Genomic DNA, 57,671 nt, shown 5'->3' on the forward strand with positions numbered 1-57,671 from the left:
GGCGTGAGATCGCGTGGGACTACGCCTTCATCCTGACAAACTTGGGGATTACCGAATAAGCGGGTATACCATTCCAATGTGTCCCCTTCCTCGGGGCACAAAAAGGCTCTTTATTCGAATAAAGCGGCGAATAATACGCTTTATTCGAATAAAGAGCCTTTTTAGCAGGTTGTCAGGGATGCCCCACAAGCCCACGTTCTAGGGCGGCCGCGTGCACATCATCCCAGGCTCCGGATGCTACAAGCTCGCCGTCTTCCATGACAAGCACTTCATCGACCGCCGCCAACACCTCGGGAACCGTACGGTGCGTAATGTAAACAAACCCTTCCATGCTCTCGAAAAGAGCACGCTCAACCCGTCCCGCCGTAGCGTGGTCCAACCCAGTGGTAAGCTCATCCACAATATAGAAAGAGCGTTCGTGCAGGAGCATACGTGCAAGCAAGATACGCTGTTTCTCTCCGCCGGAAAGCGATCTCAAATCGTCGCTCAGCATATAATCAAGACCCCTCGCGGAAGCCCATTCTCCCAGACCTGCGCGCTCACAAGCCCAGAGAATCTGCGCATCCGGCACCGACGGATCGTACAGGCGAATATTCTCGCGCAGGCTATCGTGCAGCAGATGATTGTCCTGCGCAAGCAGCCCTAGGGAAGCATGCATATCCTGTTCAGCAATCTCACGCAGATCGCGCGTCTGCCCAGATTCGTGTACCTCAATAGTTCCGCTATACTCGGGATTATTTCCAAAAAGAGGTTTGAAAAGCGTAGATTTGCCCGAGCCGGATGCGCCAATCACCAAATACTTTTTACCAGTCTCAAATATGAAACTCACGCCATAACCCACCGACTTTTCGCCCAAAGGCTTGACGTCACGATAGGTAATCGCGTCCAGTGTGAGAGGCTCGCCCGATCGGTAATCTTCCACAGCGGGTACTTCCGCATCAATCTTGCGGATAATCTCACGACCTGCATAATACTGGGTCAGCAAACCTGTAGACATAAACAGCGGCATGCAAATCATACCGGTCAACTGGGCAAAAGCGACCACCTCGCCCACGCTCGATAGCCCCGAGAGCACCAACGCCCCACCGGCAAGCCACGTTCCCAAATACAGAAGTTTCGTGAACATACTATTGACGGCGTCTACACGTTCCTGCGTACGCTGATAACTCTGCGCCGCCACGTACCATTCACTCAATTCTTCAGAAAAGCGTTTAGCCACGAATGAGTATGCGCCCAGAATCTTCCACCCCAAAGCGCTGCGGAGCGTATCACCGCTAACCTCGTTCAATGCGTCGGTCCGCGAAGCATAAACTTTCGTCACGGTACCAATACGTTTTCGAGTCATCATCGGTATCAAACCCACCGGCAGGCTCAGCGCAAGAACAGCGCACGCCATGAACGGGTTCAGAATAAAAGCAGCCACAATGGCGAGAATAAGCTGCGCGGTGAGGTATCCGCCCCAGAAAATAACGTCAATATAGTTGGTTTTAATGCTTTCAAGCTGACTCGTGAACTGCGAAAAATAATATTCGGAGCTCCTGCCCGTCAGCCGCGCTACGGGAGAAAGCCCGATGCGGCGGAACAGTTCTGCACGCAGGTTATTCTGAATCTGCACCCCGGCGAGAGCGGCACGGTACTGGCGTGCGTAATGAAAAAATGTATCGACGATAAGGTATACGGGCACGGCAAGAAACATCAGGAGAAAAAGCTTACGATCGCCCGTGATAACGGCATCGGAAAGGTACTTGATGAGCACACTTTCAAGCACCGAACTTACAGCAAGCACAAGAGTAAGCACGATAAGCATTAGGAGGGTCCCCGATCTGAGACTTCGGATAACCTTCATGCTTTCCTCCTCGACCTACTATGCCGTATATCACTACTGTACCGTATAAGGCTGAATGTGCTGCGTGTCTGCTGCGGGCTTATCCCTTACTCATAGCGCTACTGCACTGTATTATTCAGCATAGAAAGGCTCTTTATCCGAATAAAGCGTATTTTTTATCGCTTTATTCGGATAAAGAGCCTTTTTAGAGCCCGAACAGAGTGCTTATCGAGGGTGCTTGGGTAATTAGCCTTCCACACCGCAAGCCTGCAGAATAAGCTCACGCACGCGAGCCGCATCCGCCTGGCCTCGGGTAGCTTTCATGACTTGGCCAACGATCGCACCGGCCGCCTGAACCTTACCGGCACGAATCTTATCGGCAACATCCGGCATGGCCGCCAAAGCCTCCTCAACGGCGGCGGTGAGCGCACCGTCGTCAGAAACCACGGCAAGACCGCGAGCCTCAACGATCTCGGCAGGCTTACCTTCGCCAGCGAGCACATGCTCCAGCACCTTACGGGCAATCTTGTCATTGATCTTACCCTCGGCGATCAGGGTCTCAAGCTCCACCACGGTTACAGGTTCAATACCCAGCGCGGTCAGCTCAACCTCGGCCTGCTTAGCTTTACGGGCAATTTCACCCATCCACCACTTGCGGGCGGCGGATGCGCTAGCCCCAGCGGCAATAGTCTGCTCAACAACATCAAGAGCACCGGCATTGACCACGTCACGGAACTCTTCGTCTGAGTATCCCCACTCCGCTTTCAACCGGCGGCGACGTTCCGCAGGGGGCTCGGGCAGACTTGCGCGCAGCTCTTCAACCCACGCCATCTCGGGTACCACGGGCACCAGGTCAGGTTCCGGGAAGTAGCGATAATCGTCGGCATCAGATTTGGGACGCCCTGATGAAGTCTCGCGGGTATCCTCATGCCAGTGGCGGGTTTCCTGCTGAATTTTCTCACCACGTTCCAAAATAGCAGCGTGACGGCGAATCTCATAGCGTACTGCACGTTCCACCGAGCGCAGGGAGTTAACGTTCTTCGTCTCCGAACGAGTACCGAATTTCTCGCTCCCCTTGGGCATGAGCGACACGTTTGCGTCACATCGCACGTTACCGCGCTCCATGCGAGCATCCGAGATGCCCAAGCCTTTGACAATCTCACGAATCGCTGCAACATAGGCGCGTGCCAGTTCGGGCGCACGCTCGCCAGCACCCACAATCGGGCGGGTCACAATCTCGATTAGCGGCACACCGGCGCGGTTGTAGTCCACCAGCGAGAATGCCGCGCCCTGGATGCGCCCGTCGGCACCGCCCACATGGGTGAGCTTACCGGCGTCTTCCTCCATATGCGCGCGCTCAATCTCAACGGTAAAGACGGTTCCGTCTTCGAGTTCTACATCCAGCTTGCCATTCTCAGCGATAGGGCCATGATGCTGCGAGGTCTGGAAGTTCTTCGGGGAGTCCGGGTAGAAGTAGTTTTTACGCGCAAAATACGAGATAGGCGCAATATCGCATCCCAGGGCAAGACCCAGCTTAATAGCTGATTCAACTGCCACCTTGTTCACCACGGGAAGCACACCGGGCAGCCCAAGCGAGACCGGGGTGATATTGGTGTTCGGTTCATCCCCGAAAACGTTCGGAGCGGCATCGAACATTTTGGTGTTTGTGTTGAGCTCTACATGCACCTCAAAACCAAGCACCGGATCATATTTCTCGATGGCTTCTTCGAAGCTGAGGACTTCTTCACTCATTACTTGGTACCCCCAAAGTCAAAGTCGCTAATCAGATTTTCGGTGTTGGGAATGCGGGTGTAGAACGGCGCGCCCCAGGTATCATTCAGAAGCGCTTCCAAACCGGCACCCACCCGGTACAGGCGTGCATCTTCGCGTGCGGGGGCGGTGAACTGTATGCCCACAGGTAGTCCGTCTTCGTCGGCAACGCCTGCCGGAAGCGAAATCGCGGGAACCCCCGCAAGGTTTACCGGCACGGTTGCCACGTCACCCAAGTACATCGCCATGGGGTCACCTTTGGTTTTCTCACCCAGTTTGAAGGCGGTCGTTGGCGAAGTCGGAGAAACCAGCACATCGCACTTCTCAAAAGCCGCGGTGTAATCACGCTGAATAAGAGTACGCACGCGCAATGCCGCACCGTAGTGGGCATCGTAATTACCCGCTGAAAGCGCATAGGTACCCAAAATGATGCGGCGCTTAGTCTCGTCGCCAAAACCAGCTTCGCGGGTAGCTGCCATGACACGCTCAATAGTCACCGAACCGTCTTCGGGTATAACGCGCAGACCGTACCGCACGCCGTCGTATTTTGCCAGGTTTGAAGATACCTCGGAGGACATAATCATGTAGTAAGCGCTAATCGCTTCCTTTACCGAGGGAAGGGAAACTTCTACAACCTCAGCCCCAGCCTTCTCCAGCAGCTTTAGGGCGTCGTGGAAACGGTCAAGAACGCCCTGTTGGAAACCGCTACCAGAACCGCCACCGAGTTCTTTAATAACACCAATGCGCATCCCTTTGAGGGATTCAGGGTTGGCACCCTCAAGAGCCTGAGCCGCAAAAGGACCGACTGGTTCATTCAAAGAGGTAGAGTCCATGGGGTCGTGACCGGCGATAGCTTCGTGAAGCATCGCAGTATCGAGCACGGTACGAGCGCAGGGACCTACTTGGTCAAGCGAAGATGCCATAGCAATTACGCCGTAGCGGGATACCGAACCGTAAGTCGGTTTTACGCCTACAGAACCGGTGAGGGAGGCAGGCTGGCGAATAGATCCACCTGTATCAGTTCCAAGAGCTAAGGGAGCCTGGAAAGCCGCAACAGCGCTGGCAGATCCGCCGCCAGAGCCGCCGGGGGCACGATCAAGCGCCCAGGGGTTACGAACTACGCCAAATGCCGAGTGCTCGTTCGAGGAACCCATCGCAAACTCGTCGAGGTTAGTCTTCCCCAAGATTGGCATGCGTGCTGCACGCACCTTGCGAGTTACGGTACCGTCATAGGGGCTCATCCATCCTTCAAGCATGCGCGATCCGGCGGTGGTGGGCTGTCCCTTTGTGACGATCAAGTCTTTAACAGCGATGGGTACACCAGCGAGCGCGGGCAGCTCTTGACCTGCCGCACGGTCAGCATCAACAGCCTGCGCGGTCTCCAGGGCTTCCTCACGGTTGATGTGCAGGAAAGCATTCAGACCACTTTTACCGTCAGCGCGGTTCTCGCTGAGTGGGGTGCCATCGATTGCTTCAATGCGATCTATATGCGCCCGGGTAAGCTCAACGGCAGAAATCTCACCGGCTGCAAGTTTTTGAGCGGCTTCAGCCGCAGTGAGCACAATAAGTTCGTTCACGTCTTCCCCTTAGTCTTCGTCGAGAATTGCGGGCACGCGGAATTTGCCATCCTGCGCATCGGGGGCACCTGAAAGCGCCTCTTCCTGGGTGAGGGTCTGCCCCACAACATCTTCGCGCAAGACGTTCTGAAGCGAAATCGGATGGCTGGTCGGGGGTATGTCTGGGGTGACGGTTTCAGACAGATGCTCCATCGAGCTGACAATAATATCGAGCTCTGCCGCCATAGCGTTGAGCTCGTCCTCTGTCATCTCGATGCGTGCCAGTTCGGCAAGGTGCTTAACCTGCTCGGTGGTGATGGCAGACATGATTCTCCGTTAGGTATACTTTCAATTCTCTATCTAGTGTACCCGTCGGCTCGCAGGTATGCTGACGTATCGGTGATCTAGCGAGAGAGTTTTTAGATTTGCAGGGACTCCAAACCTATAAGCCTGCACAGAATAGATTTTCGCTCTGGCATTCATAAGTCTGAAGTGTAAAGGGCAGTATCGTGCCTAGACATATATGAGCCCCACCTTCCCGAAGGAAGATGGGGCTCATATATCTACGTTAAGGTGAACTCCCTAAATTATGCGGGGATGTTCAGAACCTGACCGGGGAAGATCAGGTCAACGTTGTAGACAACGTCGGTGTTAGCAGCTGCGATTGCCTGGTAACCACCAGCAACGCCGAGCTGAGCAGCGATACCGGAGAGGGTATCACCGGACTGCACGGTGTAGGTGCCAGCAGCGGTTGCTGCGGGTGCCTGAGCTGCAGGTGCTGCTTCCTGAACAGGTGCTGCGGGAGCTTCCTGAGCAGGAGCCTGAGTCGTAGGTGCGGGAGCAGCAGGTGCTGCTTCCTGAACGGGCTCGGAGTAGGACTGCTGAGCCTGTGCCTGAGGTGCTACCTCCTGCTGAGCTGCACCGGGATCGGTGTAGGAGGGGGTTGCGTTACCGGACAGACCGAGCTTCGAGGAGCATGCGGGCCATGCGCCCCAGCCCTGCTGTGCAAGCAGACGCTCTGCTGCCTCAATCTGCTGTTCACGGGAAGCGTTCATGGGGGAACCGGACATGCCGACACCGTTCCAGGACTGCTGGGTGAACTGCAGACCACCGTAAAAGCCGTTGCCAGTGTTGATTGCCCAGTTACCACCGGACTCACACTGTGCCAAAGCATCCCAGGTGGATGCCGGTGCTGCGTTTGCAGCAGGCGCGGCAGCGGCTGCAGCTGCACCACCAATAGCGAGAGCAGCAACAGTACGGCGGATTGCGGAAGTGTTCTTCATAATGCTCCAAATAAGGCCATCCACGCTCACTCCGTCCCCGGAGCTTCATAGCGTTACCGCTCACCCGTTTTAACAAATTGATTACTTGTCGAGGCTCTACCATGTGAGCGGCTATCCAGGTGATTCGCGCTTCCGCCATAGTCGCGTATTGCGGGGTAGACGGCAGAGGCGCATCCTCACGTGGGGACGTGCGGTAGAACCGGGCATCGTTTTGGGGTTTCCGGTCCCAAAACTAAATTTCTGATTGACTCCCAATAAAGGAATCGTTCTGCAGATAAAGATAGCTGAGAAAACTCAAGATTCCAACCTCTCCTATGCTCTCAGCAAGCGTTCTGAGTTCTCACAGGGAACTCCCAGGTAAATTAACTCAGGGTAGGCTAAGTTCAAACTTTTAAAACCTCGATTCCTACTCATCCATTGCCATACCAAGGGAGCACACAAGAACGACTCTTCTATATTCTGTTTCCGGGGGTGGGCTTTATCATTTCGTAATAGTGACCCTGCACCCATTTAAAAATTTTTTAAAAAATTTTTCGCTTGCGGCGTGTTTTAAGGGTTCATGACGACATGAGTCCAAACCACTTAACAGTTCTGCGGCGCGATGGCGCGCCTTAGCATATATGCACGGTCTTTGGGAGATTATGTGCTTAAGTCACACCATATAGAGCTATTTTCGGGCGTTTACAACTCTATTGCCAGGTTTCAGGCCCTTCATCGCAGTACATCATACAGCTGCGCTACCCCACACCAAATACCAGCTACAGCGTAACCTTTCGCCGTTATTTGGTAGATAACTCGGAGTAAGAGTCCTACTCCCCCGGTGTTAGCGCATCGGGCCCGTGGGCCAAAAGTTTCGTAAACCCGTCTTCATCAAGAACCGGAATTCCCAGGGCCTCGGCCTTATCAAGTTTTGACCCCGCAGAGGCTCCGGCAACCACAAAATGGGTCTTCTTAGACACAGACCCGGAGGCGCGCCCGCCGCGCACGATAATCGCTTCCTTCGCACTATCACGGCTATAGTTCACAAGGGTTCCGGTCACAACCACGGTCACGCCTTCGAGCGTGCGTTCTATTGACGCGTCACGCTCATCTTCCATACGCACACCGGCATCCGCCCAACGGGCAAGAACTTCGCGATGCCAATCCGTTGTAAACCATTCGATAATCGAATCGGCGATAACGCCGCCCACACCATCAACAGCCGCTAACCTATCCCGGTCAGCCTGGGCGATCGCATCCATAGAGCCAAATTCGGTGGCGAGGGCGCGCGCCGCGGTTGGCCCCACATGGCGAATCGATAAGGCTACAAGCACGCGCCAGAGAGGCTGCGATTTTGCTTTCTCAAGCTCTACAAAGAGATTTTGTGTGTTCTTCGTAGGAACAGGGTCTGGCTTTGCTTTCGTGGGCTTCGTATAGAAGTACGGAACAAGCTCAAACTTGCCGGTACCCACCCCCTTGACCTTCTTCTCGCGGCGAATTTTCACATCGCGTAGATCTTCGGCGGTGAGATCAAAGAGGAACGCCTCACTCGTGAGCGGAGGCTGCTCAGGCTCGGCGGGAGCTGTCAAAGCCTTAGCCGCCTCAAAGCCGAGTGCTTCAATATCGAAAGCACCCCGCGACGCGGCGTAGTAGATGCGCTCGGTCAGCTGCGCCGGGCAGGAACGGTAATTGGGGCAGCGCATATCGACGTCGCCCTCTTTACCGGGAGCCAACGTCGTACCGCAGGAAGGGCACTCGGTGGGCATAACGAACTCGCGTTCATGACCGTTACGAAGAGCAACCACAGGCCCCACGATCTCGGGAATCACGTCGCCAGCCTTACGAAGAACCACGGTGTCTCCGATAAGCACACCCTTGGCCTTCACCACATCCTGATTATGTAAGGTTGCGCGTTCAACGGTAGAGCCCGAGACAAGCACGGGTTCCATCACACCATAGGGGGTCACGCGGCCGGTACGCCCAACATCCACGCGAATATCGAGAAGCTTGGTGTTAACCTCTTCGGGCGGGTATTTATACGCTACAGCCCAGCGCGGCACTCGCGAGGTGTACCCCAGTTGAGTCTGCGCTACAAAGTCATTGACCTTGATGACTATGCCGTCGATCTCGTGCACCAGGGAATGGCGCTTTTCACCGTACTCGGCAATATACCGAAGAATATCATCGACTGAAGTAAAAAGTTTGCTGTATGGACTAGTGGGAAGCCCCCAAGCGGCCAATTGCTCGTAGGTTTGGTACTGGGAGTTCACATCTAGCCCGGTCCGCGAGCCTACGCCATGAACATACATGCTCAGAGGGCGTTCAGCGGTCACGGCAGAGTCTTTCTGACGCAGGGATCCTGCCGCGGCGTTTCGGGGGTTGGCGAACGGGTTCTTCCCCTCAGACACCATTTTTTCGTTGAGTTTCTTGAAGTCTGCCGATGAAATGAAAACCTCGCCGCGTACTTCAAGCTCCGCCGGGTGGTTCTCCCCCGCTAATTTCTGTGGGATTGAGGCTATAGTGCGCACATTATGGGTTACATCCTCACCCGTAGTACCGTCACCACGAGTAGCCGCACGCACCAACACACCGTTACGATACAGCAGATTGACCGCAAGACCATCAATCTTCAGCTCCGTAAGCCACTGCGGTGCGGTGCCGGTGAGAAGACGGGTATTTTCCTCGGTCTTTGTTAGCCATGCCCGAAGCTCCTCAAGAGAAAAAACATCCTCAAGGGAGTACATGCGTACCAGATGGGTTACCGGCGAAAAAGCCTCGCTGACTTCTCCACCTACCTCTTGGGTAGGCGAATCGTTAGCAATCAACGCGGGATATTGTGCCTCAATCTGCTCAAGCCTGCGGTAGAGCCTATCGTATTCGGCATCTGAGAGAGTCGGGGCATCTGCCTGATAGTAGTCATGCCGGGCGGCGCGAATAGTATCGGTCAGCTCGGCATATTCGGCGCGAATAGTATCGGTCAGCTCAGCGCTCGAATCTAGCGCCTTGAGGGCACGGTCAAGGGATGCGGGAGTTTCAGCAAGATTTTCAGTCACCCCACTAGTCTAACCGTTCACTTTCCCCGATGCGCCGGTTAATGTCACGGGGAAAGACTAGTCTTGCGCTTCTATGGCGTCAGCAACAATCACGGTAATATTATCGCGACCGCCCGAGCGCAGCGCCTCATGCTGAAGCACATCGGCGGCATCTTGCGGGTGACGTATAGAGGTAAGAACACGCGCCATATATTCATGGGAAAGCTCGCCAGAAAGACCGTCCGAGCAGAGCATCAGACGGTCGCCCGCTCGTGCGGGAAGCACCCAAAAATCGGGTTCCCAAAAATTACCTGTACCTAGTGCACGGGTAATCACATTTCTGCGCGGGTGCGTTAGGGCTTCAAGCTGAGTAATCTGCCCTTCATCCACCAGATATTGAACCTCAGAGTGATCAGTAGTGACCTGCTCAAGAGATACATTGCCCTCGTTGCCCGGCAGGCGTTCCATTTCAGCGTGGTGAATACCATCGTCTTCACGCATCAACCGGTATGTACGAGAATCGCCAATATTAAAGACAACCCACAGGTACTGCTGACCTATATTGGTAAGCCACGCGCCGGTTACGGTGGTACCGCCTGAACGCGAAAGCGCATCTTTAATACTGTCGTTCGTTTCACCCAAAATCTCACGTGTGCGATCAAGGGCACGCACAATTTCATGGTTCAGTTCATTTGTTAAACGACGATGGCGCTGCTTTGAATTTTTATCTTGGTAGTCCTGTTTAATCTTTTCGACACGCTGACGGTAGTTTTCTTGTTCTTCTTCGCTCATACCGCCGGGTCGAGTAAAAAAATGCGAATACGCCAGCTGACGTACACACAACCGCGATGCGACCTCTCCCGCTTCGTGACCGCCCATACCGTCGGCCACCACGCATAGAGACCCCGCTACAGCCATCGAGTCCTCGTTGTTGTCACGATGAGCCCCACGATGAGTCGCACCACCGGTGCGCAGGGTCAGGTTCAAGGGAGTTGCCATGATGTATCGTTCTCCGTTATGTAACTAGCGCCGGGCGTAACCGCCACAGGGTCTACATTACCAAAGCTACGCACGTTGCGTGTGCCTTGGTACGTCAGAGTAAAGCGGTCGCCATACTCTTTGAGCGTTTCGGCGGTCTCGCTATCGGTCAGCACAGAACCGGGTTCCGCGAGAGATACCAGCCGTGAAGCAAGGTTTACGCTCGAACCATAAACATCTCCACGATTCGCCAGGACCTCGCCCCAAATAAATGCTACACGCACTTCTGGCAGTTCAGGGTCTTTTCCGATTTGCTCCGCCAGTTTCAGACTGATCTCGGCGATAGCCTCGGGAGCCTCCGTGAGGAAGAAAACTTCATCGCCTAGAGTCTTAATGATGCGCCCGCCGCTCGGAGCAATAATATCGAGACAGCTTTGTTCAAAACGGTTGATAAGACGCGCTAATTCGGGGGCACTCAGGTTACGAACCAGGGAGGTATACGACACCAAATCAACGAAACCTACACCCCGCACGAGGGGGAGCTGAGCTGGCTCCGACCCCAGCTTTTTATTCTCGCGCAGAGCGAGACGAAGAACACCCGTATACATTTGACGACGATAAGCGTAGAGCGCGAGTTCTTCGAGAACCGGCATGAGATCTGCAAGACGGAAGAGAAGCTGACGGCGTGCCTGCGCATCGTCTACACCATCACGATCCATAATGTCGTGCACCAGCGTTTCAATCTGCCACGCCACAATGCGATCGGTCAGCTGCCCTACGGACCGTGTCAAAGAGACAATGCTCTCTTCCGCAACAAGATTCGTTCGGTTGAGATTCTCCAGGTCTTCGAGCATATTGACGTCGAGTTCCGTGAAATGGGGATCGGCGGCGTGAATATCAGGAAAACCCATATTGCGCCAGATCCGGCGAGCATCTTCAAGGCTCATCTGCGCGGCAGCAGCGGCTTCTCGGGGTTTATATCGGCGGCCCTCTCCCAGCAGGGCGCGTTCAAGCACGCGCACGCCTTCTTTTGAGGTTTCGTCACGGTAAATATTGTTTTGCGCTAGGTTCTGCAGAATACGCAGATTCAACATCTGGGTTTCGGGGCCCAACGTTCGGGGATTCTTATACGGGGTAGCCTCAACGCTATCGCCAGATAGGCTCTCATGAGTCATAGGCGTTGAGTTCTCCTTCCTTGTCCCCTGGATATATGCAACACACTGTATTCGGGTGCAATATTTCACATTAAGAATACCCGTGTGCTCTTCCGGGCAGACATAAAAAGTATGCTTGCCCACATTATTCTACCCTTACCAGGCAAAAATCTCGCCCGCTAGACCCTAAACATAACTAACACGTAACGGATAGTAGTCCTGCCAGGCATGCTCGACAATATTCCGGAACCGTTCGGGGTTTGGAAGGTGCATAAGCTGGTGCCGAAATCCTCCTGCATAATCAACATGGAAAGATCCGTACCCCATCCAAGCGCCCAGGCTACTCTGCGAAACCCAACGATTTCCCATGCCGTCAAGCAGCAAGGATATGTCAGCCTTACGGCGCATCAGGCCCTTAATAATCATGATGCGATGCGTGGTGATAGCGTACCGTGTGACAGACCAGCGCCATATCTTACGAAGAGCCACCAGAGCGGTAACCACAGCTACCACACTGCCCGCCCAGAAGAGCAGCCCCGATGATCGTGCGGTCGAGGCAAAACTTGCTGAGGTAAAGGCCACCAGCAGGTAGACAAAGGCTCCCACAAGAGCGCCGGGATGAGCCCTCGTTAGGACAATGGTCTGTTCGCCGGGGTAGAGTTTGCCACGCAGTTTCATGCTTATGCCTTTGCAGAAGTATTAGGGGTTATCTCAGACGGTGTTGGCGTTGGAGAATCTTCCTGTCTGAGGGCAGGGTAAAAATTACCGTAGCTTCCATCCGCCGGACGCAAATGTTCAATGTCTCCTACGGAATAGGCCTGCACGGCACCGGTTGTATCACGGATTAGGATGCGCCCTTGAGCATCAAGATCGGTTGCGGCCCCGGTGACGATGCGTCCATCAGGAAGGTGCACCGATACCTCGGCTCCCAGCGTCACCGTGGCGGCACGTGCCTGATCAAGCAGAGACTGTCCGCACAACAAAGTTTTTTGGGGGTCTCCCCCAACACTTACAAACTCACGATAGCGACGGGCAAAAATGGTCAGCATACGGTTCAAAACCACATGGTTATCAACGGGTTCACCGCGTTGGATAAGAGCGCTCGTGGCGGTCGGTACAGGCACCTGGTCTTCACGCATATTCAGGTTCTGCCCAATCCCCACGACAATACTCATCTGCCCTTTCTCCTCCGGTACTTGAGCCGGTTCGCTCAGAAGCAGGGCGAGAATACCGCATGCCTTACGACCTTGAATGACCAGATCATTGGGCCATTTCAAGGCGGCATCAAGCCCCAACTCACGCCAGACATCAAGCACGCTTAGCCCGGCAAGCATAGTCAGCCAATGGTAGCTTGTAATCGGCAGCTGCTGCCCAACACCAGCATGAGGGCGCACCACAATGCTGGTGGCTAAGCAAGTACCTGCAGGAGCTGTCCACGCGCGGTCCATACGTCCTTTTCCGGCAGTCATATAAAGGGTGGTAAAAACCGACAGTTCCCCCAATTCGGTACGTTCGCACGGTTCCCCGCGTGTAAGGCGCCGAACAATTTCGGTGTTCGTCGTATCGACAACATCGTAAACGCGCACGAAGCTGTACCCTGCCTCACGTGCTTCGGGAAGAATACGGGACGGATCAAGGATTGCAGGCCTCTGGTCTGGTAGCGACATATGTACCATCATAGTGGCTCGGAGCCTTGTACACTCTGTACTTCGTGATGCTGAGCTCTCATACGGGTGTGAGATAGTAGAGTAACTGGGGTCTACGCCCTGCGCGTACCCTTGGAGACAGATAACCACCGGTAAATACCACAGGAAAGGAACCAGCCATGGCATACTATGTCATTTCTTACGTCTACGGAGACCCAGCCCTTCAGGATGCACATCGTCCGGCGCACCGTGAATACCTCTCTACACGCGTTCAGGAAGGTACGATCGTAGTTTCCGGTCCGCTTCTGAAAGACTCGGTGTCCGTAGGTGCTCTCCTAATCGCTCAAGTTGATTCTTTTGATGCCGCCGAGACCATCGTCAAGAACGACCCCATGAAAATTGGCGGTGCCGTCGAGTCCTACACTATCGGCGAGTGGAACCCGGTTCTGGGCAGCATCCGCTAGTTTTACCCCTCAGCACCGTTTTCGACCCGCCGCTTTGTGCCCTCACCAGGCAACGAACCGGCGGGTTTATCCCGATGGAGCATAGGAATCTGAGGCAACACATATGACGAAAATACGCGGGTACCTGGCACCATGACCGCCCCGCACACTATAGTTGATAGGGTAGCTTTTCTAGCCTGAGAAAACCTACTATCCGTATCGACACCGCACGTCATAAAAACCCTCTACGCATGATGCGTGCCGCACGAATCGAGGAATACATGTCTGAGAACGCTCAGGAATACGACTTGAGTACGACCGCCGGTAAACTCGCCGATTTTTATGCTCGTCGCGAGCAGACCCTTACCCCCGGCGGGCAGGCCGCTATAGATAAACAGCATGCACGCGGTAAGAATACGGCACGCGAGCGCATCGATATGATTCTCGATGAGGGTTCTTTTGTAGAGTTTGATGCCTTAGCTCGCCACCGTACCACGGCTTTCGGTATGGACAAGAAAAAACCCCTCGGTGACGGCTTAGTTTCGGGCTACGGCACCATTGATGGGCGTCTTGTCGCTATCTATTCTCAAGATTTTACGGTGTACGGGGGTTCGCTCTCGCAGGTGAACGGCGAGAAGATCGTGAAGGTGCAGAAGTTTGCCCTCAAGAATGGCTGCCCGGTGATCGGCATTAACGATGGCGGCGGGGCTCGCATCCAGGAGGGGGTGGCCTCTCTGGCGCTGTTTGCCGATATTTTTCGGATGAATGTGCGTTCTTCGGGTGTTATTCCACAGATTTCAATTATTATGGGCCCCTGCGCAGGTGGTGCCGCATACTCCCCCGCGCTCACTGATTTTATTGTGATGGTCGATAAGACCTCGCATATGTTTATCACCGGTCCGGACGTTATTAAGGCGGTCACCGGTGAGCAGGTTGACATGGAAACCTTGGGCGGCGCCCGTCAGCATAATGCAATGACTGGCACGAGTGCCTACCTTGCCGAAGATGAAGAAGACGCTTTCGATTTCGTGCGGGAGCTTTTGGAATTCTTGCCCTCCAATAACCTGTCAGAGTCGCTGCCGTTGGATCATGACCAGGAGTTTGAGGTCGTGGTGGATGATCTGGATCTTGATACTCTCATCCCCGATTCTGCGAATCAGCCTTATGATATGCGCGATGTGATCGAGTCCGTGGTTGATGATGGGCATTTCTTTGAGCTTCAGGCGTTATTTGCCCCGAATGTCATGATTGGTTATGCCCGTGTGGAGGGTCGCACGGTGGGTATTGTGGCAAATCAACCTACGCAGTTTGCGGGATGTCTCGATATTGCCGCCGCTGAGAAGGCGGCGCGTTTTGTGCGTAATTGCGATGCTTTCAATATTCCGATTTTGACGTTTGTGGACGTTCCCGGATTCTTGCCGGGTACGGATCAGGAGTTCAACGGTATTATTCGCCGCGGTGCTAAACTGCTCTACGCCTATGCGGAGGCGACTGTACCGCTCATTACAATCATTACCCGCAAGGCTTTTGGTGGCGCATATATTGCGATGGGGTCAAAAACGCTGGGAGCCGATATTAACATGGCGTGGCCTACCGCCCAGGTGGGTGTGCTTAATGGTCAGGGTGCGGTCAATATTCTTTATCGTCGTGATCTTGCCGCGGCTGCGGAGGCTGGCGAAGATATTGAGGAACGCCGTTCTGAGCTGATTGAGCAGTATGAGGAAGAGATTCTGAACCCGTACCAGGCCGCCGAGTTGGGGTATGTGGATGAGGTTATCGCTCCGCATGAGACCCGTGTGCGTATTATCTCTTCTCTTCGCGCGCTACATGATAAACGTGCCGCTATGCCAGCGAAGAAGCATGGGAATATTCCGCTGTAGTTCTTGACCGCTCTTAGTTCACGTTGTGATGCAGTACTGACCGGAGTTCGAACCAAGATACTGCATTATCGGTTATTTATTGTCAGGAGGCGCCTGTGGCAGGCTACAATCCGCTGAATTATTTCTCTTTCGGGAAGAAGAAGGATGCTCCTACGACTCCCAAAGAGTCCGCTGATCAGGTTTTACCGCAGAACGGCGCTTCGGAGGCTGCCCCGCATGCTGATACCGTGGATCCTGCGGATATTCAGGATGATTCACAATCTTCCGAGCAGCCTCTGCTGCGTGTTATCAAGGGTAATCCGACGGTTGAGGAGATTGCCGCACTCACCGTATTGGTAGCTTCATATCAGAGTTCGCAGACTCAGCAGGAGCACAATTCGATTCTGACGGCGGCTTCTCGTTTGCTTAACCGGCGTCAGCGGCTGGGGGCTTCGCTGCGTCCCGGTCCGGGATCGTGGCGTAGGGCTCGCCCGATGTAACCTTGCCTTCGCTGCGGCAAAATATCGAGTCTCGTGCGCTATAACGTACGAGGCTCGATGTATATAAAGAGAAATATGTATCGCTTCTCTGGAAGATATTTAGATGCCCTATATACTAGGTATATATAGCGAACCACACTAAAATGCCCGAAAGGTGGTTCAGGTATGTCTAAAGAATACAAAAATTATGCTGTGCCGCTTGAGGCCGTTGAGATTCTTTTTCTGCCGGCTCTGCGGCGGCTTAGCCGTGCAGTCCCCCGCACCGTGGCGGATATATCGCAGTCCCTCTCTGAACAAACACACGCTTTAGGCACCAAAGAAGAACTTCAGGATCTCAAATCCGATGCTTTTATGCACCAGGTCAAGGCTACGCTCCAGGCGATGGCTCGCTTGGGCTATGTGCTGGTCGTTCCCAAAACCACAACCTCAAAAACTCGCTATCTGCTCAGCGATTCCGGTGCCGACATTCTAACGGCGCAGATTCGGCGCCGCGGCAGCGTCATTCCCCAAAGCGCTCGATATGAGCTCCAAAAACTTTTTACTCCGCTTTATGCAAGCGCTCCTAAGGATCCAGACAAACTGGATTCCCACGATACCCCAGCCCAAGATAAACACGAACATAGTTCGTATACCCCGATGACCACCCCGCTGAGTCCCGGTGCGTCTTTGCGGGATGCGCATCCCGATCTTATTTTGGCTCAGGCGGCATATGCGGCAGATTTTGCCGGTGATCTTATCGAACGTATTTATGCTGTTTCACCAACATATTTTGAATATATTGTGGCAGATGTCTTTAATTCTTTAGGGACTTTTCATGCAGCAGTTATAGGCGGCCCTAACGATCACGGGATTGATGTTCTTGTACATTATCCTAAAGAACTTTGTTTTCCGCCTATCTATGTTCAAGCAAAACATTATTGTGGATCATCAAGAGTAACCCTCAGCGATATTCAAAAATTTGCTGGAGCAGTTCTTTTACACAATGGGTTACAGGGCGTTTTTGTTACCTGTGGAGAATTTGCTGCGCAGGTTCCGCAACAAATGGAAGCCCTTCCCGGAGGCAACCGCATTGCTCTGGTTGACCGTGACCGTTTAGTTTCACTGATGATTCGGCACCGTGTGGGGGTTATTCATGCTCCGGGAGAATGCACCTACAGAATTGATGAAGAGTACTTCTCCCGCGGGATTCCGCAGGATTCTCATGGGTGATACCTTCGAAGGACAGCAGAATCCTGTATAAATAGACCGCAAAGCTGGATCAGCAGTTCTGCGCGCCTTCCTGCCATAATTCATCCTTTTGGATGAATACACTTATTCCTTTTTCCCGTTTATACTAGTAGAACAGTAAATATAGATATCAACAGGGGTACTTGTGACCATCGTAAATACGAACATGCTTCGGCATGAGAAAACACCGGTAGATAACATTCTTAAAGCGCTTTCCTGGGATGATATTCCAGAGGAGTACCGCGATGATTGCCGTGATATTGCGGTTCGAGCGGCATTAGCGCTTTTACGCCAATTTGAACGAGCACATGAGCACGGACAGAAACTGCTTTTTCCCGAACTTTACACTCCAGTTGGGGTTGAAATAGGTTTCACCATGACCCAGCGCTATATTGCGGTGGGTAAATCCGTGTTATTTCGTGATGCGATTGACAAAATTATTGTCGCATTCGTAAATCATGATTATCTTGATGTATCGCTCAGTAATCTGCATCCGGGAAATTTGCTCTATTCTTTGAGCGAACGTGGGCTTGATTTTCTTCAGCGCTCTGAGGACGAACAGCGTGAAATTCTAGAGGATCTTTTCTATCCCATTATTGGCACGCATTTGTTCTATATGCAGGATTACTATCCGCGACTGCTGGCTCAAATTAATGTGCGCAATATTGCTCCTATTGCCCTATCGGTTATTCCGCTGCATCTGAGCGTTACAGAGAGTAAACTTCGTGAGCTTGTGATGCGCGAATGTGGCTTTGTGCAGGGATGGTACGGTCTCACCCAACTGGAACAGCAGCTTTTTGAGACATCATGCGCCGAATCTGTGCGTGGACTTCTTGATGCAGGCTACCTGCGCCCCAAGGAACACCACGATAAGATCGCATATGCGCTCACGACCGAGGGTAAGAATCTGCGGTACAGTTTCCCGCACGGGGTGCCCGCCCAGGCACTCAGCGATATTTTCGATGATGCTCCCGTATCCTTGCTCACGGTGGATCAGCTTAAACACCATGAGAAACTTCTCATTCGTATGGGGCACGTCATCATGGATGCGGTACTCGCCAAAGGCGAGAACGCGAAGCTGCCCCTGGCCGATGTGGATCGTGCTATTGCCCAGGATGCTGAGATTCAGCAGCTTGCAGACGAAGACTCTCCTGAGTATTTTCAAGGACGCGAACATGTTTATGATGTACTGTTGGCGCACCGTTACCTCGAAGAGGGAGATGAAGACGAGCAAGAGGTCTTCATGGTGGGATCTGCCTACGTCGATGCTCTTAGTAGCATAGAAGACGGCTCGATTGACGAGTTGATGCGCCGCGCGTTCCTCGATCCCGCGGCGGCGGAGCAGATTCCGCATCCGCATCATATGCTTTTCGACATTCTGACCTTGGTGCGTGACAACCCGGATATCAATTTCTACGACCTGTTCGCGAAGGTTGAGGACACGCTGGATTTGCCGTATCTGCAGGCTCGTTTAGCGCCGCATCGCTCCAATACGACTCCTCGCGTGCGCAACCGGTACGCGGTTGCGGTTCAGGTTTTGAAGCAGGAAGGCTATCTGCAGGTTCACGGTGGACAGAGCGGTAGGCTTTCTCGCAAGGATCCCGAACGGTACACACTCACGCAGAGCGCCATAGAACTTTTGGATCGCTTCCCCAACGGTATTCCGGAGACTGTTGCCGCGCGTATCGTACCGCTTCAGAAGCAGGCACTTCGGCACAAACTTCCCGAGGATATTGCGGCTGCGCTCAATACTGGCCGTAAACCGTATGAGAAGCGAGAGCATTCTCAGGATTCCTATTCCTACCAGAATTCGCGCGGGCATTACGGGTCGGGTCCTCGCTCGGGCTATGGTGCCCCCGTTCAGGCGACCCCGCAGAACATTGCCCAGGCGCAGGGTGGTTCGGGTATTTCTTCGGCAGCTTACGCTTCTGCACAGTCTTTCACCCAGCCTGCCCCCGCCTACCAGGCACCTGCGCCGGTACCGTCTCAGACACCCGGTGTAGAGCAATCGTCGGATGCACCTTCGGACGCTCTCAGCGCCGTCGAAGCCGCAAGGAATGCCGTGCAGGATGCGCAGAGGCGCTACCGCGATGTTTTCAAACGTGCTCTCCTTCAGCCCCAGCTGCAGGCGGTGACGAAGGACCGTTTCACCGATATTGCGGCAGACTTGTTCTCGGTACGAGGATATACGGCTGAACGTGCGGATGCTTCACAGGGTGTTCAGGTTATTGCTTACCCCTCTGGTGGGCAACGCGACCGCGCATTCTATGTGCGGGCTCAGCGTTCAGCCGACGGTGCGGTCAGCGTACAGGATATTACCAACCTGTACCTCTCTCTAGAGCAATTGGGCGGTCAACTGGGTGCGTTTATCACGGATGGAACTTTCGGTGATGATGCATACGATGAGTACATTCGATGCTCCACCAAGTACCCGCATATTCTGGTGGATCTTATCGCGGGCGACGAGCTCATGAACCGTCTAATTGCCCATCGTTTGGGTATTCGTGACGGTCGGGTGCCCGGGACGATAGAGCTCGATGATGCGTATTTCAGCGGTTCTGACTCCGCTGCATCGTAATTATCTTAAGTACCCCTCACGCGACGGTGGCTGATAATCTCAGGATTGCTCAGCCGCCGTCGCGGCGTATGCGGTGCGTAAGTTTCGGCGCTTCACGTACTGGACATACAGCGCAATAATGCCGTGCTGTATGCCACGCTACGTTAGTATGAAAAGTATGAGCATTCACCACGAAATTCCGGAGATTTACCGCGTCAAGCGAGCGCTGACCGACGTCGATCACATCGCCAACGAATTCTACGAAGCGGTTCTAGATTTAGATCCCGTCATTGCAACGGAGCAGGGGCGCACGGGTGTCGCGACTCAGTTTCGCGACTATTCCCCCGCCGGGGAGGAAGCCTATATCCAGTTAGTGCGCGCGACCCTCAAGAAACTTGATCAGGTCATTCCCATAGACGATGTTGATCTTGTGACTCTTGATGCCATGCAGGAGCGTCTGGGGCTTAGTCTTGAGAGCCACCGTGCCGGGCTAGGCGGCTGGCAGTTAAACAACATTGTTTCGGTTCCTCAAGAGATTCGCGGCGGGTTCGATCTGATGGCGCGAAATACCGAGCAGGATTGGGCTAATATTGCCGGGCGTCTGTTCAACGTTCCGCAGGCGATCACCGGGTTCGTTCAGACTCTGCATACGGCTCGGGTTGCTGGTCATGTCTCGCCGCGTCGGCAGATAGAGATTGTTATCGAGCAGATCGCCGCGTATATCGCCGAGGGCGGTTTTTTCGATGAGCTTGCCGCCGAGATTACTCAGGCGGTACCGGATCTTGCCGAGCAGGCGCGGCGGGGTGCTAAAGCGGCAAAAGATGGGTACGCTACGCTCAGGACGTATTTGTACGAGGTGCTGCTCCCGGCAGCTCCCCAGCAGGATGCGGTCGGCCGCAAACTCTATGCCCTGCACTCTCGGGCATCCTTGGGGGCTTCTGTCGATCTTGATGAAACCTATGCCTGGGGTGTGCAGGAGCTTGACCGTATTATCGCTCAGCAGCGGCAGGTTGCAGAGGAGATCGAGCCCGGAGCATCGATTGAACGCGCAAAAGAGATCCTGGATGCCGACCCGTCACGCACTCTGCACGGAACCGATGCGCTCCGCGAGTGGATGCAGTCGCTCTCGGACCGCGCGGTGCATGAGCTCGCGGGTACCCAGTTTGATCTTGACGGCCCAATGCTGCGTCTGGAATGCCGCATCGCCCCTACCCATGAGGGCGGTATCTATTACACCGGCCCCTCCCCCGATTTTTCGCGCCCTGGGCGCATGTGGTGGTCTGTTCCTAAGGGCGACGATACATTTGGCACGTGGCGCGAGACTTCGACGGTGTACCACGAGGGCGTTCCGGGGCATCATCTGCAGACGGCTATTGCGCTGGTCATGAGTGAGAGCATGAATAAATGGCGTTCGCAGCTGATCTGGGTTTCCGGGCATGGTGAAGGCTGGGCGCTCTACGCTGAGCGTCTGATGGAAGAATTCGGGTTCTTGACCGATCCTGGAGACCGTATGGGCATGTTGGATGGTCAGCGGATGCGCGCCGCCCGCGTGGTTTTCGACATTGGCGTGCACTGTGAGCTTCCGATCCCCGATGCTTGGGCTGAACCGCTGGGGGTTGAACCAGGTACTTTGTGGACTCCTGAGTTGGGGTACGAGTTCTTGAAACTCAATCTAGAGGGTACCGAGAGCGTTATCCGTTTTGAGTTCTTGCGGTATCTAGGGTGGCCCGGGCAGGCGCCCAGCTATAAGGTGGGTGAACGTTTGTGGCTTCAACTTCGAGACGATGCGCTTCGTGATGGGTTGTCTTTACGTGAGTTCCACACGAAGGCTCTTATGCTCGGTTCAGTAGGGCTCGATACGCTACGACGCGCCCTCACCGATGAGGTCATGCCCCATAGCGATGATGAGGATGACGACGACGATTAAACCCCTGCGCTTTACCGCGGAATAAACCTAAACCCTAGAGAGCTGGCGCTAAAACCCGTATATTTTGCTGCGTATCGTACATAAACCTATGAATATACAGCAAAGTGTACGGGTTTTAGTGTGGTTAAACGCGGTACACCGGCTACGGAATAAGGTTCGGTTTGACCTGTACGAGATGCGGGGCGAAACGACATTCGTAGTCGGTGATAGGCCTGTCCGATTCGCGAATGCCCATACCGACCGCCTCGCCATTGACCATCCAGATGCCCAGCATCGGCAGGTTAGTGCGGTTAATAATCCCCGAGTACACCGGCGGGGCAACAAAATCCTGATACACAAATTCGCTTTCAGGTACGTTGATAAAGTGGTCATCGTCCTCATCACGCACAAAGACATCGTAATCGGGAGCATTGATCTCAATGCCATCGCCTTCGCGACCAAATATCGGTTTACGTACCCAGTTCTTCAGACCGCCTCGCATTCCTACATGTGTTTCTAAGAGGTTGGGATGGTTGGGGTATAAATCCCATAGAGCGGCGAGCAAAATCTTATTCGACAGGAACATCTTCCATGCGGGTTCAATCCAACGGTTCATCATATCGTGGTAGGCGAAGAGCAGCTTATCGTAACCGCTTTCGCTATCGGTCACCATATCTTCCCAGGGATAAAGCTTGAAAAGGTTCTCGATGCGTTCTCCCTCAGGGTCTTTCCAGATTTTTAGGGTCTCATCGAAAATAACCTCGTCGATACGGATAAGCTTCGTGGTCAGTCCCGCACGATTGGCGGCATGGGCTATAAGCCAGAGGTTGTTATAGTCTTCATCGTTAACATCGATTTCTTCGGTTACACTCGCTAAGTGCAGTCGTGGTGAACGGCCGTGAGAGAGATCATGCGCAAACATTTGCCGCCAGCGTTCGGTAAAAGCCTCACCAATTTCACCCCAGTGTACGTAACCGCGGGTGTCGAGGCGTTGATCGCTCGCCCATGTCTTTTGGCTGATAGTGGCCTCAACGATGCCGGTTGGGGTATCGGCGTTGTATTCCAGGAGTTTGAGAGGATCACCGGGCACCCCGGAGTAGATGAAATCGAAGCGACCGTAGAAATCCGGTTCGTGGCGGTTCCACGATTCTTTAGCCATGTTAAAGGCGGCTTCGGGAAGACCGAGCGTTCCGTAGGCACCAGATGCCATACGCTCAATGGCGTGCAGGCACATTTGATGAACCTCACGCGCCTGATCCCGCAGATTAGTCATTTCTACGGGTGTAAAAACATAGGCCGCATACTCATTCCAGTAATGCTGCAGATCGTGTGGACCATCAACGCTATAGGTCAGGCCTTCATCAATAATGGTTTGTTCCCAGCCGGGGCGTCCCACCGGAAATTCTTCGCGTTTCATATTATCTTTCGTGATAAGACACCGCCGCTGAGTACGATGTGCAGTATAGGAACTTGTAGAGAATTCTCATCTGCGAGGCGTATAGAGCAACCGGCGCAGATATAGGTACGTCAGCCGGGTGTTTGTATCCCTTGAGAAAATACGCGGAGCGGGCTATCCGCCGGAGGTACCGCCTCCGGACTTCGAGCCTCCACCGAAGCCGCCTTTACTCCCGGAGCCGCCACCTTTATTATTCGAGCTGCTTCCACCCTTACCGCCCGAGTTATTCCCCGTCAGTCCCGTTCCCTTAGAGGTCGTAGTCTTGCCGCCGCTGCGCGATTCCGTCACCTTGCCCGAGGAATAGGTGGAAGTCTTTTTAGCGCTCTTATAGGAGGATTCAAATCCGCCGCCGCTGCGGGAAAGACCGCTGTATACCGTTCCCGAATTGGGGCGTGTGGTGCTGCCGCCGCTCAGGGATGAACCTACGGCGGGGATGGATGTGGTACCGGCGCTGCGGCGCCCTAGGTAGTACCACAGGAACGCATTGGTTGTACCGGAATGGTGTGTCGTGCCCGAATTACCGGAATTCTGAGTTCCGGAATGAGAATCGCCCGAAGAGCCAGAGCTGGAATCCGAAGAAGTATTCCCGGCCTCTTTCTCTGCCTTCTCGCATTGCTCGTCTTCAACGCGCAGCCCGGTGTTGGAGTCTTGACAAACCTGAGCGTATTCTTCACCGTCCGCGCTGAAGGCTTCCTCGCTCTGGTGCAAAGAGTTATAGGCGAATATGCCGCCGCCTGCCAAAAGGGCACCGGCGCCGAACACTGCGAGCGCTTTCTTACCGGTACCGCGTGCAGGAGGAGACTTGAGGTCTTGATTGTCCTGTACGTTCTCCGGATGCTCTACGTCTGCGGCATCTGCGGTTTGATGTTCGGCCCCGCTCACGGGTCATTTCTCCTTCACACTATCCTGTCTCGGTGATAACAGGCTCTTTTCAGGATACCAAGCACGCCGCACACAAAGGCTTTTCTGAGCCGATAAAAATTAGCAATAATACGTGCCTCGGGTCTTTTTCGGTGGCGCTTGCACGGTCACGCTATGTCATACAGTCATAGTTCGTCACACTAATTACCGCTGTTTTCTCTTACGGGTCTACAGTAACGCCATGCCTACTACACATGAAACACCGCAAAAATCCAGATTTCCCAGCTGGGCTACTTCTTTCGGACATCAAATTATAGCTTCCCTTATTCTGGGCATCGCGCTCGGGTACGTTGCACTCACCCTCGGCGGCGATGCAAAAAATAACCCCAACTGGCTCATGGCCACTCTAGACGCTGTCGGCACGTCCTATGTGACTCTCCTTAAGGCCGCGGTGATCCCGCTGGTGTTTACCGCCGTCGTTGCCTCAATCTCGAATCTCTCGCAGGTGACGAATGCGGCGCGTTTAGCGGTTAAGACTCTTATCTGGTTTGCTATTACAGCATTTTTTGCGGTCTCCATCGGTATCGTACTGGGGCTGCTCGTTCAGCCTGGTGTGGGTGCCGAGGTAAGCGCCTCGGGCAGCACCAGCACCCGGGGATCATGGACAGCATTTCTGACCGGAATTATCCCCTCCAATTTCTTAGGGCTTGAGGTCACCACGAAAACCACCGGCTCCGGTATAACTTCTTCGGTTTCCTTTAACGTGCTCCAAATGCTCGTGATTTCGGGGGCTATCGGTATTGCGGCTCTGAAGGTGGGCGATGCGGCTAAGCCCTTTATTGATATCGTCAAGAGCGCGCTCGCCATTATTCAGAAGGTGCTGTGGTGGATTATTCGCCTCGCTCCGCTGGGCACGATCGGGCTGATCGGGCATGCCGTCTATGCCTACGGCTGGACATCCATGGGCTCGCTGGTGAAGTTCATTGCGGCACTGTATGCGGGTCTGCTCCTCGTGTTCCTGGTGGTGTATCCCCTGATCGTGAAGTTCAACGGGCTCTCTGTGAAACAGTACTTCTCGGGCGTATGGCCCGCAGTGCAGCTTGGTTTCGTATCGCGGTCTTCGATGGGCACTATGCCCATGACTGAGGCCGTTACCGAACGTAATCTCGGCGTGCCGCGTGCATACGCATCCTTTGCAGTGCCGCTGGGTTCTACGACCAAAATGGATGGATGCGCCTCCGTCTACCCCGCGCTGGCAGCTATTTTTGTGGCGCAATTCTACGGAGTGCACCTGGATATTTCGCAGTATCTGCTGATTATTCTGGTGTCGGTGTTGGGTTCTGCCGCTACGGCAGGTACAACGGGCGCTATCGTGATGCTCACTCTGACCCTTTCGACTGTGGGTCTTCCCCTTGATGGAGTGGGTCTTCTATTGGCGATTGACCCGATTATTGATATGGGACGTACCGCCTTGAACGTGGCCGGGCAAGCCTTGGTTCCAACGATTGTCTCTAAGCGCGAGGGTATCCTCAGCGCCGAGATCTACAATGCACCGCGCAGCGCTAACGGGTTTGTGCCGCAGGATCTTGTGGAAGCCGCCCAGTCGAAGCTGATTCGTGGCGAGGATACCTCGCCTAGTTCTGCCAAGGTTACCGCTGCGTCCTAGGCGGTTCTTGGCTACGGCATAAGGTATGCGGCGCATCGGTATGGTACGGAGGTCGTTCTCTCGTATGAAGACCAATCTTGATACTCGTTCTAAAATAAAGATATGACTTCCCAATCTTCTGTTCCATCCGGTGCGTCGCATTCGGCATCAAAGCCCGCACCGCGCCTGATTCTGGCTTCCGCATCACCCGCGCGTAGAAAGCTCCTTGAAGACTCCGGCATTATGTTCGATATTCATGTCTCTGATGTCGATGAGGATGCGGTACTCGCCAGCGCTGCCCAACGCGCCCGCGAAGAGAGCCGCACTGACCTAACCCCGGCGGAGGTCTCCGGCATTCTTGCGGAGGCAAAGGCACGCGCGGTCGCTGATTTTCTCGCCGCCCAGGGTATAGTAAACGCCTTTGTACTCGGATGCGATTCGGTCTTTGAGTTTGAATCGGTTGCCTACGGCAAACCGCATACCCCTGAGAAAGCACGCGAGCGCATCGCTGCGATGAGTGGTCGAAGCGGGGTGCTCCACACCGGGCATTGCCTCATAGATTTACGGGATGGGATCGGTGAGACCAAAGATAAACAGCTTCCCGCCGTTCAGCAGGTACGCAGCGCTACCGTAAACTTTGCGCCGATGAGCGCCGCAGAGGTTGATGCTTATGTTGCCACGGGTGAGCCACTTCATGTAGCGGGTTCCTTTACCCTCGACGGATATGGTGCTGCCTTTATTCAGGGCATCGACGGGGAATCACATACGGTGATTGGGCTGTCGGTGAATGCACTCAAGGAAATGCTCTCACAATATGGGATATCGATAAGCTTTTTCTGGAAGTCCTCATCAGACTAACGAGCGCTAAGCCAAACCCGGTATAAGCATCCTCACTTTTCTTATATTTTTCGCGTCATTCGGCGCTATATATTCGCCATTCTCAGCTTTTCTCGCTATGCTTTCGGCAGGATAAAAAGGAGAGCCTCAGTGACTCACAACCCGGCAAAAGCCATCAAAAACTTTACAGCTGTTCCCGGACACCATACCGGTCCGGTCAGTAAAATTCTTATTGCTAACCGCGGCGAGATCGCGGTACGTATTATTCGCGCGGCCCGTGACGAAGGTTTAGAGACCGTCGCCGTTTATGCAGAACCGGATCGCGATGCCCAGCACGTTAAACTCGCAGACGAGGCTTACGCTCTAGGAGGGGCGACCGCGCCCCAGTCATATCTGGTGATGGACAAGCTCATTGAGGTAGCTATTCGTTCCGGCGCGGATGCGGTGCATCCCGGCTACGGTTTCCTTTCAGAAAACGCCGAATTCGCCCAAAAAGTCATTGATGCCGGGTTAACCTGGATTGGTCCCTCCCCCGAATCTATTACCCAGTTGGGCGATAAAGTCGCCGCGCGCCATATCGCCCAGAAAGTGGGTGCCCCCTTGGTACCTGGGACCAAGGACCCCGTAGAGTCTGCTGATGAAGTACTCGCCTTTGCCGACGAGCATGGTTTGCCCATCGCGATCAAGGCAGCGTTCGGTGGCGGCGGTCGCGGCATCAAGGTTGTGCGCAACCGCAGCGATATTATCGAGCTCTACGAATCCGCCGTACGGGAAGCGGTCGCAGCCTACGGCCGCGGAGAATGTTTTATTGAGCGCTTCCTAGATTCCCCGCGCCATATTGAAACCCAGTGCCTGGCCGATGCTCACGGTAATGTGCAAGTCGTTTCGACCCGTGATTGTTCTCTTCAACGCCGTAACCAAAAGCTCGTAGAGGAAGCCCCCGCCCCATACCTTACGGAAGAACAAAGCGACCGGCTCTATGAAGCATCCCGCAAGATTCTGCAGGAAGCCGGATACCAGGGTGCGGGTACCTGCGAGTTCCTGCTTGCCCCGGACGGAGCGATTTCCTTCCTAGAGGTGAACACCCGCTTGCAGGTTGAGCACCCGGTTTCTGAGGAAGTATCGGGTATTGACCTGGTGCGTGAACAGTTCCGCATTGCCCGCGGCGAGAAAATCGATCCGCAGAGCCCCCAGCTGCGGGGTCATTCCTTCGAGTTCCGCATCAACGGCGAAGATGCAGGGCGTTCCTTCATGCCAGCACCGGGTACCATCGAAAAACTTCGTGTTCCTTCCGGCCCTGGTGTGCGCTGGGATTCCGGCTTCGTAGAAGGCGATGCTATCAGCGGCAACTTCGACTCGATGCTGGCCAAGCTCATCGTAACTGGTGCTACCCGCGAGCAGGCAATCGAACGCGCTCGCCGAGCGCTAGACGAGCTCACACTCGACGGCCTTCCGACGGTGGTTCCTTTCCACCGCGCAGTTCTGGACGAACCCGATTTCGCCCCCGCTGCAGGAGCAGATTTCAAGGTTCACACCCGGTGGATCGAAACCGATTACAAGAACACCATTTCGCCCTACTCCGGCGCTCCCGGCAGCGTGGATGATGACGATGCCGAACGTCAAACCGTGGTCGTTGAGGTTAATGGTAAGCGTCTTGAGGTTGTTCTGCCTGAGCTGGGCGGTACTCCTGCCAAGAGCAGTTCAAAACCCACATCGAAGACCCGTAAGTCCCGTGCTCGCGGCGGTTCAAATGCGGTCAGCGGAGACGATCTGACAAGCCCCATGCAGGGTACGATCGTGAAGGTCTCCGTTGCTGATGGAGACACGGTCGCTGAAGGCGATCTGATCCTGGTGCTAGAGGCTATGAAGATGGAACAGCCTATCAACGCGCATAAGGCCGGTAAGATTTCCGGGCTGTCCTTAAAGGCGGGCGATACCGTCACCGCAGGTGCCGTTCTAGCCACCATCAAATAGCCTTCTGACGGGACTCTATACCCTATAACCGCCGGATGCGTTCTCTCATACGCATCCGGCGGTTTGTTTCGTGTGTTCCTGACTTTTCATCCTCGAACACTGAAATACAGCTGAATGGTCCAGATAATGAATACAGGATGTTGGCACCGCATCGCGAGGCGTAGAATATAAAAGTTGAAAATCTACACTCACAGCATCGAGCGTAGTCGCTACTATCCCTTTTCAGGAGCTGTTCACGATGAGCACACACGCGCCCGACGTTTCCGCCGGGCACAGCACGCAGGTTAAGAATACAACCCCCAAGAGCAGAGTTATTATCGCCTCTCTGGTGGGCACCACCATCGAATTCTACGACTTCTATATTTACGCCACCGCAGCTGTGGCGGTTTTCCCGGTTCTGTTCTTCGCGTCCAAAGACCCTACCACTGAGCTGTTAGCTTCCTTCGCATCCTTCGGCGTTGCTTTTATCGCCCGCCCGCTGGGTTCTATCGTTTTCGGTCACTTCGGCGATAAGATCGGCCGTAAAGCAACGCTTGTGGGCGCACTCCTCACTATGGGGTTAGCGACCTTCCTCATTGGCTTGTTGCCCACCTACCATCAGATTGGTCTGTGGGCACCGGCAATGCTAACCATTATGCGTTTCTGCCAGGGTCTAGGCCTGGGCGGCGAATGGTCGGGTGCGGCTCTGCTCGCCAGCGAATATGCCGAAGAAGGCAAGCGCGCACGTTCCGCTATGTGGCCCCAGCTGGGCGCGCCCATTGGCTTCGTTTTTGCTAACGGATTCATGCTGCTTTTGACCAGCTGGATTACCTTCAACTCCGCCACAGACGGTAAGAACCTCGATCACCCCTTCCTGATTTGGGGCTGGCGTGTTCCGTTCTTGCTCTCCATCCTCATGGTTGCCGTGGGTCTGTATGTGCGTTTCAAGCTCGAAGAAACCCCTGTCTTTGCTCAAGCCGTCGAGAACGATGAGAAGGTCAAGACCCCGTTGGTTGAGGCGTTCAAAGTTGCCTGGTGGCCCATGATTCAGGGTACCTTTATCATGGTGGCATGCTACGTGCTGTTCTACCTGATGACTGCATGGATTCTTTCCTACGGTATTGGAAAGGTTAATGCGGGTGGTTTGGGCATCCCCTACCACAAGTTCTTGGAGATTCAGCTCATCTCTATCATTGGTTTTGCGCTCTTTATTCCCGTCTCGGGATGGTTAGCCGACAAATACGGTCGCCGCAAACAGCAGCTGTGGACCACTATCGCTATGGCTGTCTTCGGCGGTAGTTTCACCCTATTTATTGCACCCTCCGTCGTGGGTACCGGAGCACAGGCCAATACCACCGCAGTTACCATCTTCATGTTCATCGGAATGTGCCTGATGGGGCTTTCTTTCGGCTCCATGAGCGCCTACCTGCCCGAGCTGTACCCCACCAATGTGCGGTACACCGCCAGCGGTATCGCCTACAATATGGCATCTATTCTGGGTGCAGCCTTGACCCCGTTCGTGGCGGTATGGCTGAATACGAAGTTTGGTGTTGGGGCCGTCGGATACTACCTAGCAGGTGCATCCTTGCTGAGTGTTCTCTTCATCCTGCTCACGCATGAAACCCGCGACGTCGATATGAACGCGGTCAGCACTAAATAACCTGAATCCTGTATGCATTTGAGGGGCGTGACTCATATAGAGTCACGCCCCTCAAACCTATATCAAGAGCTATGCAAAAAGCTAAACACGGGTGTGAAGCTGTCGCGATGCCGTAGAAATCGCCTCGGACAGAGACGGGTATACAGCAAAGGTAGCGGCCAAATCATCCACCGTCAGCTTCTTCTCGATAGCCAGCGCAATAGGATAGATAAGTTCGGATGCACGCGGACCGACCACAACCCCGCCAATCACAGTACCGGAGTGCTTACGGGCAAAAATCTTCACAAAGCCATCTTGGAACGCCATCATTTTGGCGCGCGGATTCGTAGTCAACGGAAGCATGACAGCCTCGCCTCGATAAACCCCGGCGGCAAGGTCTTTCTCACTAATACCCACGGTCGCAATCTCCGGGGTGGTGAAAATATTCGCTGCCACTCGATCGGTGCGAAGCGGATGCACCGTATCGCCCAAAAGATGCGCCATCGCGATGCGCCCTTGCATAGCGGCTACGGAAGCCAACGGGTACACACCCGTGCAGTCTCCCGCAGCGTAAATATGCGGTACTGACGTGCGTGAAACAGCATCGACAACCACATATCCCGACTCATTGGTCTCTACACCAGCAGTCTCAAGACCCAGTCCTTCAGTGTTGGGAATAGAACCAATTGCGACCAAGCAATGCGTACCGGAAACCTTGCGTCCATCGGAGAGAGTCACCACCACACCGTCGTCGGTGCGTTCCACGGCGCTCGCACGCGACCGCGGCATTACCCGAACACCACGGCGCTCAAAGACGTCTTCCAGCACACGCGCGGCATCTTCGTCTTCGCCTGGAAGCACACGATCTCGCGAAGAAATTAGGGTCACCTGGGAGCCAAGCCCGTTATAGGCAGATGCGAATTCGGCACCGGTAACACCCGAACCGATTACGATGAGTTCGCGGGGTACCTCACGCAGATTATAGAGCTGCGTCCAGGTGAGAATCCGTTCCCCATCAGGCTGCCCGGTCGCCATCTCACGTGGATGTGTCCCGACCGAAAGCAGAATAAAGTCTGCATGCAGGTCATATTCCAGCCCGGTATTATCGGTAACCGCGACGGTATACGGGCCGGTAAGCTTACCGGTGCCGCTGATAATTTTGACCCCGGCGGAGGCAAGGGCTCGTTTGATATCGGCGGATTGTTGATGCGCTAGATCCAAAACACGGCTATTCACCCGGTTCATATCTACTTGCAGCTGCGGTGCGTTGCCCTTGGTATTTTCGATTCCCAATCGCCCAGCATCAGAGAAACGAGTCATCATATCTGCGGTAGCGATAAGCGTTTTCGAAGGTACTACATCGGTTAGGACTGCGGAGCCGCCTAGAGCATTACGTTCGATGATTGTCACATCGGCGTTCGATGATGCTGCCACAAGCGCGGCCTCATAGCCGCCGGGCCCAGCGCCTAGTATCACGATTCGTTGGGATGCATAGTTCACTGTTGAAGTCACACTTTCATTGTGTGCTATCACACTGAAATACTCAACCGAAACCGCCGTCGTCTCCAGGATATTAAATGCCGATTTTTGGTGCCGAGTAGGTACCGTGATGCCTGCAGGAGCGATAGAATCGCCGAAAACGCTACGGATACATCTTGCTGCCTACGAGAGTCTTATATTTGCTGGGTAACGTCATGAACCATAGTTTTGAAGTTGCGCAGTGTCATAAGTGTGCATTCGCGCGGGTAAAAACACTATACTTGAGAAAGGATTTCTCGGTTTATAAAGGTTTATAGGGCACTGAAACCGGGGTGAAGCACACACATCATCGACCCAATGCAGGTCGCTACAGATGAAGGAAAATTATGGCTAAAACGACGAAACCTCCCGCCTACTCCGGGCAGGGCAGGCATCTTGAGAACGCAGTGTTGTTCATCGGCTGCTTCGTATTTTTGCTTCTATCCCTCTACCTGCTGGGCACCTACCCCGAAGGCGGTCCGGTTCTGTATGCCGGAGCCCTCGTTGCGTTTGGAATTTTCTTTGGTGTTGTGTTCCATCTGCTGCCCTCGAAGACAACCCGTAAGATTACGGATCAGAATAAGGTACAGAAGTAACTGAAGTACCCCATTTTATAGTTTTTCTTATCTGCCGGACGGTGTCACAGTCTATAAGAAATGTGACACCGTCCGGCAATATGTTGCTCCCACGCTATTCCTTGCTGCCAAACCTTACCGGTCCGCTCGTACCAAATTCTCCGCTGCGAACCTTAGCTCGATGGGCGACATAAAACAGGAGGGCAGGTGCACCGCAAGCAACCGCGATCAGCAGGTACGCCACTACAACGAAGTACACCGTTAACCCGTACGAGCTGAAAAATACCCAGACAATCGTTCCTAAGGCGACAAAACCTAGCGCAGCCCATCCCACGATACTCAGCAGAAGTCGCACCCAGCCTTTCGGGGTGCGCGGGGTAGGTGCCGATGACATCATGACTCCTCCAATGCTTTCGGGTCTGCCGCGTAGATAGAGTTAATGAACTTCGAGCACCATTCCAACATAGAACCGTCAATAAGGTCCACGCCACCGACCGGCAGAGTCTTAGGACGCGGAACCAGCGTCAGCCACGTGTCCAGACCCTTCGGCTGCGTGTGGGTTGAGCCGGGATACACACGTTTGAGGCGCATCTGCCGTGATTCCGGCAGCGGTTCACCGCTGACCACGCGCAGTTTCGGGCCCAGCGCAGTAATCTCATGAATGCCTGCTTCCCGTGCTTCGCGGCGCAGCACCGCCACCTGAAGCAGATTCTCCACGGGCTCGGGTAAGGCCCCGTAACGGTCATGAAGCTCTTCGCGTGCCTCCGCGATCTTCTGATCGGTGTCTGCGGAGGCTATCTGGCGGTATGCCTGCAGGCGTAGACGTTCCGCATCAATATAATCATGCGGAATATGGGCGTTGACGGGAAGATCAACCTTAACCTCGACCTCGGTGTTCTCCTGTTCGCCACGGAAGTTTGCCACGGCTTCTCCTACGAGACGCAGATACAGATCAAAGCCGACACCTGCGATATGCCCGGATTGTTCGCCGCCGAGCAGGTTTCCGGCGCCGCGAATTTCAAGGTCTTTCATCGCCAGCTGCAGTCCGGCACCCAGCTCGTTATGGGTTGCTACTGCTTTGAGGCGTTCATGCGCAACTTCACCCAGGCTCTTATCCGTCGGGTACAGGAAGTAGGCATAAGCCCGTTCACGCCCGCGACCCACACGCCCGCGCAGCTGGTGCAGCTGACTCAGTCCATAATTCTGGGCGTTATCAACAATCAGGGTATTGGCATTTGAAATATCCAATCCAGTTTCTACGATAGTTGTACATACTAGAACATCGAAGCGTCGCTCCCAGAAGTCCACGATAATCTGCTCAAGCCGAGATTCGCTCATGCGCCCGTGCGCCGTGGCGATGCGTGCCTCCGGCACGAGCTTACCGATTTCGGCGGCAACAGTATCAATATTCGCCACCCTGTTATGGACGAAGAATACCTGCCCTTCCCGCATAAGTTCGCGTCGAATAGCGGCAGTAATCTGGGCATCAGTACGCGGCCCCACAAAAGTGAGCACGGGATGCCGCTCTTCCGGTGCGGTCGCCAACGTTGAGGTTTCCCGAATACCGGTGAGCGACATTTCGAGCGTGCGCGGAATCGGGGTGGCGCTCATGGCAAGCACATCCACATTAGTGCGCATCTGCTTGAGCTTTTCCTTATGCTCCACGCCAAAGCGCTGTTCCTCATCAATAACTACGAGTCCAAGATCTTTGAACTTCACGTTTTCCGAGAGGATGCGGTGGGTACCAATCACCACATCTATACTCCCGGAGGCAATATCCTCCACGATAGCGCGGGTTTCTTTAGCTTTTTGGAAGCGCGATAGCACCTTAATTTTGATGGGGAATCCCGAGAAACGCTCGGTAAAAGTCTCAAAATGCTGCTGCGCCAGCAGGGTTGTGGGGACGAGTACGGCAACCTGTTTACCATCCTGCACGGCTTTGAAGGCCGCCCGAATAGCGACCTCCGTTTTACCAAAGCCGACGTCCCCGGAGATCAGGCGATCCATGGGGATTTCCTTCTCCATATCCGCCTTAACCTCGTGAATAGCGGTAAGCTGGTCGGGAGTCTCATTATAAGGAAAAGATTCCTCAAGTTCCCGTTGCCAGGGAGTATCTTCTGAGAATGCATGACCGCGCGAAGCTTGCCGCGCCGAGTAGAGTTTCACCAAGTCAGCGGCAATTTCTTTAACTGCTTTACGTGCGCGGTTCTTTGTCTTAGCCCAGTCGCTCCCGCCCATTTTAGAGAGGGTCGGGGTTTCGCTTCCCACATAGTGCGAAATGAGATCCAGCTGATCAGAGGGTACAAAGAGGCGGTCAGGGGCTCCCCCGCGTTTTGAAGGCGCATACTCGATCACCAGGTATTCTTTCAAAGGGGTTTCCCCATGTTTTGAGGACACTCCAGCGACTGGGCGCGAAACCATTTCAATGAATTTACCGATACCGTGGCGTTCGTGCACCACATAATCGCCAGGGGTTAGCGCCAGAGGATCGACGGCGTTGCGTCGTTTACGGGGTTTGAGTTTTTTGCCGCTCGCGCCACGTGGCGCATAGGTGCCGCGCCTGCCCAAAATTTCACCTTCAGTCAAAACAGCAAGGCGCGCCTCAGGAATTAAAAATCCGGCAGAGGCTGGGGTCTCACAAACTTCGACGACTCCGGGCTGTAGAGCGCCTTCCGTTCCCCGGTCGAGGGTTTCCCGGCGTATGGCCGGAATTGGGTCTTCTCCTGAGATACTCTCACGGAAAAGTTCGATGAGGCGGTCGGTGGATCCTCGCCCATTGGTAAGCGCCAGTACCGTCCAGCCGTCACGAACCAGCGAACCAACCTCGTGAAGCATTTGTTCTACCGAGCCGGTGAAGGACGCTGGAGCCTGTGCCGCGACCGTCATAGTTGGGATGTCGTCGCCGAGAGCATTGTTGAGAAGGTTTACACTATCGACAAGCTCGGTGATTTCCCACCAGGATAGGTTACGGTCCAAAGATTCCTGCTGGGTCGTGGCAATCGTGCGGAACCCGCTGTCGCTGACCCGAAGCTGTCCCAAGTCTATGGGCGCACGCGAACCCGCATCGGCGGAAGCATCCCAAGCGGCCGCTAAAAACTCCTCATTGGTTGCCACAAGGTCTTCGGCACGGGCACGCACCCGCTCAGGTTCCAGAGAAATAATGAGTGATTCTTCGGGGAGCAGAGACACAAGAGTCTGCATTTTATCGACAAGAAGCGGGGTTAGAGATTCCATGCCTTCGACATAGATACCTCCCGCAATTTTCTCAAGCATGCTCGATGCCGCCGGATAGTCCGTTTTGAGTCGGGCAGCACGTCCCATAACTTCCGGGGTAATGAGAAGCTCACGGCATGGGAGTAAAGTAACGTGCGTTGGGTGGTCTGCTTCCTGCCCTAGAGTGCGCTGGTCTGCCGTTGAGAAGTAACGTATTTCGTCAAGTTCGTCGCCGAAGAATTCCAAGCGAACCGGATGCTGTGCGGTAGGTGCAAAGACGTCGATAATACCGCCTCGAACCGCATATTCACCACGCTTTGCTACGAGATCTACACGCGAGTATGCGGCATCTGTTAGACCTTTAATAACGTCTTTGAAAGAGTATTCTTCACCGCGTGCCAGGCTTACCGGTTCCAGGTTCTCAATACCAGCCACGAGGGGCTGAATGACCGCGCGCACCGGGGCTATAACAACCTGTGGAGTCGGCGTTTCAAGATGAGTTATAGAGCGCAGAACATTCAGACGTTTTCCCACGGTATCGCTGCGTGGCGAAAGCCGTTCATGCGGCAGAGTTTCCCACGCAGGAAAGCTCTCGATATGGTGATCGGGTAAATATGAGTGCAGGGCATGCGCGGTATCCTCAGCCTGTCGCTCGGTTGGTGTAATAATGAGCGTCAGCGGAGTTTTTCCGGTTCTGGACTGGCGCCGTACTGCAACGGCAAGATCAGCTATGAGGGGTGCCTGTACACCGGCAACGGCGCCAATCAAGGTTTGGACAGGACGTTCCGCAGCGGGAACATCGCAGGCTTCAAGAATATGACGGTAGGAGGGCTGTTCTGCCAGAAGACGGCTCAGTCCAGTTAGTTTCACGGATACTCCTTCTACCGGATGCGGTGGCTATCAAGGCGGCGCCTCCCAATAACGCGTGCGCTCTATATTGCCACGTTGATGCGTTTGGGTACCCGTCTATCTTATACCGTAGGGGTATCTCGCTCAGGCTTTTTGTCTATCTCCTCAACTACAGCCGGTGGGGTGGACCTTCACGATAAAATCTATTGTTCGTCGGCTCCTATCTGCTCATATTTTTGAGGATGGCATGCGAAATGCATATTTTTAACTGTTCATGAGAGTGTCCTTAAGGTATATCCCCTTGTAAATCCTGGTTTTAAGGCTGTGGCTAGGAAATTTACAGTAAGGCTCGCTCACCTCCCTTCTCCCTTGTTATCACAAGGAACCTGCTTTCTGGGGGTATATACTATTATTTTTTATTTGATAGGTAAAGTATGTGCCAAGTCTCAGAACGTATATTGAGTGCATATTTATAAATTTAAGAGCTTTAAGTATCTTTCAAGTAGACTCAGTTACCAAAACCCAACCCCCTCAGAAGTTTTATAGGTATTTTATGAGTAAATTTCTATACACGAGAACAACTATCAGCTTTGTATCGAAACAACCATTTACACCTTTCTTTTGATAAGGGTTCATAAAATATTTATTAGGTTTTCTTATAGTATTTGTCCACCCCTCGGACTATCCGCGAGTATTGTGACCTCACCGCGGTCACAACTCTCGTTCGCTGTGCTAGCCTATAGGTATCCACGGAAAGTTCTGTGCCTTCATGGCGCGGTGTAGCCCCATGGAAAATAATAAAAACCAACGGGTACTCCCGTCGGCAATAGCAATTCACTCACTTACAATTACACAAAGGGTGGGTTGTCGTTATTGTTGGCAGAAGTGCCTTCACTTTACCGATAACCAACCACCTTACAACTGAACGAGAAAGATCGTGCTTCGTACGTTTTCTTCACTTCCGAAACAGCGACGGGCAGCAACGGGCTTACTTCTGAGTTTGTCTCTGATAGTCCCCCTTGCGGCATGCTCTCAGTCATCAGATCAACAGACTGCGAGCCCTGACAGCTCAGCTTCAGCAAGCTCGTCATCTTCTGCTTCCAGCGCATCTAGCGCTTCTTCCGCCCCTTCTTCTTCTGAGACTGCTACTTCTTCCTCTGAATCTGCACAGGCTGAAGTTCCTGCGCAGGACGAAAATTATCCCCAGGCAGAGCAACTCAAAGACGCTAAAACTGTCTCGACTGACGCTGCCGAGGTTAAAGAAGTCAACGGTCTCGTAAACTCCTATGAGCAGACCATGTCTTCTGTTCCAAGCGCGCCTGAAGGTTCAGCAGATACTGCTTCATCAGATTCCGGTCAACCCCGGCAGTTTCTTGATGAGGCAACCATGGACTCCATCAACAAGGTAGCTGTAGACAACGCCGCTGAAGAATACGCGGCATCCGCTGCCGAGTACGCCCAAAACGGTTGGCATTACGAGGGCACCAGCACGGTCGTCGGCAGCCCCAAAGTTGCCGAAGGAACCTACCAGGGCAAGCGTGCACGATTCGTCGAGGTGTGCCTGGATTCCTCCCAAGTCAAGACCAAAGACAGCTCGGGTCGGGAACTCCAGAGCGGAGGCAAACGAGCTCTCAATATATATACGCTGGTCGAATCTGACGGCACGTGGAAAATAGCCCAACACGATTTCCCTAACAATCCCGATTGCTAAGCACATGGTACGTCGTACCTACAGGCATCGTAAGGCCGTTTTATCCTTCGGTGTCTGCCCGTGTTTATTCCACTCCTTCAATACGTATTCAGCATTCAACGGAGGTGCAATAAAACCATGAAATTTGCTAGAAAAGCGACTACGGCGGTAGGGCTTGCCCTGACGCTTGGACTTTCCGGGCTAGCCCCGGTAGGTCCCGTAGCCTACGCTGCTGAGGATGCGGTCGTTCACGACGGCTCCTCCAGCGACAAGGCAGCCGCTTCCTGCTATGAAGCTAAACAAGTCAACAAGGATGCAAAATCCGGTAAGTACTGGCTGTACACCCCTTCGATGTCGGCTCCACAGCAGTTCTACTGCGACCAGGAGACTAACGGCGGCGGTTGGGTTCTGATTGGTCGCGGCCGTGACGGTTGGACCGAGAACTACCACGGTCGAGGTGCTGCATCTAAGCTGTACACCAGCCCTGAGGGTGACGACGCAATGACTCCGGTACAGCTGCCCTCCACCACTGTTGATGAGCTGCTGAACGGTCAGAAGCCGCAGGATCTTGAAGATGGCGTACGCTTCCGCCGCGCTCTGAATACTGACGGCACGGAATGGCAGAACATCACGGCGCACCGTGATCAGACCGAGCGTTGGACCTGGGCTCTGCGAAGCAACAATATCTGGTCCAATATTGACGTCAGCGCGGATAACCCCCAGTACATGCAGAGGGATCGTACCCACTTCGACAAGACCGAGGGTCATATCCAGCAAAATGGTACCTACTCGGTGCTGAACTTTGATGAGCAGCGTGAGCAGGGATGGAAGCTCGGCTTTAGCTACAGCCGTGATGTTCGTGCTAACGGAAATCGCAATGAGAGCGCAAGCAACTCATATCTGTACCGCCCGAGCGGTTCCAACGCTACTCCCTTCGCTTTCACTCAGGTCTACCTGCGCCCGAAGCTAACCCAGCAGAACATGGGGGCACAGGCTATTGGCGATAACGGTACCGCGGCAAGTAACCGCCGCGCACTGCCCAAGAGCGGTTCTATGCCATGGAAGTGGCGCACAAGCGATAAGTCTGGAACCGGTAACGTCAACGAAATGAACACCTACGTTCAGGCTATTACTCAGGTAGGTGACACTGTCTTCACCGGCGGTGACTTTGCATACCTGGAGTCTGCAGCCGGTGCTCATGTGGATCAGTCTTATCTTGCTGGTTTCAACGTCAATACTGGTGAACTGGTGCAGACCTTCAAGCCGAAGTTCAATGGTCAAATTAAGTCTCTTGAGGCTCTGCCGAACAACAAGTTGGCCGTTGGTGGTGAATTCACCGAGGTTAACGGCGAAAAGGTGCCCGGTTTTGCGGTGCTTGACCCCGCAACCGGACAGCTTGACCGCGAACTGAACCTGCAGGTTGAAAACAATGTTTCCGGTTCAGCTCTTTCTGTGAAGACTCTGCAAGCTCAGGGGGATTACCTGTACTTGGGCGGTACGTTTACCCATCTCAAGAGCTCAGGAACCCCCAATAAGGTTTACTCCCGTAACGCTGCTCGCGTGAAGATCTCCACCAACCAGGTTGATCGCACGTGGACCCCGCGTTTCAACGGAACAGTAAATGGTATGAGTGCATCGGCAGATAACTCCGAGGTATTTGCCGCCGGTTACTTCACCGAGATGAATGACCAACGCGCATTCCGTGTGGCACGTATCCTCGATTCCGCCAAGAAGGTCGGCACATGGGAGGTCACTCCCTCATACCTTCCGGATCCACAAACCCGCGAGAAAAGGGTGTGGGGCTTCCACTTTGACGTTCAGGATGCTGGCAGCTCCGTATGGCTTGGCGGTACTGAGCACATGATTTCTCAGTACACTAAGAACGAACCAATGACCCGTTTGAGCTCGAGTATTACCCGCAACGGCGGTGATTTCCAGGATCTGCATCTCAACGGTAATAACATCTACGGCGCCTGCCACTGTGGTGACTTCCTGTACCAGGGCAGCGGCACCCACGACTACGCATGGCGTGGTTCTACCGTGACCGACAGCATCCGTTTGGTTGCTGCGTTCGATAAGGACAGCGGTAAAACTCTCCCCGAGTTCGCTCCTACCCTTAAGGGTAAGAGTGGTCACGGCATCTGGGAATCCTTCGTGGACTCCAATGGTGTACTGTGGGTTGGCGGCGATTTGAACCGCTCCCTAGGTGAAAATGGTGTGCAGCAGGAATCTGTTGGCTTCGTACGCTACGCACCACGCGATGTTACTCCCCCGCCTGCTCCGAGTAACCTGACCGTTGCTCAATCCGGTGATAACGATCAGCTGAACTGGAGCGCATCTGGCGAGGCGGGTGCACGTTACCATGTGCTCCGTAACGATCGCGTGATTGCTACTGTGAACGGCACCAGCTACAGGGTAAAGCACACCGACAACGCTCGTTACTTCGTGCGTGCGGCTGATGCAAACGGTAACTACTCTGCTTCTACTTCGGTTGCTGTATCTGGTAAGAAGGCTGAGCAGCCTAAGCAGGAGAACCCCAAGCAGGAGAATCCGCAGCCTCAGCCGGAAAACCCTAAGCAGGACGATCCTAAGCAAGAGGACCCCAAGCAGGAACAGCCCAAGCAGGACAACCCGCAGCAGGAAGATCCTAAACAGGAACAGCCTAAGCAAGAGCAGCCTAAGCAGGAAGATCCTAAGCAGGAGGCTCCCAAACAGGATAATCCTAAGCAGGAGCAGCCCAAGCAAGAGGATCCTAAGCAGGAGCAGCCTAAACAGGAAGATCCCAAGCAGGATGACAATAAGAATATTGTCAATCCTCAGCCGGAGAACCCCATCCAGGACGCTCCCAAGCAGGAGCAGCCTAAACAGGATGAACAGCCTCAGCCGGAAAACCCTGCGACAGACGACCAGGTTCAGCCCGCTGATCCCAACGATGATCTGAAGCCGAACGAGCCTAAGCAGCAGGAGAACCCGAAGCAGGAGCAGCCCAAGCAGGAAGATCCTAAACAGGACAACCCCAAGCAAGAGCAGCCCAAACAAGAGGATCCGAAGCAGGAGCAGAAGCCCCAGGGCGATCAGGTTCTCGTCGATAGCGGTTCTTCATGGGTCTACCGCGTAGGCAGCGACCGCGCCGAAAGCGAATGGAAAACTCGTTCATGGCTCGGCGGCGCATGGTCTCGCGGCAAGGCTCCCCTGGGTGCTGGCTCGGTGAACGTTGAGACCGAGGTGAATACCTTCTTTGGTACTCCGATGAGCATCTACGCCCGTAAGGACGTTACCCTCACGAAGGAACAGGCTCAGCAGTATCTGAAGCTCACCACCTACGCAGATGACGGTACTGTGGTTTATGTCAACGGCAAGGAAGTTGCTCGTAAGAACATGCCGCAGGGTCGTATCTCGGCTAATACCCCCGCAACCCAGCGTCCGGAAAGCCAGAACGCTCAGCTGTTCTCAGTTGACGTTCCTGCTGAGTACCTGCGCGAAGGTCGCAACGCAATCGCCGTTGAGGTTCACGCTAACTCGCACTGGAGCAACAACATCAGCTTCGATATGCAGGTTATTTCCACCGCGCAGCACCAGAACCCCCTTCCTGAAGTACAGAATCAGGAGGATAACGGTCAGCAGCACCGCCCTCAGGTCTGGTACTGGTACTACCCGGAGTACTACGGCAACTATGGTAACGGTGACTACTACGGTCGTCGTAACCAACGCGTAGCCTATAACTACGATCACCGTGGTTTTGGTTACATGGGTGGCTTCGGTTATGCCCACGGATTCTTCGGTCGTGCATTCTACGACTACGGATTCGGTTGGTAATCACCTAGCCCCTTTGTAGGGACTGCATAAACGCTCCTGTAGCTGGATTTAGTATTCGGCTACGGGGGCGTTTTTCAGCGCGATACCGTCTTCAATGTTTGACTAAGAGTCAGCAAAATAAGGCGCGCCTGGCAAAGTCCTACTTTTTAGAGCATTTTATTTCTATAATCTTTATGACTTACTTTTTGCTCGGACACTCGGTTTTAGATCGCATGTCTTCCGGCGGGCTTAGGTAACAGCAAACGTCGTCATCACCCGCGGCACCACCTCAAACTTTGATCACCGATTAGGATTCTTCACATGGGTCACATCACTACGCCAAGCACAGCAAAACGCCCCGGCTTTTCGGATACTCTGAGAGCGCTTGAGCAGGCGCAAAAACCAGGTATTGGAGTTCCCGCATACACCCGATGGGTAAACCGCAGGATTGCACGCTATTTCGCTGCTGCCGCTGTCTCTCTTGGTATTACGCCCAACGGCGTTACGGCGGTCAGCGCAGCTATCTCAGCGGCAGGTGTTATCGTTCTTCTAACCGCTCCCCCAACAATCCTGACAGGCGTTATCGTTGCGCTTCTGTTTGCCCTCGGTTACGGGCTTGATTCGGCGGACGGGCAGGTAGCCCGCGTGACCGGCGCATCCTCACCCGCAGGAGAATGGCTTGACCATGTAGTAGATTCCATGCGAGTACCCACCGTACACCTAGCGACGCTGGTAGGTTTCATCCGTTTTCCCGAATACTTCTCTGTATCACATACCGCCGATGGTTTTCCCGGTGGCTGGATTCTTTGGGTACTGCCCATGGCATTCACAGTACTCACCGCCGGACATTTTATGAGTCAGATTCTCGCTGAGCAGCTGCGCAAAAACCGTAAAACTGCGGCACCTTCGACCGGGGGTAACCTCCGTTCCTTCATCAATCTGCATATGGACGCCGGTACGCTCTGCTGGATCTACATTTTTTGGGGTTTTGGCGTGATCTTCGTCTTCGTCTATGCGCTTCTTTTCTTGGCAAACGCGGCGACCGTTTTGCTGTCTATGCGCCGTAAATACGTCACGCTTGCAACCCCCGCATCGTCCCCCTCGCAGGAGGCATAACCGTGAAGTTTGAATCTTCAGCTCCCGCCGTAAGCGCCGTGATCGCAACTAACGGTAAACGTCCCGAAACTCTGCGCACTGCGGTACGCTCTATTCTCGATCAAGATTATGCGGGGTTTATCGAGGTTGTCGTGGTGTATGACCGGGTAGAGCCCGATCTACTGGAAGACGTGCAGGTTCCGGAAAATCGGAAACTCAATACGATAGCAAACACACGCACGGGCGGGCTTGCGGGTGGTCGTAACAGCGGGATTCTTGCCGCCACTGGAGAAATTATTGGTTTCTGTGACGACGACGATTATTGGATGCCCACCAAGCTGACCGAACAACTCGCACTGTGGAATGCTCACCCGGAGGCGGTCGCAGTTTCTTCGGGTATCACCGTTCGCTCGGGTGGGCGTGATATTGAGCGGCTGGCGCCTAAGCGTGCATCCTTCGATGATTTTCTGCTCTCACGCATTACGGAGATTCATCCTTCCGCTATGCTCTATGCGAGGCAAGACCTTGTGACCGACCATCTCGGTTTAGTCGATGAGGAGCTGCCAGCTTCCTACGGCGAAGACTACGATTTACTCTTACGAGCAACCCGCTACGGCGACGTTTTTTCAGTGCAGAAACCGCTTATTCTGGTGCTGTGGGATCGTCCCTCATTTTTTGCCGGTAAGTGGCAGGCTATGGCGGACGGGCTTACCTATATACTGCAAAAATTCCCCGAATTTGAGCGTAGCCCGCGTGGACTGGCACGTATTGCCGGGCAGATAGCTTTTGTGCATGCAGCGCTCGGTCACCGTGATCTTGCTCGTTCCTACGCCCGCTCGGCCCTTAAACGCGATAAAAAGCAATTACGTGCCTGGGCGGCATACGTGGTAGCACTGGGGATTGTGAAACCTCAGCTGCTTCTTGATCTCGTTCAGAAGACAGGAAGAGGTCTGTAATGTCTACTGCTCTAGCTCTTCCAACCCTCGGTGCTTCAAGGAAGCTCGCGTCTACACCCGCGGCGGGCGGTGCATCCGCACAGGCACCCCGTAAACGTCTTCCTGCGTGGCCTCTTCTCACCCTGTTCTATGGGTTCCCGGCATTCTGGGCGTTGGGGCTGCTTCAGATCGTGCCGCTGGTGCTTTCGGTTACGATGGTCATTTACTTGACTATCCGCGGCGGCGTGCGGGTGCCCCGCTCGCTCTGGATATGGGCTGCGTTCATCTTCTGGGTGATTGTCTGTACCGTCTCGTTAGAAGATGTGACAGACTATATCGCCTGGACGCTGCGCTTCGTCAATATTCTCAACGCGGGCGTGTATGCGCTCTACTATTTCAACGCTAAAGAAAGCATCTCGATCAATCAGCTCTTGGGCAGCTTAACTGCCCTGTGGGTTACGGTTGTCGTACTCGGATGGGGCGGCGTGCTCTTCCCGGAAGTACGCGTTCAAACACCAATGAGCTACGTCGTGCCACAGAGTTTCATGTCGAACTCTTTGGTGAAAGACTATATGCTCCCACCCTTCGCGGAGGTTCAAAACCCCTGGGGGGCGCCCGAACCCTACGTGCGCCCCGCCGCTCCTTTCCCCTACGCCAATAGCTGGGGTCTTGCCTTTACCGTGCTCACCCCCGTCATGTTCGCGTTCTTTGCGCGCACACGCTCGTGGCTTCTGCGCATCTTTTTGGCGATCGTCCTCGGAGCGTCGGTCGTGCCGCTCGTTGCGACCAGTAACCGCGGTATGTTCATTGGTCTGGGTTTTGCGACTGCATACGTCATTATTCGCCTGATTATTGGTCGCTACTGGGGCTTGGTAACGGCGGCCGGGGTGATGGTTGTCGGGGTGGTGACCGCGTTAATTGCCTCCGGCACGGTGGCGGCTATTTTGGGTCGTCAGCAGTATTCTGACTCGACCGGCGGTCGCGCAGCGCTGTACCGCTCAACCTGGGCAGCGTCCTTAGAGTCTCCCATTGTGGGGTATGGAACTCCCCGCATGGAATTGAGCGTGGGTGTTTCGATGGGTACTCAGGGGTATCTATGGACTCTAATGTTCTGTTTCGGATTTGTGGGTCTTGCTATATACGCCCTCTTTATTCTCAGCATCTTGGGTGAAGGGTTGAAGGTGCGCACTCCCGCCGGATTCTGGCTGCATTCCATTCCGGTCTGCAGCTGTGTTGTCATTATTTTCTATAGCTTCGATGTGGCACAGCTGAGCGTTCTTCTGCTCAGCGCCATGGCCTGCATTCGTGCACGATATTACAGAGAGGAGCTTTAATGGCACGTCATGCTTCTTTAGCGCGCAGCGGCTCGCTGGCTTCTCTCTGTGTGATGTACGGTGCCGGTATTGCTTTCGTTACAACCCTCGTGGTCTCAAACGGAATCGGCGCAGCCGGTGCCGGTGAATTCTTCCGTCTAATGGCACTCTTTGCGATCGGAACCTCGCTCTCAGTCTTTGGCGCGGATACCGGGCTTGTACGCACGATGTCCGCACAGCGTGCCCTAGGACGATACTCTGCGCTCCCCCAGCTTATCCGCTTCGCTCTTTTCCCCTCGGTACTTCTTGCCGTTGTCGTAGCCCTCGCAGCGCTGGTGTACAGCTTGATCATGCCGGGAAGCGACGAATACGCCACCGCTCTACGGGTGAGCGCTCCGTTCCTGATAATTGCCGCCGCCATGACGGTGGGGTTCGGCGCGTTACGTGGTCTAAACCAGGTAGTGACATTCACCCTCCTGCAGAACGTGGTGCTCCCGACTCTTCGCCTAGCTGGCGTAGCTCTTGCGGTGATTCTTGCGGGTTCTCTGATGGGCTTAGTGTGGGCATGGACTATTCCGGTGATTATCACCACGGCGGTCACCGCATACCTGCTCAACCGCCCTCTTCCCGAAGAAATGAGCCAGGATACGCCGCCCACCACGAACGAGCATCAGGACGCCCCGGAAGAAACGCTGCGTTCCTTTTGGATGTTCTCATCTGCCCGCGGTGTTGCCGCCATTGTCGAGACCGCACTCGAATGGATTGATGTGCTGGTTATCGCAGCATTCCTCGGACCGGCCGCGGGCGGTGTATACGGCGCGGTAAACCGGTGTGTGCGTGTTGGCACTATGGTCGAACACACCGGGCGCATCGTGACCGGACCATCGATCAGCGCGGCGCTGGCAACCCAAAACTTGGTTCGTGCCCGTGAAATCTTCCTTGCGACCACCCGCGTGCTCACCGCCCTAGCTTGGCCTTTCTACCTTTCACTTGCTTTTTTCGGCCCGGTTTTGCTGCGTTTCTTTGGTAAAGGTTTCGAGTCTGGCGCCGGTATTCTCTGGGTTATCTGCCCGGCGGCGATGCTCGCGATGAGTGCGGGCGGCGTGCAGTCCGTTCTGCTTATGAGCGGTAAAAGCCGTTGGCAGCTTCTCAATAAGCTCTCTGCTCTGGTTCTGGCGATTATCCTGAACCTTACCTTGGTTCCGTTATGGGGGCTCTATGGTGCCGTCACCGCTTGGGCGGCGGCGCTGCTGATTGATACGTTCTTGGCAAGCTACCAGGTCTTCAAGCTGGTGGGTATTCGCGCTACCGTCAAGGAAATGGCTCCGGCACTCATCCTTGGCGGTGCTGTACCGACCGTATGCGCCCTTATTCCGCTTGCGGTTCTGGGGCAAAGCCTAGTAGCTCTTGTGCTGTACCTGGTTCTTCTGGTTCCAAGCTACGGCTACCTGCTGAAGCGCTTCCGCAAGCCGTTGGGCGTTGAGCGTTTCCTCTCGGCACGCAAGAAGCCCGCAACCGCGGAAGAAGTTGTTGCAGCCCAGACCCCGGAAAACGCGCCTACCACGGTGATGGCGATCGTTCGCTCCCCCAGCAAGTTTTCGGCGGTGCGTGCCGCTATTGCTCAGGGGCGACGTGAGGCGTTCCCGCAGTATACCGATTCCGGTGCCGATGCACAGCGCTTGAATGATGCGCTTGCCCACGGGGCAACGATGGTTCAGCTCGTCGGGGTTTCTCCGCAGCATCCTCAGCGCTCCTCCAGCATTGCTTCTGCTGTTACTGCGGCGCTTTCTAAAACATCACCGGCGCAGTCTTCGGATGCGCCCTCTCAGCAACATACCGCAGCTGAGACACATCTGTCAGCTACGCCTCCCGCCGAGGGAACGGCGGTTCACCACGAACAACTTCACGAGAAGGGACAAGCTCCGCACATGGGGAGAGAACAAGAGTCTGCGCTGCAGGCTAACGCATCGTCGCAGGATCACAGCAGCCCCCAGACGGGGAAAACACCGCATATCGAAAAATCGCCAACCGTGCCAATATTCCTGGGTGCGGCGGCTGGTGATGAGCCGGGTTCGCCCGATTCTGCGGTTGGTACCCTCAGAAATGCTCTGCCGCAGGATTCTGCACAGCCTGAAGCCGATAAATCTCCCGAGCCAGCTCGACCCGTGCAAGCCGTGAAGAAGCCGAGGCTTCCTGCGATTGCACAGGCTACCGCGAATGGTGCCCCGGATACGCCCACGGGCATGATACCCGCGCAGCCCGCCGCTAAGACTCAGGCGACACCAGCGGAAAGTACAGACGCCGAAGCCCCGGCGAAGTCTTCTGAAGATACGACAGACTCTCACAACACAACACCGATCACAAACCACGAACGACCCAGGATTATCGTTCAGAAAGAGAACACCATGGAAAATTCGAGCACTTCCGAGAAACAGCCTTCGGCATCTTTGCTTGAGCAGGTTCAGCGCGTATGGCGCCATAAGCTCATTGTTCTTATTCCGATCGTGGTGATGGCGATTCTTGCGGGAACTTACGGTGTGATTTCGCCTGCATCATACGCCGCGAAATCAACTGTGGTGGTTTATCCGCTCGTGAACGACCTTTCTGGAACCGGCAGCGCGAACTCCTTGAAGGTCGATATTAACACCGAGTCCCGTGCGGCAAGTTCCCGCCAGGTTGCCGGGCGTGCCATTACCAAGGCTCAGGCTAACCAAGAGGGCCCCAACTACCAGGCGATGGACGTTGATAAGCTCATGGCTGCCACAAAGGTAACGGGTACTTCGCAGTCGGCCGTTTTGGATATTGAGGTGACTCTGCCTAACGCCCAGCAAGCGGCTGACTACGCAAATGCCGTGGCTGAAGCCTATCTGGAGGTGCGTAGTGAAGGCCTCAAGGCTAATGTGGAGGACCGGCGCAAGAAGCTCAATGAGAAGATTGACGAAGCACAAAATAGCAATACCATCCCAGCTTCCGAACTTACTCAGCTTCGTGAACGCCTTTCTCAGCTTGAGCTGATTTCTCAGGAGGGCGGTCGTGTTGTATCTTCGGCTCAGGTTCCAAAGAGCCAGAAGGGACTCTCCCCCATGGTTCTGACTGTCGTTGGCGGTGCCTTCGGTCTGCTGGTGGGTATTGCTGCAGCATACATTTATGACCGTTCGATGCGTACCTTAGGTTACGCTGGTCGTCTCAAGGAAATGGGTATCGATTCGCATGAGCTCAAGCCGAACGACACCGAAGGCGCGCTTTTGCTGCTGCACCGTGTAGGCGCTACGGATGGTGACCTCAAGAAAGCCGGTTATGCCGGTATTACCCTCAGTTCTGCATCCGGCAAACTCGCTTACCGTTTGTACCAGGCTCTCTACACCGCGCTGCCAAGCGATCAGGTGCGTTTTATCGACTACAAGTCGCTCAAAGACAGTCACTCGCTGCAGGACCCCGAGAAGTATGTTGCGGGTAATTCCATTCCCGTTGTGGTTGATTTGGGGAATTCCGCTACGCTTCCGCAGGTTGTGCGATTCAGCAATGCCACTCGTTTGTGCCTGATTCCGGTGAACAAAGATACTAACCGGGCAAAGCTGCGCGAGCTCTTCTCGTACCTGCAGACTCTTGAAAATACCGTGAGCATCGCAGTATTTATGGAACCGCAGAAGGAGGGGTAAGCGATGACTAATTCGTCGGATAAGTCCGCAAAGTTACTTCTCGTCTCTAGCAGCGGCGGGCATTTGAAGCATCTGACCGAGACCGCTTCTGCGTGGGAAAACTACGAGCGGGTGTGGGTGAGTTTCAAACAGCCCGATGTTCAGGCGGCGCTTGAGAACGAGCGTGTACATTGGGCCTACTACCCTACGACCCGCAATATTAAGAACGCTATTCGGAATTTCTTCTTGGCTCTGAAGGTTATTCCTCAGGAGAAACCGCAGGCCGTAGTTTCTGCGGGGGCTGGGGTTGCGGTTCCGTTCTTCGTAGCGGCGAAGTTATTTCGGGTCAAGACCATGTACATTGAGTGTTATGACCGCCCAACGCTGCCGACGATGACGGGAAAGATGCTCTATATTCTGGCCGATAGCTTTAACGTTCAGAATGAGGAACAGCAGAAGAATTTTCCGGATTCGACGATTCTGCATCCGATTTTCTAGGGCGCAGCACCGCATTATATGCGCGGGCGTGGGATTAATAATTTTCACCGCTTTCATGACCGTGAAGTTTTACTTTAATCCTGCGTCTGCGCGTATATACTTAATACATAACAAACTGATAACAACATCTGCGGGCGAGCATTACCTTCGACTAACCACCGGAGTCAATCGCAGAAACTCTTCCGATTTACCAACCACTCGGGGTTAGCTGGCCTACTTCCACTCTTTAGGCTGACCGATTCCGCACTCACCGATTAGAGTTAGGATCAGACATATATGTCTATTCAGAACGTGCCCCATACTGCGGGGCATAGCATTATTCTCGATCCGGCGAGCTTCACTCTCGCCCAGGCTCCCTCACGTCTTCCGGCGGATACTTATGATCTTGTGGTTTCTCTCGGAACCGACTATCACACCTTTGACCGGCTGCTACGGTGGGTCAAGGCTTATTTGGCGGAGAATCCTCAGGTACGATGCCTCATTCAACACGGCCATACCTCCCCCGTTGAAGGGGCAGACAACGTTAAACTTCTGCCCGCAGGTACCCTCAAACGCCTATATGCCAAGGCGCAGGTTGTACTGGTTCAGGGTGGCCCGGGGTCTATTCAGGATGCGCGTGCCACCGGCGCTATCCCCCTCGTTGTACCGCGCCGCGTTGAGTTTGATGAAGTTGTCGATAACCACCAGGTCCCTTTCGTTACCATGATGGAGAAGCAGGGCGGCGCCGTTATCGTTGAGAGCCGCGCAGACCTGTTCGATAAGCTTACTCTAGCCTTTGAAAATCCCTCACTTTTTCATGCGTCAAAGCCCTATGTGGCGAACCCAAGTATCGCAGCGGAACAGCTGGCGCAGGGGCTCGATAACCTGCTTTCGGGGAAGACTCGCCGTGTTGAGGGATACATAGCCCGTTTCAAGCAGGCAGCACGTGCCCACGCTGCGGGTAAGCAAGAAATGGCTCGAATTAACGCTATTACACCCAGCGAGTAGAATCTAAGTAGCTATCGGCGATATAGTGCACATGTATCCGCCGAGTTTTCAGACGTAAGGCTACACCGGAGCATCCGCCGCTAATGTGGCAGAAGACCGTACATATGCGCGGGTGTTCCATTCAAGTTGTGCAGCCACGAAGGCTGTTACCTGTTAGGTACGAAAGCCTCGGAGCGCTTATCTTCCGGATAGGATACCCGGGGCTTCGCACGCGCCATGGAAGGAAAAGATAAAATATGGCAGTTCAAGAGTCCAACGACGTCAACGTGTCGGTTGAGCAGATCGCGGCAGCATACGCGAGCGAAGATTTCGCACGCTTTGTATGCAACGAGGTTGGTGTTAATTTTGTCAGCTTCAACCTTGACGGTGACCCCGCCGGTGAGTACACCATCACTACCGAGCGCACCATCCCCGCAGACCGCGTGCCGGATATTGCGAAGAAGTTCGTCTCTAACGGTGTGGGTATGACCCAGACCGATAAGGTGAGCGCACCCGCTGCCGACGGCACCCGCACCGTGAACACCGAGGTTAAGGTTAGCGGTATGCCTGTAAGCGCGCAGGCTACCCAGACCCTCACTCCTGTGAGCGACAGCCAGGCACGTGTGGACGTCAATGGTGAGGTCTCCTGCTCGATTCCGCTGGTGGGCAAGAAGATTGCTGCCGCTGCCGAACCTCAGGTTGGTCGCGTGCTCAAGGTTCTTGGTACCTCGGCTGAGAAGTGGACCGCTCAGCAGGGTTAATTACTGGTCTGCTAGTCTACCTGCTAAAAAGGCTCTTTATGTGAATGAAGCGGCGAAAAACCCGCTTTATTCGAATAAAGAGCCTTTTTATGTTGGGTACTGAATGCTAACGACCGATGGGGCTTTAGGATGCTTCGGCTTCTGCCGCTCCCACGGGGGTCTCTGCTTTAGCGGCGACTACCGCCTCATGGTAGGCACGGTCACCAAGAAGTTCGGCGAAGCGGCGCATCTCAACACGCAAGTCGTGCTCAGCTTCTAACAGATCAACAACTTTGCGGAGCTTGGTGCTTGAGGTGTGCTCCGTATAGGGGAAGTAGTGGACACTCACACCGACCTCTGCGAAGCGTTTTTCGAGGGCGAGGCCCTGCGGGGTTCCCTTCCAGTCGTCGCCTTTGAAAAAGACGTTGAAGGGCTTCTGGCGCCATGTTTCGATCTTATCCGGGGTGGTTTCGATGTAGACTTCGTCCACATAGTCGATATGGCTGACGATTGCGGCACGTTCATCAATGGGGATGACGGGGCGGCGCCCCTTGGTCTGTTCAAGAACGTCGTCGTGCACGACACCGGCGATAAGGTAGTCGCAGTTTTCCTTCGCCTTGCGCAGGATTTCGAGGTGCCCGTAATGGAACAGGTCGTAGGCGCCAGCGGCGTATCCAATAATCATAAGAAACCCTCTCTTAGGGTACGTGCTTACGGCAGACGCCTGGGGCACATTCACACGGTGACTGCGCGGTTTTATACCGCACGTATAGCACCATCAGTTTACCAGCCGGAACGCCGTTCAGCTTCCGTCTGGATAACCGCAGGAACATGATAGGGACGGCAAAAAGGTGACTTCCCGATGGCTATGTCGAGAAGTCACCTTCTATATGAGCTACCCTTCGGTGAGATCTCCTGCTTGCCAAGCCTGGTGATCCTGCCACGAAAAGCCAGCAATACGCTCGCCATGAGCAAATAGCTCCCATGGATCGTTCACCGCGCCCGCTTGCAGGGTTAAAGTCCACGGGGAACCATCAGAAGCACGCAGTGTTATCACGGGGTTATACCCGTCTTCTGAACCGGAAACCTCAGTGATTACCGTTCCCTGAATTTGCCCCAGACTATCCGGAAAATGATTTTCCTGGGGCTCCTTGGGAACAGAGCCCTCTGCCGCAGTAAGAACACCGCTACAGTTAACTTGAAGTGCCCAATCCTTCCCAGATAAAACTGCGCAGGCGTCCTCACCCATGACCTCAACTGCATCAACGGTTAGCGGGAGGTGTGAACGCATACGTTCAAGTACTGAACGGGTATCCCACCCGGCAGGTGTCTCATCCGATGGTTCCAACGGGGCTGTGCCATCAGAAGGAACATACCCAAAATAGTGGCGTGCCTCGGCAAAACTATGAGGCACAATAAATTTCTTATTCTCTTCTACCTCAAACTCTGGTTTGTACCGATACACCGCCACGCTACGACCCGTGTAGAAGTTCTCATCATATGGGTTAATACGCATAGCGTGCGCATAATCAATCAGCATATCCGCACTGAGGCGGTCAGGAATACGCGCAACCTTATATGCTTCTTCCTGCTCAAAGTTAATTGGGAGCCCCTCATGAACGAAACGCCACCGAGAGCCCATCTCGCGTTTAACCTCAACACATCGTCGAGCCCGTTCCGTGTGAATATCGCCGGGATTATCAGGCTGAAAAAGAACCTCAAACCGGCGACGACCCCGCACATTCACCCGAGAATCAGCATGAGAAGCTATAGGGTACCGATTCGGAACATTTGAGATCAGCACGCCGGTAGTATTCAATAGTCGAGAGGTTGTGTGCACAATAGAATCTACATCGTTACTCGGCACACGATTTGTCAAAACCGAAACCCAATAATTTTCGCACTCAGTAAACACAACAGCATCACTGATACGACGCAGCGGCTCAAGGTACGACATCGCCGCAGCTAACCCGCCTGATTCAACAACCTCATACTGCATGCGGTAACCCAGCTTTTGCTGCCAGTCGATATATGCCTGGGCGATATCCTGCAGGTCCGCATAAATATAACCAAGTTCGTAGGTAGTGGGCTCATATGCACCGTTAGCTAACGTGTAGTGGGGATTCATAACACTCTATTCTGTCGGTTATCGCTACGTAAGAATTTAGGATGCGGAACGGGTAAAGGTCTTCGTCGCGGGATCATCGTATTCCCGCACAGTACGTATTTCTATCCCTCCATGTTCTGGGTCATTAGCAGCTATACGCTGTGCCTTATACTGCGCGAGCTTACTCTCTTCAGTCAGCCAGAAAACATAGTACCGTTTACCGTCAAGCGTGTACTGCAACTCGGGATGGTTATACCCTACTTGGTAGCCGTAAGCACTCTGCTGAGGGGCATTAACAAGAATATCCTCAGCGCCCTGATAATGTAATTGCTCGATAGTGCGCTGTAAGTCGTCGTTCTGACTGGTAACGGGGCTTATGAGTGCCATGTATTTATTCCTTCATCATGGGGCGGGGGATGTAATGATCTACATTAGCGATAGTATCGGATAGAGTTTGCAGGTGTACGAGTTTTCGTCACCAATATTTAGGCTTTTACCTTCCGGTCTCCTGGCAGCGTGCTTCTTTCCATGCTTCGTGAGCCTGCCAACTGGGGCCTTCGATAATCTGTTCCCGATTTTGTATGACACCCCACGGAGCATTTTCATCTTCGCTCAGGATGTGAATTACCCAGTCCTCACCATGAATATCGCGAACGGTAATAAGCGGATCATAGGCATCTGGTGTATCCGCTTCAACGGCAATTATCATGCCGCCTTGGAGAGCTTTAATAGGCTCTTGCTGATTCCTCGGAAACCCTTCCAGATGATCTTTCTCTCGCGCCGGAGCGATACGCCAGTCACAATCCACATAGAGTTTAAAGGAAGAATTATCTTTATTACCTGTGAAAGAGAAATTCAAATCTCCTACGCTAACCTGTTCAACCGGTAATGGCAACAATGCCTGTAGATCACTCAGATGTAGAGAATCAGCCTGATATTCATCTAAAGGCTCGAATTCATCAGATTTTTTAGATTCATTCTTCTGGACATCATCAAGATATGGTTTCGATGAGTCTTCATCATCACCATAGCTGTCGTAAAGATGATCAAGTTTATATTCTTTGCGCGCTTGGGCAAAAGTTAAAGGTTTTAAGAATTTTGGATCATCGTGATGCCAAGACGCTTCTACAACACATATAAGTGCGGGTCCAGTATAGAAACTTGGATTATACGGGTCAATCCCTAGATGCTGTGCATACTGTAACATTAGCTCTGGAGAAAAACGGTCAGCTACTTTCCGATTCTCATAGACATTCGTATCCTCGAAGCTGAAAGGTGGTTGACCCGCTGCCTGGAAATACCATTTCCGAAGCCCTTGCCGACTTAAGTGTATGATACGACGCCCGGTCTTACCGTACAGTTTTTCTCCAGATCCATTATAATAACCAAAAAATATATCTCCATGTGATTCCCTATAGTTATCAAAATCTTTATAATTCTTCGGTGGATAAATATTGGGAATATACCTTACTAGAACACCATCAAGAAAATATTTTTTCTCCATGTTCCACATAATAGTTGTATAGTCTTGCATTTTTGGACTATTCCTTAACATGACAGTCCATCCGTTCTTACATTGAACAAAAACAATTTTAGTTTCAGCAAATTGCAAAGGCAAGAGTGTCTCAAATAAATTATCCTCCGAAATATGAACTTCTTTACATTTTAAATTCCTAGGACTTTCGATATTTGATGCCCAATTTTTGTAACAATCAGCAACGTATTGGTAATTTCCCTTGAAGAAGGCTAAGTCATAAGTGACAGGCTCATACTTTCCACCTGCAAGCCTATACCGATCGATATTTTCAGTCATGGCAGTTTATACCTTTCCGTACCCTAATAACTATTTTTTATACGGATCAACAATACGTAGCTCAATGCCACCATGTGCGGGATCGTTAGCCGCAATACGTTCGGCATGCCCAATTTCACGTCCCGAAGTAGTACAATCCCATTCGACATAGTACCGTTTACCATCTTTAGTAAATTGAAGATCTGGACGATTCGTCACATCGTCTCTTCAGAAGATACATCTAACCCTCAGTATCCTTTGGTTTAACCGTTATACCTTTCAAATTACTGATAGCGTCTTCTTTAGTCTTCACATACAAAGGATGCTCCGCCCCAGGATCCTCTTCATCAAACTCAGGCACCACAATCGCCCGACCCTCAAAAAACTCCAACACCTGATCAAGGTGGTTCCGAGACACCTCCATGCCATAGAGCACATGCGGTGGATCGTAGTCCGCATACCCCGACCAAGAATGCCTGTACCGCGAATCATTATCCACTGTCTGCAACAACTTTGCAGTCCACTTCGCCATGAAATAGTCAATTTTTTCTTGATCTTGGAAGAACACATCATAATCCTTCAGAACAAAAAAGAACCCCTGACTCAAATCCAACCAATGCAAATCCTCAAGATACTCATGAATCCAATCATCCGGCAACCGAGGAATCTCATACGGAAACTCAATAGCCTCAAAAACTACCATGGCATCTTCCTCAGAGCCTGAAGACTTTAAAAACTTTTCACAGGAAAGCTCAATAATCTTCCACCCAGCCTGCCGCAACAACTCCAACTGCCGCTCTAAAACACCATCCTCCCGCACATAAACAACCGGGAAAAAGACGTCATCCCACTTATACGTATAAAAACCCATAGGCTCATAATAATTCATAATATTTTTATTCCTTAATCAAAATAAACGTTTCATCATGGTTCGGCATATAGAACATCAGGGCTGCCCACAAGCGACACCAATCAATCATAAACAACCCTGCCTTTTCTTATATATAGGTTCATTGATTCTATTCCGCTACTCTGGCAAATGCAGATACTCATCCACGAAAGGACCCAGGGCCTCCGCACTCTCAAGCTCAGGATGCTCAGGTTCAAACCTATCCACAACTACCACATATCCCTGGAAAAAATCCCGCACCAACGAAAGATTCTTCTCAGAACATTCAAAACCATAAATAAACTTAAGATTTTCATCTCCGTCGCGAAGACGCTCCCAGCGATAACGATCCTGCATACGTGCAATATGCTGGTATAAGGTATCCGCTTCTGCCGGGCTACTGCGGATTAAACCATCAAAGTCAGAAACATAAACAAAAAGCCCTTGCGACAGGTCCTTCCATTGATCAATTTCTTCAACAAAATCAAGTGTCCACCACGCGCCTTCGTCTGGCAAAGGCCAAGGACAATCAATGGCACGAATAACTTCCGCCTCTAGACTCTCCGAGTCAGAGATATTGGAACTTATAAAATTTACGATTTGCCAGCCTACTTTCACAAGAGAGCTAACACGCTCCCGCAAAATATGGGATTCTTTAATATATATAACTGGAATAAACCCCCAGACCTCATCAACTTGTTCCACGCTAGCTCCTCCTTAATAATACAAAATCTTTATAATGGTTGGGGGTGTAGTAGATATCGCCATTACTACCTACTACTAAACGTTCTGTATCTCGTCTTCCTCTAATCCTTGGTTCATTGCGGATAATGTATCCAGAATCACGAACATCAAGCTTATAATATTGAATACTGAGGTTTGTTCGGATGTACTTTACCCATTACTGCCGCCGGTATAGGTGGTACTTTCTGGGTACTCATCAGGATCATCAATCCAGTCATCTCCATCTTCATACAGAGGATCCGGAAAACCATCCGGAAAGAAAAACTTCTTATTTTTTTCCATTCCTGACCAAGGATACTTGGCCCCGTCAGCAGCAATCACTATGCTATCGTTGAAAAACTCTTTCACACGCGGCAAGCTTTCCTGTGAAACATCAAAACCATAACCAACCATGACTTGATATAGCCCGCTGCCGTGTAATTGGCGAGTGGCGTAATATACTTCCATTTCTTCCAGAATATTTACGCACGCTGTAACAGCCCTATCATCCATCACAAAGAGGTCCTCAAAATTCTTGTACAGCACAAACAGTCCTTGACGCATATCAAACCAGTTAATCAGACAGGCATCTTCAGACGCCCAACGCAGGTTAAAATCATCCGGAATAGCATAAACACTCTCAATACTCTCAACCAGACGATACGCAAAATCCAACGTGGTTTTTACCCCAGCACAGTCAACAACAATAACCTTCCACCCCTCCGCCTCCAGATAAGGCAACATATGATTCTCCCAGTACCCATCCTCACGGATAAACAAAGGAGCAGTAAATTCTACGGCAGACCGTTCTTGTTGATAAGGCATATTTCTCTCTAAAATGCAGACAGACAAAGGAACCTAACTATTTGAACTTTCTCCCTCATGACCGCCGGTATAGGAAGTGCTCTCAGGGTATACGTTGGGGTCAGTTATCCAGATACCATTCTTGTCATACAACGGATCTGGAAAACCACTAGGGAAATATTTCTTCTTCCGCTCCTCCTGCTGAGACCAAGGATACACAGCATTGGGATCAGCGCAGATCGTCTGATGACCTTCAAAATACTCCTCAACGCGAGGAAGGGAATCTTTCGACACCTCAAACCCATACCCAAAAAGAACCTCATACCCTTCATGACCGGCAGGCCGCATAGGGTAATGAAGCTGCATCGAATCAATGAGACGTACTACATAGTTCGCATAACTATCAGCCCCCAGATAATCGGCCA

General features: G+C 53.3%; 44 protein-coding genes (1 of these 44 running past the window's edge). 20 read left to right on the forward strand and 24 right to left on the reverse strand.

Annotated features, from left to right (window positions below):
* Nucleotides 1-172: 172 nt before the first annotated feature.
* The 10 genes from HMPREF3016_RS01315 to HMPREF3016_RS01360 all read right to left on the reverse strand — a co-directional run bounded on the left by HMPREF3016_RS01315 (nucleotide 173) and on the right by HMPREF3016_RS01360 (nucleotide 13,244).
* A complete protein-coding gene (locus tag HMPREF3016_RS01315; RefSeq protein WP_246828411.1) occupies nucleotides 173-1,807 on the reverse strand; it encodes an ATP-binding cassette domain-containing protein in 1,635 nt (544 codons plus the stop codon).
* Nucleotides 1,808-2,071: 264 nt separating this feature from the next.
* Nucleotides 2,072-3,577 (reverse strand): Asp-tRNA(Asn)/Glu-tRNA(Gln) amidotransferase subunit GatB, encoded by a 1,506-nt coding sequence (gene gatB, locus HMPREF3016_RS01320; RefSeq protein WP_070739581.1) that lies wholly within the window; start codon nucleotides 3,575-3,577, stop codon nucleotides 2,072-2,074.
* Nucleotides 3,577-5,172, reverse strand: coding sequence for an Asp-tRNA(Asn)/Glu-tRNA(Gln) amidotransferase subunit GatA (gene gatA, locus HMPREF3016_RS01325; protein ID WP_070739584.1), 1,596 nt, complete (start codon nucleotides 5,170-5,172; stop codon nucleotides 3,577-3,579). The genes gatB and gatA overlap by 1 nt, the downstream gene beginning before the upstream one ends.
* A gap of 9 nt (nucleotides 5,173-5,181) precedes the next feature.
* On the reverse strand, nucleotides 5,182-5,478 hold the full coding sequence (gatC, locus tag HMPREF3016_RS01330; RefSeq protein ID WP_004006192.1) for an Asp-tRNA(Asn)/Glu-tRNA(Gln) amidotransferase subunit GatC: 297 nt from the start codon (nucleotides 5,476-5,478) through the stop codon (nucleotides 5,182-5,184).
* A 260-nt stretch (nucleotides 5,479-5,738) separates the two neighbouring features.
* Nucleotides 5,739-6,434, reverse strand: a complete 696-nt coding sequence (locus tag HMPREF3016_RS01335; RefSeq protein WP_179291497.1) for a transglycosylase family protein — start codon at nucleotides 6,432-6,434, stop codon at nucleotides 5,739-5,741.
* A gap of 809 nt (nucleotides 6,435-7,243) precedes the next feature.
* Nucleotides 7,244-9,394, reverse strand: coding sequence for an NAD-dependent DNA ligase LigA (gene ligA, locus HMPREF3016_RS01340; protein WP_246828426.1), 2,151 nt, complete (start codon nucleotides 9,392-9,394; stop codon nucleotides 7,244-7,246).
* Nucleotides 9,395-9,523: 129 nt separating this feature from the next.
* Nucleotides 9,524-10,444: a PP2C family protein-serine/threonine phosphatase gene (locus tag HMPREF3016_RS01345; RefSeq protein ID WP_004006189.1), complete on the reverse strand. Its 921-nt coding sequence runs from the start codon at nucleotides 10,442-10,444 to the stop codon at nucleotides 9,524-9,526.
* Nucleotides 10,429-11,598, reverse strand: coding sequence for an adenylate/guanylate cyclase domain-containing protein (locus HMPREF3016_RS01350; RefSeq protein WP_048751560.1), 1,170 nt, complete (start codon nucleotides 11,596-11,598; stop codon nucleotides 10,429-10,431). Before HMPREF3016_RS01350 ends, HMPREF3016_RS01345 begins: the two co-directional genes overlap by 16 nt.
* Nucleotides 11,599-11,763: 165 nt before the next feature.
* The gene (locus HMPREF3016_RS01355; protein WP_070449166.1) at nucleotides 11,764-12,255 is read right to left on the reverse strand and encodes a PH domain-containing protein; all 492 of its coding nucleotides are present in this window, start codon (nucleotides 12,253-12,255) and stop codon (nucleotides 11,764-11,766) included.
* 2 nt (nucleotides 12,256-12,257) lie between these two features.
* Nucleotides 12,258-13,244: a biotin--[acetyl-CoA-carboxylase] ligase gene (locus HMPREF3016_RS01360; RefSeq protein ID WP_083296676.1), complete on the reverse strand. Its 987-nt coding sequence runs from the start codon at nucleotides 13,242-13,244 to the stop codon at nucleotides 12,258-12,260.
* 158 nt (nucleotides 13,245-13,402) lie between these two features.
* Here HMPREF3016_RS01360 and HMPREF3016_RS01365 point away from each other — a divergent pair, with 158 nt between their 5' ends.
* The 6 genes from HMPREF3016_RS01365 to HMPREF3016_RS01390 all read left to right on the forward strand — a co-directional run bounded on the left by HMPREF3016_RS01365 (nucleotide 13,403) and on the right by HMPREF3016_RS01390 (nucleotide 21,736).
* The gene (locus HMPREF3016_RS01365) at nucleotides 13,403-13,687 is read left to right on the forward strand and encodes a YciI family protein (protein ID WP_004006185.1); all 285 of its coding nucleotides are present in this window, start codon (nucleotides 13,403-13,405) and stop codon (nucleotides 13,685-13,687) included.
* Nucleotides 13,688-13,947: 260 nt separating this feature from the next.
* Nucleotides 13,948-15,546 (forward strand): acyl-CoA carboxylase subunit beta, encoded by a 1,599-nt coding sequence (locus tag HMPREF3016_RS01370; RefSeq protein ID WP_070534864.1) that lies wholly within the window; start codon nucleotides 13,948-13,950, stop codon nucleotides 15,544-15,546.
* Between the two features lie 95 nt (nucleotides 15,547-15,641).
* The gene (locus tag HMPREF3016_RS01375) at nucleotides 15,642-16,025 is read left to right on the forward strand and encodes an acyl-CoA carboxylase subunit epsilon (protein ID WP_070534861.1); all 384 of its coding nucleotides are present in this window, start codon (nucleotides 15,642-15,644) and stop codon (nucleotides 16,023-16,025) included.
* Between the two features lie 165 nt (nucleotides 16,026-16,190).
* Nucleotides 16,191-17,234: a restriction endonuclease gene (locus HMPREF3016_RS01380; RefSeq protein ID WP_070739590.1), complete on the forward strand. Its 1,044-nt coding sequence runs from the start codon at nucleotides 16,191-16,193 to the stop codon at nucleotides 17,232-17,234.
* A gap of 163 nt (nucleotides 17,235-17,397) precedes the next feature.
* Nucleotides 17,398-19,830 carry a restriction endonuclease gene (locus HMPREF3016_RS01385; protein ID WP_239661863.1) on the forward strand — a complete coding sequence of 811 codons (2,433 nt, stop codon included), beginning with the start codon at nucleotides 17,398-17,400 and terminating at the stop codon, nucleotides 19,828-19,830.
* A 157-nt stretch (nucleotides 19,831-19,987) separates the two neighbouring features.
* On the forward strand, nucleotides 19,988-21,736 hold the full coding sequence (locus HMPREF3016_RS01390; protein ID WP_070739593.1) for a DUF885 domain-containing protein: 1,749 nt from the start codon (nucleotides 19,988-19,990) through the stop codon (nucleotides 21,734-21,736).
* 142 nt (nucleotides 21,737-21,878) lie between these two features.
* Here the strand turns inward: HMPREF3016_RS01390 and HMPREF3016_RS01395 are convergent, their stop codons facing one another.
* Both HMPREF3016_RS01395 and HMPREF3016_RS01400 read right to left on the reverse strand, forming a co-directional pair.
* Complete coding sequence (locus HMPREF3016_RS01395) at nucleotides 21,879-23,132, reverse strand: glutathionylspermidine synthase family protein (RefSeq protein ID WP_070739596.1); 1,254 nt, start codon at nucleotides 23,130-23,132, stop codon at nucleotides 21,879-21,881.
* Between the two features lie 153 nt (nucleotides 23,133-23,285).
* Complete coding sequence (locus tag HMPREF3016_RS01400; RefSeq protein ID WP_070739599.1) at nucleotides 23,286-24,053, reverse strand: hypothetical protein; 768 nt, start codon at nucleotides 24,051-24,053, stop codon at nucleotides 23,286-23,288.
* A 220-nt stretch (nucleotides 24,054-24,273) separates the two neighbouring features.
* Between HMPREF3016_RS01400 and HMPREF3016_RS01405 the strand changes: the two genes are divergently transcribed.
* The 4 genes from HMPREF3016_RS01405 to HMPREF3016_RS01420 all read left to right on the forward strand — a co-directional run bounded on the left by HMPREF3016_RS01405 (nucleotide 24,274) and on the right by HMPREF3016_RS01420 (nucleotide 30,127).
* Nucleotides 24,274-25,698, forward strand: a complete 1,425-nt coding sequence (locus HMPREF3016_RS01405) for a dicarboxylate/amino acid:cation symporter (RefSeq protein ID WP_070739602.1) — start codon at nucleotides 24,274-24,276, stop codon at nucleotides 25,696-25,698.
* A gap of 102 nt (nucleotides 25,699-25,800) precedes the next feature.
* The gene (locus tag HMPREF3016_RS01410) at nucleotides 25,801-26,535 is read left to right on the forward strand and encodes a Maf family protein (protein ID WP_070739605.1); all 735 of its coding nucleotides are present in this window, start codon (nucleotides 25,801-25,803) and stop codon (nucleotides 26,533-26,535) included.
* A gap of 129 nt (nucleotides 26,536-26,664) precedes the next feature.
* Entirely contained in the window at nucleotides 26,665-28,488 is a 1,824-nt protein-coding gene (locus HMPREF3016_RS01415; protein ID WP_070739608.1) for an acetyl/propionyl/methylcrotonyl-CoA carboxylase subunit alpha, read from the forward strand.
* A 238-nt stretch (nucleotides 28,489-28,726) separates the two neighbouring features.
* Nucleotides 28,727-30,127, forward strand: a complete 1,401-nt coding sequence (locus HMPREF3016_RS01420; RefSeq protein WP_070617223.1) for an MFS transporter — start codon at nucleotides 28,727-28,729, stop codon at nucleotides 30,125-30,127.
* An 81-nt stretch (nucleotides 30,128-30,208) separates the two neighbouring features.
* On the opposite strand, the gene HMPREF3016_RS01425 is transcribed toward HMPREF3016_RS01420, so the two are convergent.
* Nucleotides 30,209-31,618, reverse strand: coding sequence for an NAD(P)H-quinone dehydrogenase (locus tag HMPREF3016_RS01425; RefSeq protein WP_070739611.1), 1,410 nt, complete (start codon nucleotides 31,616-31,618; stop codon nucleotides 30,209-30,211).
* A 353-nt stretch (nucleotides 31,619-31,971) separates the two neighbouring features.
* Between HMPREF3016_RS01425 and HMPREF3016_RS01430 the strand changes: the two genes are divergently transcribed.
* Complete coding sequence (locus tag HMPREF3016_RS01430; protein ID WP_004006172.1) at nucleotides 31,972-32,220, forward strand: hypothetical protein; 249 nt, start codon at nucleotides 31,972-31,974, stop codon at nucleotides 32,218-32,220.
* Nucleotides 32,221-32,314: 94 nt separating this feature from the next.
* On the opposite strand, the gene HMPREF3016_RS01435 is transcribed toward HMPREF3016_RS01430, so the two are convergent.
* Complete coding sequence (locus HMPREF3016_RS01435) at nucleotides 32,315-32,593, reverse strand: amino acid transporter (RefSeq protein ID WP_246826713.1); 279 nt, start codon at nucleotides 32,591-32,593, stop codon at nucleotides 32,315-32,317.
* Nucleotides 32,593-36,282 carry a transcription-repair coupling factor gene (gene mfd / locus HMPREF3016_RS01440; RefSeq protein WP_070739614.1) on the reverse strand — a complete coding sequence of 1,230 codons (3,690 nt, stop codon included), beginning with the start codon at nucleotides 36,280-36,282 and terminating at the stop codon, nucleotides 32,593-32,595. Before mfd ends, HMPREF3016_RS01435 begins: the two co-directional genes overlap by 1 nt.
* A gap of 979 nt (nucleotides 36,283-37,261) precedes the next feature.
* Here mfd and HMPREF3016_RS01445 point away from each other — a divergent pair.
* The 9 genes from HMPREF3016_RS01445 to HMPREF3016_RS01490 all read left to right on the forward strand — a co-directional run bounded on the left by HMPREF3016_RS01445 (nucleotide 37,262) and on the right by HMPREF3016_RS01490 (nucleotide 50,952).
* Nucleotides 37,262-37,972: an IMS domain-containing protein gene (locus tag HMPREF3016_RS01445; RefSeq protein WP_210399777.1), complete on the forward strand. Its 711-nt coding sequence runs from the start codon at nucleotides 37,262-37,264 to the stop codon at nucleotides 37,970-37,972.
* Between the two features lie 117 nt (nucleotides 37,973-38,089).
* Nucleotides 38,090-41,767: a fibrinogen-like YCDxxxxGGGW domain-containing protein gene (locus HMPREF3016_RS01450; protein WP_070739616.1), complete on the forward strand. Its 3,678-nt coding sequence runs from the start codon at nucleotides 38,090-38,092 to the stop codon at nucleotides 41,765-41,767.
* A gap of 300 nt (nucleotides 41,768-42,067) precedes the next feature.
* A complete protein-coding gene (locus tag HMPREF3016_RS01455; protein WP_004006167.1) occupies nucleotides 42,068-42,862 on the forward strand; it encodes a CDP-alcohol phosphatidyltransferase family protein in 795 nt (264 codons plus the stop codon).
* Between the two features lie 2 nt (nucleotides 42,863-42,864).
* The gene (locus tag HMPREF3016_RS01460; RefSeq protein WP_004006166.1) at nucleotides 42,865-43,797 is read left to right on the forward strand and encodes a glycosyltransferase family 2 protein; all 933 of its coding nucleotides are present in this window, start codon (nucleotides 42,865-42,867) and stop codon (nucleotides 43,795-43,797) included.
* Complete coding sequence (locus tag HMPREF3016_RS01465) at nucleotides 43,797-45,110, forward strand: O-antigen ligase family protein (RefSeq protein WP_048753460.1); 1,314 nt, start codon at nucleotides 43,797-43,799, stop codon at nucleotides 45,108-45,110. Before HMPREF3016_RS01460 ends, HMPREF3016_RS01465 begins: the two co-directional genes overlap by 1 nt.
* Entirely contained in the window at nucleotides 45,110-48,748 is a 3,639-nt protein-coding gene (locus HMPREF3016_RS10650; RefSeq protein ID WP_083315856.1) for an oligosaccharide flippase family protein, read from the forward strand. Before HMPREF3016_RS01465 ends, HMPREF3016_RS10650 begins: the two co-directional genes overlap by 1 nt.
* 3 nt (nucleotides 48,749-48,751) lie before the next feature.
* A complete protein-coding gene (gene pssD / locus HMPREF3016_RS01480) occupies nucleotides 48,752-49,225 on the forward strand; it encodes a PssD/Cps14F family polysaccharide biosynthesis glycosyltransferase (protein WP_048753458.1) in 474 nt (157 codons plus the stop codon).
* A gap of 276 nt (nucleotides 49,226-49,501) precedes the next feature.
* On the forward strand, nucleotides 49,502-50,212 hold the full coding sequence (locus HMPREF3016_RS01485; RefSeq protein ID WP_070739619.1) for a glycosyltransferase: 711 nt from the start codon (nucleotides 49,502-49,504) through the stop codon (nucleotides 50,210-50,212).
* Between the two features lie 236 nt (nucleotides 50,213-50,448).
* Complete coding sequence (locus tag HMPREF3016_RS01490) at nucleotides 50,449-50,952, forward strand: DUF2505 domain-containing protein (protein WP_004006161.1); 504 nt, start codon at nucleotides 50,449-50,451, stop codon at nucleotides 50,950-50,952.
* A gap of 124 nt (nucleotides 50,953-51,076) precedes the next feature.
* On the opposite strand, the gene HMPREF3016_RS01495 is transcribed toward HMPREF3016_RS01490, so the two are convergent.
* The 9 genes from HMPREF3016_RS01495 to HMPREF3016_RS01530 form a co-directional block, all read right to left on the reverse strand.
* Nucleotides 51,077-51,616, reverse strand: coding sequence for an FAD synthase family protein (locus HMPREF3016_RS01495; RefSeq protein WP_004006160.1), 540 nt, complete (start codon nucleotides 51,614-51,616; stop codon nucleotides 51,077-51,079).
* Nucleotides 51,617-51,826: 210 nt separating this feature from the next.
* Complete coding sequence (locus tag HMPREF3016_RS01500; RefSeq protein ID WP_070739622.1) at nucleotides 51,827-53,059, reverse strand: hypothetical protein; 1,233 nt, start codon at nucleotides 53,057-53,059, stop codon at nucleotides 51,827-51,829.
* 36 nt (nucleotides 53,060-53,095) lie between these two features.
* The gene (locus HMPREF3016_RS01505; RefSeq protein WP_070739625.1) at nucleotides 53,096-53,425 is read right to left on the reverse strand and encodes a hypothetical protein; all 330 of its coding nucleotides are present in this window, start codon (nucleotides 53,423-53,425) and stop codon (nucleotides 53,096-53,098) included.
* A 106-nt stretch (nucleotides 53,426-53,531) separates the two neighbouring features.
* Nucleotides 53,532-54,851 (reverse strand): hypothetical protein, encoded by a 1,320-nt coding sequence (locus tag HMPREF3016_RS01510; protein ID WP_070739628.1) that lies wholly within the window; start codon nucleotides 54,849-54,851, stop codon nucleotides 53,532-53,534.
* A 30-nt stretch (nucleotides 54,852-54,881) separates the two neighbouring features.
* Nucleotides 54,882-55,049, reverse strand: coding sequence for a hypothetical protein (locus tag HMPREF3016_RS11020; RefSeq protein WP_168165977.1), 168 nt, complete (start codon nucleotides 55,047-55,049; stop codon nucleotides 54,882-54,884).
* A gap of 22 nt (nucleotides 55,050-55,071) precedes the next feature.
* Complete coding sequence (locus tag HMPREF3016_RS01515; RefSeq protein WP_141757688.1) at nucleotides 55,072-55,719, reverse strand: hypothetical protein; 648 nt, start codon at nucleotides 55,717-55,719, stop codon at nucleotides 55,072-55,074.
* Nucleotides 55,720-55,857: 138 nt separating this feature from the next.
* Nucleotides 55,858-56,424: a hypothetical protein gene (locus tag HMPREF3016_RS01520; protein ID WP_070739631.1), complete on the reverse strand. Its 567-nt coding sequence runs from the start codon at nucleotides 56,422-56,424 to the stop codon at nucleotides 55,858-55,860.
* Nucleotides 56,425-56,613: 189 nt separating this feature from the next.
* Nucleotides 56,614-57,267 carry a hypothetical protein gene (locus HMPREF3016_RS01525; protein ID WP_070739634.1) on the reverse strand — a complete coding sequence of 218 codons (654 nt, stop codon included), beginning with the start codon at nucleotides 57,265-57,267 and terminating at the stop codon, nucleotides 56,614-56,616.
* A 33-nt stretch (nucleotides 57,268-57,300) separates the two neighbouring features.
* A protein-coding gene (locus HMPREF3016_RS01530) for a hypothetical protein (RefSeq protein ID WP_070739637.1) crosses the window boundary here: on the reverse strand, nucleotides 57,301-57,671 show its 3' portion. It continues 319 nt past the right edge of the window; only the last 371 of its 690 coding nucleotides appear in the window; the start codon falls outside the window, past its right edge; it ends in the stop codon at nucleotides 57,301-57,303.

It is taken from the genome of Rothia sp. HMSC065D02, from assembly GCF_001815285.1.
Taxonomy (GTDB): Bacteria; Actinomycetota; Actinomycetes; order Actinomycetales; family Micrococcaceae; genus Rothia; species Rothia dentocariosa.

What these genes read in the sequence shown, in the direction of transcription:
- HMPREF3016_RS01315 (WP_246828411.1), bottom strand. Translation starts at nt 1,807, where the DNA reads ATGCTTATCGTGCTTACTCTTGTGCTTGCTGTAAGTTCGGTGCTTGAA.
- gatB (WP_070739581.1), bottom strand. Translation starts at nt 3,577, where the DNA reads ATGAGTGAAGAAGTCCTCAGCTTCGAAGAAGCCATCGAGAAATATGAT.
- gatC (WP_004006192.1), bottom strand. Translation starts at nt 5,478, where the DNA reads ATGTCTGCCATCACCACCGAGCAGGTTAAGCACCTTGCCGAACTGGCA.
- HMPREF3016_RS01335 (WP_179291497.1), bottom strand. Translation starts at nt 6,434, where the DNA reads ATGAAGAACACTTCCGCAATCCGCCGTACTGTTGCTGCTCTCGCTATT.
- HMPREF3016_RS01345 (WP_004006189.1), bottom strand. Translation starts at nt 10,444, where the DNA reads ATGGCAACTCCCTTGAACCTGACCCTGCGCACCGGTGGTGCGACTCAT.
- HMPREF3016_RS01350 (WP_048751560.1), bottom strand. Translation starts at nt 11,598, where the DNA reads ATGACTCATGAGAGCCTATCTGGCGATAGCGTTGAGGCTACCCCGTAT.
- HMPREF3016_RS01355 (WP_070449166.1), bottom strand. Translation starts at nt 12,255, where the DNA reads ATGAAACTGCGTGGCAAACTCTACCCCGGCGAACAGACCATTGTCCTA.
- HMPREF3016_RS01360 (WP_083296676.1), bottom strand. Translation starts at nt 13,244, where the DNA reads ATGTCGCTACCAGACCAGAGGCCTGCAATCCTTGATCCGTCCCGTATT.
- HMPREF3016_RS01365 (WP_004006185.1), top strand. Translation starts at nt 13,403, where the DNA reads ATGGCATACTATGTCATTTCTTACGTCTACGGAGACCCAGCCCTTCAG.
- HMPREF3016_RS01370 (WP_070534864.1), top strand. Translation starts at nt 13,948, where the DNA reads ATGTCTGAGAACGCTCAGGAATACGACTTGAGTACGACCGCCGGTAAA.
- HMPREF3016_RS01380 (WP_070739590.1), top strand. Translation starts at nt 16,191, where the DNA reads ATGTCTAAAGAATACAAAAATTATGCTGTGCCGCTTGAGGCCGTTGAG.
- HMPREF3016_RS01390 (WP_070739593.1), top strand. Translation starts at nt 19,988, where the DNA reads ATGAGCATTCACCACGAAATTCCGGAGATTTACCGCGTCAAGCGAGCG.
- HMPREF3016_RS01395 (WP_070739596.1), bottom strand. Translation starts at nt 23,132, where the DNA reads ATGAAACGCGAAGAATTTCCGGTGGGACGCCCCGGCTGGGAACAAACC.
- HMPREF3016_RS01405 (WP_070739602.1), top strand. Translation starts at nt 24,274, where the DNA reads ATGCCTACTACACATGAAACACCGCAAAAATCCAGATTTCCCAGCTGG.
- HMPREF3016_RS01410 (WP_070739605.1), top strand. Translation starts at nt 25,801, where the DNA reads ATGACTTCCCAATCTTCTGTTCCATCCGGTGCGTCGCATTCGGCATCA.
- HMPREF3016_RS01420 (WP_070617223.1), top strand. Translation starts at nt 28,727, where the DNA reads ATGAGCACACACGCGCCCGACGTTTCCGCCGGGCACAGCACGCAGGTT.
- HMPREF3016_RS01430 (WP_004006172.1), top strand. Translation starts at nt 31,972, where the DNA reads ATGGCTAAAACGACGAAACCTCCCGCCTACTCCGGGCAGGGCAGGCAT.
- HMPREF3016_RS01435 (WP_246826713.1), bottom strand. Translation starts at nt 32,593, where the DNA reads ATGTCATCGGCACCTACCCCGCGCACCCCGAAAGGCTGGGTGCGACTT.
- HMPREF3016_RS01450 (WP_070739616.1), top strand. Translation starts at nt 38,090, where the DNA reads ATGAAATTTGCTAGAAAAGCGACTACGGCGGTAGGGCTTGCCCTGACG.
- HMPREF3016_RS01455 (WP_004006167.1), top strand. Translation starts at nt 42,068, where the DNA reads ATGGGTCACATCACTACGCCAAGCACAGCAAAACGCCCCGGCTTTTCG.
- HMPREF3016_RS01465 (WP_048753460.1), top strand. Translation starts at nt 43,797, where the DNA reads ATGTCTACTGCTCTAGCTCTTCCAACCCTCGGTGCTTCAAGGAAGCTC.
- HMPREF3016_RS10650 (WP_083315856.1), top strand. Translation starts at nt 45,110, where the DNA reads ATGGCACGTCATGCTTCTTTAGCGCGCAGCGGCTCGCTGGCTTCTCTC.
- pssD (WP_048753458.1), top strand. Translation starts at nt 48,752, where the DNA reads ATGACTAATTCGTCGGATAAGTCCGCAAAGTTACTTCTCGTCTCTAGC.
- HMPREF3016_RS01485 (WP_070739619.1), top strand. Translation starts at nt 49,502, where the DNA reads ATGTCTATTCAGAACGTGCCCCATACTGCGGGGCATAGCATTATTCTC.
- HMPREF3016_RS01490 (WP_004006161.1), top strand. Translation starts at nt 50,449, where the DNA reads ATGGCAGTTCAAGAGTCCAACGACGTCAACGTGTCGGTTGAGCAGATC.
- HMPREF3016_RS01495 (WP_004006160.1), bottom strand. Translation starts at nt 51,616, where the DNA reads ATGATTATTGGATACGCCGCTGGCGCCTACGACCTGTTCCATTACGGG.
- HMPREF3016_RS01500 (WP_070739622.1), bottom strand. Translation starts at nt 53,059, where the DNA reads ATGAATCCCCACTACACGTTAGCTAACGGTGCATATGAGCCCACTACC.
- HMPREF3016_RS01505 (WP_070739625.1), bottom strand. Translation starts at nt 53,425, where the DNA reads ATGGCACTCATAAGCCCCGTTACCAGTCAGAACGACGACTTACAGCGC.
- HMPREF3016_RS01510 (WP_070739628.1), bottom strand. Translation starts at nt 54,851, where the DNA reads ATGACTGAAAATATCGATCGGTATAGGCTTGCAGGTGGAAAGTATGAG.
- HMPREF3016_RS01515 (WP_141757688.1), bottom strand. Translation starts at nt 55,719, where the DNA reads ATGAATTATTATGAGCCTATGGGTTTTTATACGTATAAGTGGGATGAC.
- HMPREF3016_RS01525 (WP_070739634.1), bottom strand. Translation starts at nt 57,267, where the DNA reads ATGCCTTATCAACAAGAACGGTCTGCCGTAGAATTTACTGCTCCTTTG.